The sequence below is a fragment of the Paraburkholderia metrosideri genome (genome assembly GCF_904848625.1).
GTDB lineage: Bacteria > Pseudomonadota > Gammaproteobacteria > Burkholderiales > Burkholderiaceae > Paraburkholderia > Paraburkholderia metrosideri.
In genome coordinates this window covers 399,005-456,675 of record NZ_CAJHCP010000003.1, presented here as the reverse complement: position 1 = coordinate 456,675, position 57,671 = coordinate 399,005, and the positions used below count along the sequence as shown (strand labels likewise).

General features: G+C 60.3%; 49 protein-coding genes (2 of these 49 running past the window's edge). 20 read left to right on the top strand and 29 right to left on the bottom strand.

Features of this window, described 5'->3' with window-relative positions; genetic code table 11:
- Positions 1-9 carry the beginning of an MraY family glycosyltransferase gene (locus tag LMG28727_RS07810; RefSeq protein ID WP_201641732.1) on the bottom strand. Its footprint begins 1,092 nt before the window's first position, so 9 of the gene's 1,101 nt are visible here — the first part of the coding sequence; the start codon lies at positions 7-9; its stop codon lies beyond the left edge, outside the window.
- Positions 10-305: 296 nt separating this feature from the next.
- Between LMG28727_RS07810 and LMG28727_RS07805 the strand changes: the two genes are divergently transcribed.
- The 6 genes from LMG28727_RS07805 (at position 306) to gmhB (ending at position 7,081) form a co-directional block, all read left to right on the top strand.
- A complete protein-coding gene (locus LMG28727_RS07805) occupies positions 306-1,886 on the top strand; it encodes a methyl-accepting chemotaxis protein (RefSeq protein WP_201641731.1) in 1,581 nt (526 codons plus the stop codon).
- Between the two features lie 761 nt (positions 1,887-2,647).
- The gene (locus tag LMG28727_RS07800; protein ID WP_201641730.1) at positions 2,648-3,784 is read left to right on the top strand and encodes a DegT/DnrJ/EryC1/StrS family aminotransferase; all 1,137 of its coding nucleotides are present in this window, start codon (positions 2,648-2,650) and stop codon (positions 3,782-3,784) included.
- Positions 3,785-4,136: 352 nt separating this feature from the next.
- The gene (locus LMG28727_RS07795; RefSeq protein WP_201641729.1) at positions 4,137-5,171 is read left to right on the top strand and encodes a GHMP family kinase ATP-binding protein; all 1,035 of its coding nucleotides are present in this window, start codon (positions 4,137-4,139) and stop codon (positions 5,169-5,171) included.
- Complete coding sequence (locus tag LMG28727_RS07790) at positions 5,126-5,755, top strand: D-sedoheptulose-7-phosphate isomerase (RefSeq protein ID WP_201641728.1); 630 nt, start codon at positions 5,126-5,128, stop codon at positions 5,753-5,755. Before LMG28727_RS07795 ends, LMG28727_RS07790 begins: the two co-directional genes overlap by 46 nt.
- Positions 5,752-6,489: a nucleotidyltransferase family protein gene (locus LMG28727_RS07785; RefSeq protein ID WP_236591649.1), complete on the top strand. Its 738-nt coding sequence runs from the start codon at positions 5,752-5,754 to the stop codon at positions 6,487-6,489. The genes LMG28727_RS07790 and LMG28727_RS07785 overlap by 4 nt, the downstream gene beginning before the upstream one ends.
- The gene (gene gmhB, locus LMG28727_RS07780; protein WP_201641726.1) at positions 6,479-7,081 is read left to right on the top strand and encodes a D-glycero-beta-D-manno-heptose 1,7-bisphosphate 7-phosphatase; all 603 of its coding nucleotides are present in this window, start codon (positions 6,479-6,481) and stop codon (positions 7,079-7,081) included. Before LMG28727_RS07785 ends, gmhB begins: the two co-directional genes overlap by 11 nt.
- Here gmhB and LMG28727_RS07775 read toward each other — a convergent pair.
- The gene (locus tag LMG28727_RS07775) at positions 7,059-8,363 is read right to left on the bottom strand and encodes a glycoside hydrolase family 71/99 protein (RefSeq protein ID WP_201641725.1); all 1,305 of its coding nucleotides are present in this window, start codon (positions 8,361-8,363) and stop codon (positions 7,059-7,061) included. The genes gmhB and LMG28727_RS07775 overlap by 23 nt on opposite strands.
- Before the next feature lie 190 nt (positions 8,364-8,553).
- Between LMG28727_RS07775 and LMG28727_RS07770 the strand changes: the two genes are divergently transcribed.
- The 7 genes from LMG28727_RS07770 (at position 8,554) to LMG28727_RS07740 (ending at position 19,496) form a co-directional block, all read left to right on the top strand.
- Positions 8,554-10,761 carry a polysaccharide biosynthesis tyrosine autokinase gene (locus tag LMG28727_RS07770; protein ID WP_201641724.1) on the top strand — a complete coding sequence of 736 codons (2,208 nt, stop codon included), beginning with the start codon at positions 8,554-8,556 and terminating at the stop codon, positions 10,759-10,761.
- 194 nt (positions 10,762-10,955) lie between these two features.
- Entirely contained in the window at positions 10,956-12,392 is a 1,437-nt protein-coding gene (locus LMG28727_RS07765; protein ID WP_201641723.1) for a DUF6418 domain-containing protein, read from the top strand.
- Entirely contained in the window at positions 12,389-13,642 is a 1,254-nt protein-coding gene (locus tag LMG28727_RS07760) for a lipopolysaccharide biosynthesis protein (protein WP_201641722.1), read from the top strand. Before LMG28727_RS07765 ends, LMG28727_RS07760 begins: the two co-directional genes overlap by 4 nt.
- Positions 13,620-14,861 carry a glycosyltransferase gene (locus tag LMG28727_RS07755; protein ID WP_201641721.1) on the top strand — a complete coding sequence of 414 codons (1,242 nt, stop codon included), beginning with the start codon at positions 13,620-13,622 and terminating at the stop codon, positions 14,859-14,861. Before LMG28727_RS07760 ends, LMG28727_RS07755 begins: the two co-directional genes overlap by 23 nt.
- Positions 14,862-15,363: 502 nt before the next feature.
- Positions 15,364-16,458, top strand: a complete 1,095-nt coding sequence (locus tag LMG28727_RS07750) for a glycosyltransferase (RefSeq protein ID WP_201641720.1) — start codon at positions 15,364-15,366, stop codon at positions 16,456-16,458.
- Between the two features lie 583 nt (positions 16,459-17,041).
- Complete coding sequence (locus LMG28727_RS07745) at positions 17,042-18,070, top strand: acyltransferase family protein (protein ID WP_201641719.1); 1,029 nt, start codon at positions 17,042-17,044, stop codon at positions 18,068-18,070.
- Positions 18,071-18,566: 496 nt separating this feature from the next.
- Complete coding sequence (locus LMG28727_RS07740) at positions 18,567-19,496, top strand: phytanoyl-CoA dioxygenase family protein (RefSeq protein WP_201641718.1); 930 nt, start codon at positions 18,567-18,569, stop codon at positions 19,494-19,496.
- A gap of 361 nt (positions 19,497-19,857) precedes the next feature.
- Here the strand turns inward: LMG28727_RS07740 and LMG28727_RS07735 are convergent, their stop codons facing one another.
- The 8 genes from LMG28727_RS07735 to LMG28727_RS07700 all read right to left on the bottom strand — a co-directional run bounded on the left by LMG28727_RS07735 (position 19,858) and on the right by LMG28727_RS07700 (position 31,256).
- On the bottom strand, positions 19,858-21,060 hold the full coding sequence (locus LMG28727_RS07735) for a glycosyltransferase (RefSeq protein WP_201641717.1): 1,203 nt from the start codon (positions 21,058-21,060) through the stop codon (positions 19,858-19,860).
- 399 nt (positions 21,061-21,459) lie between these two features.
- Entirely contained in the window at positions 21,460-22,893 is a 1,434-nt protein-coding gene (locus LMG28727_RS07730; RefSeq protein WP_407945834.1) for an NAD(P)/FAD-dependent oxidoreductase, read from the bottom strand.
- A gap of 479 nt (positions 22,894-23,372) precedes the next feature.
- Entirely contained in the window at positions 23,373-24,548 is a 1,176-nt protein-coding gene (locus LMG28727_RS07725) for a glycoside hydrolase family 71/99 protein (protein WP_201641715.1), read from the bottom strand.
- Between the two features lie 2,081 nt (positions 24,549-26,629).
- Positions 26,630-27,652, bottom strand: coding sequence for a UDP-glucose 4-epimerase GalE (gene galE, locus LMG28727_RS07720; protein WP_201641714.1), 1,023 nt, complete (start codon positions 27,650-27,652; stop codon positions 26,630-26,632).
- A gap of 13 nt (positions 27,653-27,665) precedes the next feature.
- Positions 27,666-28,814, bottom strand: a complete 1,149-nt coding sequence (locus LMG28727_RS07715) for a glycosyltransferase family 4 protein (protein WP_201641713.1) — start codon at positions 28,812-28,814, stop codon at positions 27,666-27,668.
- Between the two features lie 39 nt (positions 28,815-28,853).
- Positions 28,854-29,684 (bottom strand): glycosyltransferase, encoded by an 831-nt coding sequence (locus LMG28727_RS07710; RefSeq protein WP_201641712.1) that lies wholly within the window; start codon positions 29,682-29,684, stop codon positions 28,854-28,856.
- Complete coding sequence (locus tag LMG28727_RS07705) at positions 29,681-30,943, bottom strand: oligosaccharide flippase family protein (protein WP_201641711.1); 1,263 nt, start codon at positions 30,941-30,943, stop codon at positions 29,681-29,683. Before LMG28727_RS07705 ends, LMG28727_RS07710 begins: the two co-directional genes overlap by 4 nt.
- 133 nt (positions 30,944-31,076) lie before the next feature.
- Positions 31,077-31,256, bottom strand: coding sequence for a hypothetical protein (locus LMG28727_RS07700; RefSeq protein ID WP_201641710.1), 180 nt, complete (start codon positions 31,254-31,256; stop codon positions 31,077-31,079).
- Here LMG28727_RS07700 and LMG28727_RS07695 point away from each other — a divergent pair.
- The 5 genes from LMG28727_RS07695 (at position 31,255) to LMG28727_RS07675 (ending at position 37,121) form a co-directional block, all read left to right on the top strand.
- Complete coding sequence (locus LMG28727_RS07695) at positions 31,255-32,649, top strand: phosphomannomutase/phosphoglucomutase (protein WP_201641709.1); 1,395 nt, start codon at positions 31,255-31,257, stop codon at positions 32,647-32,649. The genes LMG28727_RS07700 and LMG28727_RS07695 overlap by 2 nt on opposite strands.
- A gap of 252 nt (positions 32,650-32,901) precedes the next feature.
- Positions 32,902-33,903 (top strand): lipopolysaccharide heptosyltransferase I, encoded by a 1,002-nt coding sequence (gene waaC, locus LMG28727_RS07690; protein WP_328810315.1) that lies wholly within the window; start codon positions 32,902-32,904, stop codon positions 33,901-33,903.
- Positions 33,904-33,969: 66 nt separating this feature from the next.
- Entirely contained in the window at positions 33,970-34,854 is an 885-nt protein-coding gene (locus tag LMG28727_RS07685; protein WP_201641707.1) for a Kdo hydroxylase family protein, read from the top strand.
- Positions 34,855-34,933: 79 nt separating this feature from the next.
- A complete protein-coding gene (gene waaA / locus LMG28727_RS07680) occupies positions 34,934-36,247 on the top strand; it encodes a lipid IV(A) 3-deoxy-D-manno-octulosonic acid transferase (RefSeq protein WP_201641706.1) in 1,314 nt (437 codons plus the stop codon).
- A 226-nt stretch (positions 36,248-36,473) separates the two neighbouring features.
- The gene (locus tag LMG28727_RS07675; protein ID WP_328810312.1) at positions 36,474-37,121 is read left to right on the top strand and encodes a Fic family protein; all 648 of its coding nucleotides are present in this window, start codon (positions 36,474-36,476) and stop codon (positions 37,119-37,121) included.
- Between the two features lie 4 nt (positions 37,122-37,125).
- Here the strand turns inward: LMG28727_RS07675 and ureG are convergent, their stop codons facing one another.
- From ureG to LMG28727_RS07580, 19 genes are all read right to left on the bottom strand, one after another.
- Complete coding sequence (ureG, locus tag LMG28727_RS07670) at positions 37,126-37,770, bottom strand: urease accessory protein UreG (protein WP_201641704.1); 645 nt, start codon at positions 37,768-37,770, stop codon at positions 37,126-37,128.
- A gap of 11 nt (positions 37,771-37,781) precedes the next feature.
- Positions 37,782-38,462, bottom strand: a complete 681-nt coding sequence (locus tag LMG28727_RS07665) for an urease accessory protein UreF (RefSeq protein WP_201641899.1) — start codon at positions 38,460-38,462, stop codon at positions 37,782-37,784.
- On the bottom strand, positions 38,449-39,129 hold the full coding sequence (gene ureE, locus LMG28727_RS07660) for an urease accessory protein UreE (protein WP_201641703.1): 681 nt from the start codon (positions 39,127-39,129) through the stop codon (positions 38,449-38,451). Before ureE ends, LMG28727_RS07665 begins: the two co-directional genes overlap by 14 nt.
- 2 nt (positions 39,130-39,131) lie before the next feature.
- Complete coding sequence (ureC, locus tag LMG28727_RS07655) at positions 39,132-40,838, bottom strand: urease subunit alpha (protein ID WP_201641702.1); 1,707 nt, start codon at positions 40,836-40,838, stop codon at positions 39,132-39,134.
- 49 nt (positions 40,839-40,887) lie between these two features.
- Positions 40,888-41,193 carry an urease subunit beta gene (locus LMG28727_RS07650; protein ID WP_201641701.1) on the bottom strand — a complete coding sequence of 102 codons (306 nt, stop codon included), beginning with the start codon at positions 41,191-41,193 and terminating at the stop codon, positions 40,888-40,890.
- A 33-nt stretch (positions 41,194-41,226) separates the two neighbouring features.
- Complete coding sequence (gene ureA / locus LMG28727_RS07645; protein ID WP_011487082.1) at positions 41,227-41,529, bottom strand: urease subunit gamma; 303 nt, start codon at positions 41,527-41,529, stop codon at positions 41,227-41,229.
- 214 nt (positions 41,530-41,743) lie between these two features.
- Entirely contained in the window at positions 41,744-42,556 is an 813-nt protein-coding gene (locus LMG28727_RS07640) for a transporter substrate-binding domain-containing protein (protein ID WP_201641700.1), read from the bottom strand.
- Between the two features lie 347 nt (positions 42,557-42,903).
- Positions 42,904-43,785 (bottom strand): urease accessory protein UreD, encoded by an 882-nt coding sequence (locus LMG28727_RS07635; protein WP_201641699.1) that lies wholly within the window; start codon positions 43,783-43,785, stop codon positions 42,904-42,906.
- Between the two features lie 173 nt (positions 43,786-43,958).
- On the bottom strand, positions 43,959-44,651 hold the full coding sequence (gene urtE, locus LMG28727_RS07630) for an urea ABC transporter ATP-binding subunit UrtE (protein ID WP_020065119.1): 693 nt from the start codon (positions 44,649-44,651) through the stop codon (positions 43,959-43,961).
- Positions 44,652-44,706: 55 nt separating this feature from the next.
- Positions 44,707-45,570, bottom strand: a complete 864-nt coding sequence (gene urtD / locus LMG28727_RS07625) for an urea ABC transporter ATP-binding protein UrtD (RefSeq protein ID WP_201641698.1) — start codon at positions 45,568-45,570, stop codon at positions 44,707-44,709.
- Positions 45,567-46,754: an urea ABC transporter permease subunit UrtC gene (gene urtC, locus LMG28727_RS07620; protein ID WP_201641697.1), complete on the bottom strand. Its 1,188-nt coding sequence runs from the start codon at positions 46,752-46,754 to the stop codon at positions 45,567-45,569. Before urtC ends, urtD begins: the two co-directional genes overlap by 4 nt.
- 1 nt (position 46,755) lies before the next feature.
- Positions 46,756-48,405, bottom strand: coding sequence for an urea ABC transporter permease subunit UrtB (urtB, locus tag LMG28727_RS07615; RefSeq protein ID WP_201641696.1), 1,650 nt, complete (start codon positions 48,403-48,405; stop codon positions 46,756-46,758).
- Positions 48,406-48,716: 311 nt separating this feature from the next.
- Positions 48,717-50,018 carry an urea ABC transporter substrate-binding protein gene (gene urtA / locus LMG28727_RS07610; protein ID WP_201641695.1) on the bottom strand — a complete coding sequence of 434 codons (1,302 nt, stop codon included), beginning with the start codon at positions 50,016-50,018 and terminating at the stop codon, positions 48,717-48,719.
- Positions 50,019-50,574: 556 nt separating this feature from the next.
- Positions 50,575-52,197, bottom strand: coding sequence for a DUF3443 family protein (locus LMG28727_RS07605; protein ID WP_236591648.1), 1,623 nt, complete (start codon positions 52,195-52,197; stop codon positions 50,575-50,577).
- Positions 52,198-52,205: 8 nt separating this feature from the next.
- Entirely contained in the window at positions 52,206-52,673 is a 468-nt protein-coding gene (locus tag LMG28727_RS07600) for a DUF2844 domain-containing protein (RefSeq protein ID WP_201641693.1), read from the bottom strand.
- A 192-nt stretch (positions 52,674-52,865) separates the two neighbouring features.
- Positions 52,866-54,155 carry a DUF3443 domain-containing protein gene (locus tag LMG28727_RS07595; protein WP_201641692.1) on the bottom strand — a complete coding sequence of 430 codons (1,290 nt, stop codon included), beginning with the start codon at positions 54,153-54,155 and terminating at the stop codon, positions 52,866-52,868.
- Between the two features lie 45 nt (positions 54,156-54,200).
- The gene (locus LMG28727_RS07590; protein WP_201641691.1) at positions 54,201-54,668 is read right to left on the bottom strand and encodes a DUF2844 domain-containing protein; all 468 of its coding nucleotides are present in this window, start codon (positions 54,666-54,668) and stop codon (positions 54,201-54,203) included.
- A gap of 359 nt (positions 54,669-55,027) precedes the next feature.
- Entirely contained in the window at positions 55,028-55,351 is a 324-nt protein-coding gene (locus LMG28727_RS07585) for a rhodanese-like domain-containing protein (RefSeq protein ID WP_201641690.1), read from the bottom strand.
- 74 nt (positions 55,352-55,425) lie between these two features.
- Positions 55,426-56,079 (bottom strand): protein-L-isoaspartate O-methyltransferase family protein, encoded by a 654-nt coding sequence (locus LMG28727_RS07580; RefSeq protein ID WP_201641689.1) that lies wholly within the window; start codon positions 56,077-56,079, stop codon positions 55,426-55,428.
- A 478-nt stretch (positions 56,080-56,557) separates the two neighbouring features.
- On the opposite strand from LMG28727_RS07580, the gene LMG28727_RS07575 reads away from it, so the two are divergent.
- Together LMG28727_RS07575 and LMG28727_RS07570 are read left to right on the top strand one after the other, a co-directional pair.
- The gene (locus LMG28727_RS07575; RefSeq protein ID WP_201641688.1) at positions 56,558-57,637 is read left to right on the top strand and encodes a LacI family DNA-binding transcriptional regulator; all 1,080 of its coding nucleotides are present in this window, start codon (positions 56,558-56,560) and stop codon (positions 57,635-57,637) included.
- 3 nt (positions 57,638-57,640) lie between these two features.
- Positions 57,641-57,671: the 5' end (the start) of a sugar ABC transporter ATP-binding protein gene (locus LMG28727_RS07570; protein WP_201641687.1), read on the top strand. It continues 1,457 nt past the right edge of the window; 31 of the gene's 1,488 nt are visible here — the first part of the coding sequence; it begins with the start codon at positions 57,641-57,643; its stop codon lies beyond the right edge, outside the window.

Below are 57,671 nucleotides of genomic sequence, written 5' to 3'. Positions count from 1 at the left end.
ACTAAGCATGAAAGTGGGCCTGAGCGAAGACGCCGAATTATACAAACGAAACCGCTGACGCCCGGAAAGCGGTTAACGCCGGCATACGACGCGCCAGCGTCGCCCCAGCTGCGGCAGATCCCAGATAGTGAGGCCGAAACGGCCTGAAACGCCGCGCCAGTTATGGATTTCACCTATGCAGTCCGGCTCGGGCGCGGTCGTTAATCTGGATGCGGCGAAGTGTAAGTTACGCACAACAAGACCAGGCACGCGCACGCCCACCTGCTTTGCCGCAGTTCGACAAGACGTCCGGAGAGAGAGACCACATGCTTAACAACATCACCATTCGTGGCGGATTGACGCTGGTCATCAGCGTATTCGTCGCGTTCCTTCTGACCGTGATCGGCGTCGGTTACGGCGCGCTCAAGCTTGCCAATGGCAGCCTCGACGCCACGCAGCGCAATGCGGCTGCGCTCTCGCATCTGAAGGCGAGTTCCGAGAAGCTGCTGCAGGTGCAGCTTGCGCTGGGCACGTATCAGACGCTTTTCAGCGTCGGCAAGCAGACCGACGATCTGTTGCCGGCCGCGCACAAAGTGCTGGTCGAATCGAATAACGACTTTCGCAATTACATGGCCGGCCCGTTTGCCACCGACGAAGAACGCAAGCTGGCACAAAGCGTCGAGCAAGCCCGCAGCGCGCTGGTCGATAAGGCGATCGAGCCGGAGTTCAAGGCGCTCACCGATTTCGACTTCAATACCTTCCGCAATATTCAGGGCGATACGGCGAACAGTTACTACGCGACCTATGCGAAGGCCATCGGCGCGCTCGAACGCGCGCAGATCGATAGCCAGCATCAGCAAGCCGTCACCGCTGCGGGCCACTTCCAGTTCGCGACGCTGCTGTTCGCCGTGGTCGGTGTGATCGCGCTCGTGATTGGCGTGGTGGCGCGGATCGCGTTGTCGGCGGCGCTGATCAAGCCGGTCAACGCGACCGTCAAACATTTCGAGCGGATTGCTTCGGGCGATCTGACGAGCACGATCAAGGTCAAATCGCGCAATGAGATGGGTCAGTTGCTCGGCGCACTGACGACGATGCGCGACGGTCTCGTGCAGACGGTCGCCAAGGTGCGCGGCAGCACCAGCGCGATTACCCAGGGCGCGAACGAGATTGCGTCGGGCAATGCGGACCTGTCCGCGCGGACCGAGCAGCAGGCGGCGGCGCTCCAGCAGACGGCGGCGAGCATGGAGCAACTGTCGGCGACGGTGAAGCAGAACGCCGACAACGCGAAGCAGGCCAACCGCCTCGCGCACGGTGCGCTCGACACGGTCACGCGCGGCGGCACGGTGGTGTCGCGCGTGACTGAAACGATGGACCGGATCAGCGAATCGTCGCGCAAGGTGACGGAGATTATCGGCATGATCGAAGGGATCGCGTTTCAGACCAACATTCTCGCGCTGAACGCGGCGGTCGAAGCGGCGCGTGCGGGTGAGCAGGGGCGAGGCTTCGCGGTGGTGGCGTCGGAAGTGCGCAGCCTCGCGCAGCGCTCAGGCGCGGCGGCCAAGGAAATCAAGGAGCTGATCGGCGAATCGGCGGCGAAGGTGCAGGAGGGCGCGTCGCTCGTGTCCGCCGCGCAGAAGACGATTCACGAAGCGATGAGCGCGGTCGAGCGCGTGACCGGCGTGATGAGCGAGATCGAGGCGTCGGCACTGGAGCAGAGCGACGGCATCGAACAGGTCAACAAGGCCGTCTCGCAGATCGACGAGGTGACGCAGCACAACGCTGCGCTAGTGGAGCAGGCTGCTGCGGCCGCGAAGACGCTGGAAGAGCAGGCGGCCGTGCTGTTCAGCGCAGTCGCGGTGTTTCGACTCGACGGAGATAAAGCGTTGGCCCGCAGCGAAATGGCCTAGTTCGAATCGTCGAGGGGCAAATCAGTTAAACGTCTGATGATGCCGTTTTTTTTGCCGGACTTTGCTGGCGTAAAGTGCTTCGCAGAGCGGCTTTCGCAGGTTTCATCCAATCCGGGACAAGCCATTGTCCCGCGCCACTTTTTCATGCTCGCGCCGGATATTCGCCACGAATAGCCCGGCCGGAGCGTCGCGTCTGTCAACGCCTGATTAGCGCTAACCCATTCCTGTCTCGGCCTCGCGCCCTCGATTTTTTTAAAAGGATGCCGATTAACGGCGCCAGAACCACGTTCGGCTTATTTTGCATCGTTTAAAACAAGCGCCGATTTAGTGTCGAAGGCGGTAACCCATCTTGTGTTGCACAACGCACGGTTCTCTCCGGCATCGAAACGTAATCTACCCGGACGGCAAAGCAATGGTGCTGACGGCCAATAGCGGCACGACGCACGCATCAGCCTTGTGGTCATGCGGCCAGGGATTATCCATAGCTGCAGAGGAGCATAAAACCAATATCTTCTGCCGAGGGTTGACCGGTCCGGCATGCGTGCATACCCATTTCAAATGCGCGCTCACGTCGAATCTTCCAACCCATGACAGCAGAAAAACAACAAAAACATAAGTCCATCAGGACAAGGGCGACACTCGAAGTCCAGTTAGGCGGGACGGCGGGGCGTTGAGAGCGAGCGGCGAGAACAGCGGTTTTCTGTCGGCTCAAAACATTCTTCTTATCGTTAGTTTCAGCCGTTTGATAACAGGATACGAATATGAACCTCAGATATCCCGTCTATTCTCCGTACCTCAACGGTCGCGAGAAAGCCTTGGTGATCGATTGTCTCGATTCAACATGGATTTCTTCGAAGGGCAAATACGTAGGGCAGTTCGAGGACACGTTTGCATCGTGGCTCGGCGCGCAGGAAGCGATTACCGTCAGCAATGGCACCGTCGCACTGCACGTGGCGTTGGCCGCGTTAGGCATCGGCCCCGGCGACGAAGTGCTGGTCCCGAGCTTGACCTACATCGCCTCCGCGAATGCCGTGAAATATACCGGCGCGGATGTGGTGCTGGTCGATAGCGAACGCACCTACTGGCAAATGGACATTGAAGATGCCGAGCGCGGGATCACCAGCAGGACCAAAGCCATTATGGTCGTGCACGTCTATGGTCAGGCTACCGACATGGATGCGGTGATGGCGCTCGCGAAAAAGCACTCGTTATACGTGATCGAAGACTGCGCGGAGGCGATCGGCACGCGTCACGGCAGCGCCCATGTGGGCACGATTGGCGATATCGGCTGCTTCAGCTTCTTCGGCAACAAGACGATTACGACCGGCGAAGGTGGCATGGTGGTCACCAACAACGCCGAGCTTGCAAAAAAGGTCCGGCATCTTAGAAGTCAGGGTGTCAGCAGCGAGCGCGAATACTGGCATGACGCGATCGGCTTCAACTACCGGATGACGAATTTGTGCGCGGCGATCGGATGCGCGCAGATGGAGTCAATCAACGACCTGATTGCCAAGAAGCTGCAAATTTCCGAATGGTATCGGCAGGGTCTCGCCGGGCTGCCTGTGCAGGTGCACAGCACGCGTCCTGGAACCGTGCACAGTTACTGGATGGTCTCCATCGTCGTCGACGACCCTTGTGAGCGCGACGCTTTGCGCGCCGGTCTCAGGGGCGACGGCATCGAAACCCGCCCTGTTTTCTATCCGCTCCATCAAATGGAGATGTATGCGGCGCCCGGCGAAAATTTCCCCATTGCCGAAGACATCTCGCGTCGCGGCATCAACTTGCCGAGCTACCCGGCTCTGATGCGCGACGACATTACGGTTATCTGCGACAGCGTGCGCAAATTCCTGGCTCGGAAAGAATTGAAGCTTGAGCCTGTGCTGGAGGCGAAAACCTGAGTGCGGCTTCGCAGACCTCGGGTCTGGTTGCGGTGACCGGTGCTTTGCCCGTCAGAAGAAGCACTGTTTCATCGTTAGCGAAGTAACCCGATACTTCGGGATTTCTTCAGGTTAATGAATGGGTTGTGCCGGATATTCACGGGCATTCTTTCTACTCATGTTTTGTTGTTGATTGTGATTCGAATCTGGCCAGTATTTTCGACGACTCGTTAATCGATGAGTCTGAGGGATGCAGGGAAGCGCATAAGGATTGTATAGTAATACTTATCGATTAATCGATTGCTGTCAGTTATTGATATCAATTCATAACAGGATTGCATCTCTCCGGTCTAGAGCCGGGTAAGGACAAATCATGACGCACTTTATCGCCCGCGCACGAGCCCCTCTGCGTCTTGGACTGGCCGGAGGTGGAACTGACGTTTCCCCTTACTCTGACCGTTTTGGCGGCCTGACGCTGAACGTCACCATCGACAGGTTTGCCTACGCGTCGATCGTGCCGCGCGATGATGCGAAGATCGAACTGACCGCCGCCGATACGCAGGTGCGCTGGACCGGCGATATTTCGCCGGAGCTTCCGGCCATCAAAGGCCTCGGCCTGCATGTCGGGGTGTACAACCGGATCGTCAGGCAATTCAATGGCGGCCATCCGCTCGCCGTGTCGATCACTACGCATTCCGAGGCGCCCCCCGGCTCCGGCCTGGGTTCTTCGTCCACGGTCGTGGTCGCGCTCGTGCAGGCCTTTTGTGAACTGCTGTCGCTGCCGCTGGGCGAATACGACGTCGCAAAACTGGCGCATGACATTGAGCGGATCGATCTGGCGCTTGCCGGCGGCAAGCAGGACCAGTACGCGGCGACCTTCGGCGGGCTGAACTTCATGGAGTTCTATGGCGACAAGGTCATCGTCAATCCATTGAGGATCAAGCAGGACACCAAGGCCGAGCTGGAAGCATCGCTGGTGCTGTTCTATACCGGCGTATCGCGCGAATCGGCCAACATCATCAAGGAGCAAAGCAATAACGTGGTGGAGAACCAGACCGATCCGCTCGCGGCTCTTCACGAAGTCAAGATCGAAGCGACGCGAATGAAAGAAGCGGTTTTACGCGCTGACTTCGCCGGCATTGCCGCCTCGATGAGCGACTCGTGGGAATCGAAAAAGCGCATGGCGAAGGGTATTTCGAATCCTTCGATCGACGAGTTGTGGCGCATCGCCACCAATGCCGGAGCGAAGGCCGGCAAGGTGTCGGGCGCGGGGGGCGGGGGCTTCATGATGTTTTTCGTCGACCCGATCGATCGTCCCGCTGTCACGCGTGCGCTCGGCAGTCGAGATGGTCAGGTCATGTCATGTACGTTCACCGACATCGGTGCCCAATCCTGGAGAATATCGTGAGCATTTCCGTCAATAACGAAATCGAAAAGACCGTCGCAGTTCTAAGCGCCCTGGCAAACAGCCCCGAGGTCATCGGGAAGGTCGAAGCTCTGGCGCAACACATTACCCAGGCGCTGAAAAACGGCAAGAAAGTATTGTTGGCCGGAAACGGAGGCAGTGCGGCGGATGCGCAGCATATTGCCGGAGAATTCGTTAGCCGGTTCAATTTCGATCGGCCCGGGCTGGCCGCGTTTGCGCTGACCGTCGACACTTCGGTGATGACGGCGATCGGTAACGACTACGGCTATGAAAAGCTGTTTGCACGGCAGATCGAAGCAGTCGGCAACGAGGGGGATGTGTTCTGGGCGTATTCGACGTCGGGTCATTCACCCAACATTCTTCATGCGCTCGAAGTCGCGCGAAAGAAGGGATTGTTCACGGTGGCTTTCACCGGTAACCGTCCGGACGGCGTAGCCAAGTTGCGCGATCGTACCGATCTGTGCATCGAAATCCCGTCGACGTCCACGCCAAAAATCCAGGAAGGTCATCTGGTTTGCGGCCATATCGTGTGCGGCATCGTCGAAGAGAACATCTTCGGATCATGAGCAAAATGCTTCCGTGTGTGATCCTGGCGGGTGGGCTGGGTACGCGTTTGCGGCCGGTTCTCGGCGAAGGCCTTCCTAAAGCGATGGCCAGCGTCGACGGCCAGCCGTTTCTCGCGTGGATGCTGCGCTGGCTTGAGCAGCAGCGCGTGACGGACGTCGTTCTGTCGCTAGGCTACGGATGCGGCGCAATCACCGGATGGCTGGCGCAGCAGTCGTTAGGCCTGTCGGTGACCATCATCGAGGAGGACAAGCCGCTCGGCACTGGCGGCGCGATCATGCATGCGCTGCGGACCTGTGGCGCCCCGCAGATGATCGTCCTGAATGGCGACACGATCACGGATATCGATTTGGGCCGCTTCGCCGACTTCTTCGAAATGTCAGGCGCCGACCTCGCGATCGCTGCGACACGCGTGCCCGATGCGTCGCGCTATGGAACGCTCGAGTTCGACGCTGCATCGAAGCGCCTGATTGCGTTCGAAGAAAAGCGGCCGGTGCAGGCGGCGGGTTTCATCAATGCCGGCGTGTATGCGGTCGACGCAGCCCGATTGCTCGGCTTCGATCTGCCCGAACGCTTTTCATACGAAGACGATTTCCTGCGACGCCAGATCGGCAATCTCGACATGAGAGTCTTTCCGGAGATCACCGAATTCATCGACATCGGTATTCCGTCGGACTATGAGCGAGCCCAGCAGGTGGTGCCGCTCATGTGCGAGCGATCCGCCCATGACACGTAAAGCGCTATTTCTCGATCGGGACGGCGTCGTCAATATCGATACCGGATACGTGCACGCGCCGAACGAATGCGTGTTCGTCGAAGACATCTTCGAACTCGTGCGAACGGCAAATCACGCGGGCTATGCGGTGGTCCTCGTCACGAATCAGGCGGGTATCGCGCGCGGCTATTTCACGTTCGCGCAGTTCGAGGCTTTCACTGACTGGATGCTCGGCGAATTCGAGAGCAGAGACGCGCGAATCGATCGGGTCTACTACTGCCCGCACCATCCGGAGTTTGGGCTAGGGGAACTGCGACAGAACTGCGCTTGCCGGAAGCCGCAGCCAGGCATGTTCACCCAGGCGCATGCCGACCTTGATCTCGACATGAGCGAGTCGCTGATGGTGGGCGACAAACTGTCGGATCTGGAGGCGGCCGCGCGTGCCGGTGTGGCGCATCGCTTCCTGTTGGCGCCGATCGGCGAACCCGAGTCCGGATTGCCCGCGTCGCTCGGTTCGCGTATCGACAGCCTGTCCGGGCTGGTCGACTGGTTGGAGAGTCGGCCGCGCGAGCCGCTGTGTGAGCCGGACCTCATTTCTCGCGCCCAGTCCTGATTGGCGCCGATACGACGTTCCTGAAGAAAGGCTTTCCGACTGCCTTCAGATAGAGCGGTCCGGAGGCGCTTGCTGGAAGCGGTATCGCGGCAGTCTGCGGGGCATACCGGCTCACCAGACGAAATTTGCCTCCTGCGGCCGACTCGTAGAGCTCGAGGTGATCGACGTTCTCGGCATGCGACAGCTTTACGGCGAGCGTGTCGCCGGAAAGGCTTGTCTGCACTGTGACGCAGTCGTCGATTCCGGTTTCCAGCGCCGTGCCTTCCTCGTAGTCGTTCCAGGTGATCAACTGCACGAAGGGGAGCTGGCGCGCGGTGCTGTAGTTCTGATTGATGAGGTCGAAGGTTTGCAGCCAGGTCGCGCCGCAAGCCTGCGGCATGTAGTGCTTTTCGCCGGGTTTGGCCCACGCGGCGAGCAGATCGTCGAAGCCCTTGAACACGCCGCCCGTCGCGATCTTCGCGGGCTCCGTGCGCGCATACCGATAGAACTCCTTTAGCTCCGGGAGATTCGCGACGCTGGCCTTCTGGGCGGCGAGGCCAGGGGCCACCCACACGAACGCGCCCGCGCTGTCGTCGCGGTCGAAACCCTGCTTGTGGATGTGCACCCAGGCAATCTCCGGATGCGCGGCCTGGATGCGCGACCACTCAACCTTACCGGACCAGTCGAGGCCAAATTCGAACACGACCGGACGACCGTCGTACCTTAGATATTGCCGCGAAGAAAAATAAGTATGGGAGATGTAGTCAAGCTGGGACAGGACCGTCTGGGTCACGTCGCAGCCTTTGCAGCGGTTGAAGTTGTAGGTCCCGCTATCGACCATGATCGCAAACGAAAGATCGGGGAGTTTCGCGAGTTCCGGCAGCGACTTGTGCCACGCCACGTCGATGGTGTCGGGCTGGCCTTTGCCGTCGTTCTGACCGTACCAGTCGACGATGACGCCATCCACGCCGCGCGCGTGCATGTCCTGGAAGGTCCGCAGCGCCTGCGCCGGATCGTCTGAGCGATAGCCGACCGCGACGCCGCGCGACTGGGGATCGAACCACCACGGCAGATAGTGCGCGAGCACCTTCGTCGTATGCCCCGGATAAAGCAGCGTATGAATATTGACGTTGGAAACCGACGTTTCTCCGCCGAGATTACCGTTGCGAGTAGCCGCAAAACCGTGGTTTGCCGAGGTATTCGGCGGCGCCAGATTCTGGCTCGATTCTCCACATTGTGCAGTGAGGGGTAGCGCACTGAAACAGAGGGCTAGCGCGGGCAGTATCCACTTAACTGTTCTCATGACTCATCGCGTGAACCGAAAGTCTGAATATTATGGGTTATTCGTGAACATGGGTATTTCGAATTAAAAGCTTTTTTCAACGTTAGTTTTATTTTTCGGACGCATAGGCACGCAAGCCTTGGTGTCCCGAGCGCCGCCTCGCGGAGCTTGCCGGCGCCAGAACCGCGTTTTCAATTTTCGGAGTTTGCATATGCGTAACGATATCGGCCGCGAAAGAAGCCCCGCTATTGCTCAAGACGTGTCGGCGCTGTCGATATTCGACGTGCTGGAAAATGTTCTGACTTATCGCTATCTGTTCCTCAGCGTTGTTTTGTCGGGCCTGTTGCTGGGATGTGTATATGTGCTGTTTGCCACACCGATGTATTCGGCAAACGCGTTAATCCAGATCGAGGACAAAAAGAGCAGTGCGCTAGGTTCCCTGTCGACCGTGACGCGCGCTCTGGATGTCAATGGCTCCCCGATTCTCGGCGAGATCGACGTGGCGCGCTCGCGTATGGTGGTCACGCAGGCGGTCGAAGCAGCCGCAGCCCAAACGAGCGTCACCGTCAAGAATATGTTCCCGGTGGTCGGCCGCTGGCTTGCCACGGTTTTGCCGAAAGACCCCGATGGACTCGCCAGCGCTCCGTTCGGGCTGACCGGTTGGGCATGGGGTGGCGAGAACCTGACGCTCGGCACGTTCGACGTTCCCGCTGCTCAGACGGGTAAGCCGCACAAGCTCGTCTACCAGGGTAATGACAAGTGGACGTTGCAGGATCGTACCGGCAACGAGGTACTGAGCGGAACGGTCGGCGTGCTCGCAGTGGCCGGCGAATACCGGCTGCTCGTCAAGGCCGTGACCGCGCGTCCGGAGACCGAATTCGGCCTCGTCAGGCACGCGACGCAGGGAACCGTCGACCGGATCATCAAGAAACTCAACGTGGCCGAGACCAAGCGGGAATCGGGCGTGTTCGAGCTGGAATACAACGACGACAACCCCTTTTATGCCGCCCGACTGGTCAACGCGATTGCCGACGCCTATCTGTCGAGCAACGTCACACGCCGCGCCCAGGAGTCGCAACGCAGCCTGAGTTTCCTCAATTCGCAGATCCCGACGGTGCGCGGCCGGTTGCAAAAAGCAGAAGATGCGCTCAACACGTTTCGCTATCGCGAAGGCAGCATTGACGTGAGTGGCGAAATCAAGGCGTTGCTCGATCAGTCCGCAGCAGTCGAAAAGGCAAAACTCGACGCCAACCTGAGTTATCAGGAAATGCGGACCAAGTACCAGTTGGGTCAGGCACCTCTTGACGCCGTACTGGGGAAATTGAAGCAACTCGACATCGCATCGCATCAATTGTCGGCCCGCATCGCGCAATTGCCGGGCGTGCAGCAGGAATATCTGCGGCTCTCACGGGATGTCGAGGTCGAGAACCAGTTGTACGTGGGCCTCATGAACAATGCCCAGCAGTTGCAGATCGCGACGGCGAGCAATGGCGGCAACGCATCCATCGTCGATTACGCGGAAGTGGCGGAAAAGCCGGGTCGCCCGAATCCGATCCTCGCTCTGGGGCTTGGCGGAGCGGTGGGGGTGTTGTTTGGCTTTCTCGCCACGCAGCTGATGGCACTCGGCTTGGGCCGCATTCGTGACCCGAAACGGCTGGAAGCGATCGTCGGTATCGATACGCTCGGCATCCTGCCCATTTCGCCGGTGCAGAAACTGGAAGCCAAAAAGGCCGAACATACTTTCCTGATCAGCGCCGAGGAAACGGAAACGCCGCTGATCGAAGCGATGGAGAGCCTTGCTCTAGCTTTGCAATGCTCGCTTGCCGAAAAGGGCGAGCGCAAGGTCGTCCTGATAACTTCCGCGGTGCCCAACCAGGGCAAGTCGCTGATCTCGGCCAACCTCGCGTATCTGCTGGCCGAAAAGGGCGTCAAGACGTTGCTGCTCGATGCGGATATGCGCAAGTCGAAGGTCCATCGGTATCTGTCGGGCAATACCAGCGAAGGCCTGTCCGGCGTCCTCGACGGCACTTTTGATTCGGCCGACGTCATCGTCAGGCCGACCGAGAATTTTCACGCGTTGCCGGCCGGCAAAAAGACGAAGAAAGCGGCCAAGCTATTGAGCGCCGACAACTTCGGACCGCTGATCGAATCGCTGCGAGAAGAGTACGACGTCGTCATCATCGATTCTCCGCCGGTGCTGCCCGTGCTCGATGCAGCAGCCCTGTCGAGGTATGCGGACATGACGCTTTTCGTGGCGCGCCAGGGGCAGGTGAGCTATGCGGAGGTCGCCGAATCGATGTCGCGCCTCGCAAAGGTCGGTACGACCGTGGACGGCCTGGTGTTCAACGGCTTTCAACCTTCGCCGCTGCGCTACGGCTATTACTCGAACGCTTACCGTTACATGTCTGCCCAGGACTAGGTCCGGCGGCTGCAAGGCGGCTTCATGTTGACGACGCGACCAAGGATGTTCATGAGACTTTCTTCGATGCTGACGCGACCGGACAACTGGAGGTTCGACACTCCGGACCCGTCACAACGGGCGGTTCCGGATGCGAACGGTGACCATGCTGCGCAAGCCATGCCCACAGCTGCAAAATAAAAAGCGGACAGGCCATGCAAATCCAACAGGCTAGCGGACCGACCATTTCCCTGACCCATCTGATCGTCCCGGCGGTCGGCGGGGTCGCCCTGCTGTTCAACACCGCGCTGCCGTATCTGGGCTATGCCCAGGCGAGCGCCACGTGGACCTTCGTGCTTGCAGCGCTCGCGGTGATCGCGCTAGTGATAACGCGGCCGCTTTTTTCGGTCTCGATGCTGTACTTCATGATGATCGGGATGACGGCGTTCGTTGCCGGCATCGGCATCGAAGCGGGCGGTCTGATGATCGAAACGGCGGTGCAGGGTGAACCCACCGGCGCCTTTAGCCGACTGCTCCTTTTCTACGTCGTCTTCATCAGCTGTGCGCTTTACGGCTTCAACCGGTATCTAAGCATTCGCAGTCCAAGCGTATCGGTTGCGCTGATCGCGGTCCAACGGCGCAGCGTGCTGCTGGGATTCTCACTGGCGCTCGCGATAATCGGGTGCGGCGTGGCAGCAGGGGTGACGCAGGGCTTCGCCCTGATCAACGGCGTGAACCGCTACACCCTTCGCAACGGGAGCAACGGCGGCGACAGTGTGTTGTTCAACGTATTCCTGAACAACCAGATGTTTCTGGGCCTGGTTCTGGGCGCTCTGGCCACCAGCAGGAACCACGCAGTCAAGTGGTTTTCGATTCTGCTGATCATCGCGACGACCGGCCTCTACGTTCTTCACGGCGAACAGTTCATGTCCGTGCTGCATTTCGGCCTCACGGTCCTCGCGCCGGTGGTCGCGGTGTTGCTGATGAGGGGCAAGCCCGTCTTGCGGTACATGGCGATCGGCGGCGGGGTCGCGCTGGTCATCGGCATCGCTTCGGTGTTTACGGCCTATCAGGGGCAGGGGCTCGATGTGCAGAACACGATGACGGACCGCTCGTTGCTGCAGGGGCAGGTCTGGTACGTGGTCGACTACGACGCGCATCTTTTCACGGCGCCCCCACAAGGCGGCGCACCGGCATTCTGGCGCTTCGCGGAATCGCTCCTCTCGATGACAGCGCCCGGCTTCGACGACAGCATCGGCTTTAGCGGCCTGCGTGACGTGATGGTCGCATACGGCGAGCCGCGCCTGATAACGGAGTACATAAAAGACGACGTCACCTTCACGATGGGGCAGATGGCGGTTCCCGTATTCTGGTTTGGCCTCGTCGGCGGCGCATTGTTCGTCGCCTTTACGGGCGTGATCTACGGAGCGCTGTGTGCGTTGCAGATTGTCTTCGCGCTGCGTGGCGGGGTCGTCATGCTGTGGCTGATCGTCAAGTTACTGAGCTATGCGACCTCCGGAATTCAGCAAGGCGACTACTGGTCCTTCTTCAGTGCTCGTACGCTGTTCTACGTGATCCTCGCGTTCCTGTGGTGGGTTCTGGTGGATTCGCGGTCCTCGCCGAAGAAATTGAAACGGCTGGTGGCACAGTGAAATCTTTCAGAACACTGCTGCTTTCGTCGCTTTCCGGGGTGGTCTGCGAGAAGGCCATCGGGGCGCTCGCGGCGGTTGCCAGCAACCACCTGTTCGCCACGCTTTATGGCGCCCATTTTTTCGGTGAATTGCAGTTCGCGCTGTCGCTTGCGTATGTCGTCAGCAGCGCCGCGCTGATATTCAGTGCGCAGGCTGTATCGCCGATCTTCGGCCGACATCCCCGCTTGCGCCATCTGGTGTTTTATCGCACGTTCCGCTTGCGCCTCGGGTCGACGCTCGGCGTGACGCTGCTGTTTCTGATTATCGTCGCATTGCTGACGCAATCGTCGAGCGGCGCGCTGATGCTGATTGCCGGACTGGTGATGCTGTGCGAGCCGGTCGCGCTCGGCTCCCTCATGGCTTATGCGGAAACCAAGCCGTGGGTCATCACACGGGCGAAGGCGTACGCAAGCGGCATCCGCGTGCTCTGGTTGCTGGGCGCCGCGCACGCGTCGGTCGGTGCGGTCGTCGCCGCGTTCGCGTGGCCGCTCGAAGCCTATGTAGCCGCCGCCGCGCCGTTCAGCCGATACCGGACACTCGCGTTCAACCGGCCCCGCTCGCTGCATGGTTCGGAAACGGTCACGCGAACCCTTATCGCGCGCGGACTCAGAATCTGGCCGGCAATTGCTGCCAGCGTGCTGGTTTTGCGAATGGACCGACTGTTGCTGGGCGCGCTGATGTCGAAGACCGATCTGGGCATTTACTCGGCTGCGGCGTCGCTTGTCGAGCAGTGGAACTCGGTCGGCACGACTCTCGCGCTGGCGCTTGCGCCTGCAATGGTCTTCGTCGCCCGCGGCGAAGAACAGTCGCGCAACAAGGCGATCAGGCTCAGCGTTTATCTGGCGGCGATCGCCGCGGTGGCCATGGTGGGAAGCCTGTTCCTCGGGCGCCCCGTCTTTCTGCTGATCTACGGACACGCGTTCGAAGCGGGCATACCCGTGATGATTTTCGGCACCGCATGTTCGATCGTCACGTTTGTCGATGCGGGGCTCACGACCTGGCTCATCGCTGCGCGGCGCTACCGGCTGATGACAGTCAAGCTGATCGTCACCATCGTCGCGATCGGAAGCTCGCCATTCGTGCTGCCGACAGCGCTGATGATGTACGCGCCGGCGGCGGCAACGGCTTTGTCTATTGTCGTATTCTGGGCGGCCGTCTTCGGACAGGGACAACGCATAAAGGTGCACCATGAAACTCTGCCTGTGCAATAACCGCTTTCCTCCTAAAGTCGTCGGCGGCACTGAAGTGGTCGTCTACGATCTCGCGGTTCAGCTTCGTGACCGCGGGCATGACGTTTCCATTCTCACGTTGTCGGACTCGCGTGCTGCCGAGACTAACGTCGTGGATGGTCTTCGTGTGCACAGCATGCCGAATTCGAACCTTTACAACCAGTTCTCGCATGCCGATCGAAGCGGACTGAAGAAAGCGTTGTTCGGTGCACTGGATACCTTCAATCCGTTCGTATTCTTTTACGCGCTGCGTCATCTGCGGCGTCTCGACGTCGACGCTCTGTGCACGAACAACCTCAAGGGAATGGGGCCGGCAATCTGGCTCGCCGCCTGGTGTTTGCGGCTTCCGGTCGTGCATGTTCTGCACGACTACTGGTTGTTATGTCCGACCTCGACGATGTTTCGCGCCGGTCGCGCATGTGAGCAGGCATGCCGGGGATGCCGGACCGCGTCGGCTCCGAAGGCCTGGTTTTCAAGGCTGGCAGGCAATGTGGTCGGCGTAAGCGACTTCGTACTGGAGCGCCATCGCCAGCAGAATTTCTTCGTTGGTGCGCAACCCTGCGTCATTCATAACGCGCGACAGCCGTTCAGTACGACGCCTTCTACCGCTGTCGATCCACGCAAGCCGTTCCGGGTTGGCTTTATCGGACGCACGGACGCGACCAAGGGGATTCGCGAGTTCTTCGCCGGCGCAGCTGCAGCGAACAATGGCGATATCGAGGTGCATATAGCGGGCCGCGATAACGAACAGATTCTGGATCAGCTGATTGCGGAATATCCGGGCGTGCCGGTCGTGCGTTACGGTTTCGTCGCTGCGAAAGACTTTTACCCGTTGGTCGATCTGGTCGTAGTGACGTCGATGTGGAATGAACCGTTCGGAATGGTCGCGTTCGAGCCTTGGGAATTTTACAAGCCATCTATTGCGTTCACCTCCGGCGGATTGCCCGAAGTATTCAGTGCCTTTCCGGAGTTGACCGTTCCACGTGGCGACGTTACGGCCCTCGGAGCGTTGATTCGTCGATTCATCGACGATCCCGCTTTCTATCGGGACATGGCGCGCCGTTGTCACACGCAACGCGATCATTTCTTGCCGCGGCGGCAACTGCAGCAATTCGAAGCGGTTTTGCTGTCTGCTGCCAGACAGGATCGGCGCGGAGCAGGCGTGCGGGTAGTCGAGGCCGATCAGGATATGCGAAGCTAAACAGGCATCGAGATGACTGCGTTCGTCAGTCATCTCGATGCAAGCGGCGGGGAAGTATCGGGTCCGAATCTGTTTTCAAAGTAGTGGAGTCAAGAAGGTCGAATCGCCAACCGACACGAATATTAATTTGCATAGCGAATTGTATTGGAAAACTAGTGGACTTTTACGGCACGGTAGCAGAGCTTATTCATTGGCATGGCGGAACATCATATCTGGACGTATTCCGTAGGTCGATGGAGCAAATTCAGGACCATCTCCATTCGGAGGCTTCATGAGAAAACGCGTACTTATGGTTATGACCCGGGATATCCCCCAGGCGGCGTCGAATGGACGTGAACGTACTTTGTGTTTCATTCGCCAGGCAATCGGCATGGACGCAGACGTGCGCGAATTCAAGATTCCCTCGATATTCGAAACGGGCACGCTCGCTTCAAAGCTGCGCGCGGGTCTCAGGGTCGCCGAAGGTCTGCTTACGGCCAGGCCTTGCGCGCTTCAGGTTGCGATGTTCTCCAGCGGCAATGCCAAGAAGCGCCTGATCGAAGCGATTGACGAGTTCAAGCCGGATGTCATCTATTTCGATGGTATCCGCATGGTCGACTATGCGGCATTCGTGCGCCGGCGCTATCCGTTAAGTCATATCATCACCGACCTCGACGATTTGATGTCGCGGCGTGCCAATATTTTGCGTACCGGCGATTTCGCTCTATCTGTTGGCTATCTCGCGAAGTCGATCCCCAAGTCAATCGTCTCGCTGATCAATTCGCGGTTGGCCCGCAACCTGCTGTTGAGATACGAGGAATTGGCGCTGAAGGGACATGAGAAGCTGGCAGCGGCTTCGTCGAATGCCGTGACACTGGTTTCGACAACGGATGCAGCGGCACTGGAGCGCATCCTTCCGGATGCAATGAAAAAGCGGATTCATGTGATCGCACCGCCGATCGACTCGGTCAAGTCAGTGACGCGTCCTGTCGGTCCTGTCAGGTTCGTTTTCGTCGGCGCGGACAGTCAGTTGCAGAACCGGCTCGCTATCCAATATCTGGTGGAGTCGTGGAAAAAACTTGAGCTGAACCTGCCGCTGGTCATTTACGGACGGATGTCCGGCCAGTACGAACCTGTGCCCAATGTCATGTTCGCAGGCTTTGCGCCGTCACTCGCCGAAGTTTATACGCCCAATTCGATCGCGCTATGTCCGACTTTCCTGCGCGGCGGCATCAAGTCGAAGGTGCTCGAGGCGGTCTCGTTCGGTTGCGTTCCCGTTGGTAACGATGCCGCGTATGAAGGATTGAATTTCGAAGATGGGGCGCTGGCGATGAACGAGTCGCGACTTCGCCGCTTTCTCAGCGATCCCCATGCGGATCTCGATGAGGTATTGGAAGCGGCGTCGCGGTTTGCCGCCTTCTGCGAGCGTAATTTCAGCCTTCCCGTTTTTTCGCGCCGATGGGGCGATCTGCTTCGGCCAGTTGTCTATGTTCCGAAAACGGAGACGAGCGTCATTGCTGGCGAAGGGAAGATGTCTGCGATGGCGATCGAGGTAGTGCAGCGCAGTCCGGTGAAAAGCAGTGTCGAAGACGGGTTGGCAACTCGTGGACAGGTTTGAAGGTCGACCGCCTCTTTCATTGACTACTCGCGCGGTGTTTTGGCCTGACCGGGCCACACCGCGCTTATAAAAAATTTCCGCACCACAGGCAGGTGTTACGGAATCGGGTGAGCGGAAGGATAACATTAGAACTTCTGATCGGTTTCAGCTATTCCCGTTGGCACGAGTGTTCTATAAGAAACAGGTTAAACATGGCGTCGGGGGCTTCGTCAATTCAATTCAGGAATGCGTACGCCTCGTAATCGACAGTTTGCGGGGCGTACGTCGTTTCCATCGCGCTGATTTCCCGATGAGCGGCGTGTGGTACAGCGCAGGCATGGGGACTGAAGGCGTCCTTCTCATTATCCGAAGTCAATGTCCGGCTACGCGCGGATGCATCGTTGCGCGCGTACCGATGGCGTCGAATCAAAAAAAGCTTTGCTGGAAAGGCGCTTTGACCAGCGGATCTTCTGCTTTTCTGTTCGGGCGGTTTGCAAATGCTGTCAGGCGTTTCCTCTGAATGTCTGTTCTCAACTTCCGGGAGGGTTTCGAAGGCGGCGAATGGTGTTGCGGGGCGGTGTCCATAACGTAAACTGGAATAAAAATGATCACAATCCAAATCCTTCGAGGAGTGGCGGCGGTTCTCGTCGTCCTGTATCACGTCGCGAAGAAGGGCGTCGTCGCGGGAGATTACCCTTTCAATCTGTTTGAGTTCGGCCAATTCGGGGTGGAGATCTTTTTTATTATCTCCGGCTTCATCATGTCATTCGTCACTGCGGGCAAGGAGTTACACCTGCCGTCTTTCATGGTCCGGCGGCTGGTGCGTATATTGCCGATGTACTGGTTATTTTCCACGATTGCGTTGTGCGCGTTTCTCGTGGTTCCCAAACTGGCCTTCACGCACACGGACCTGCCGCCAGGACTTGTCAGTTCGTACCTGCTGATTCCAGATCCTCATCACTCGCTGCTGCTCATGGTCGGGTGGACGCTTTCATATGAGGTCCTCTTCTATATCGTTTTCGCGCTGACAGCGGGAATGCGCGGCCGACCGGTTGCCGCCATGCTCGGCCTGCTGTGGGGGCTGTCTTTCGTCGTGCCGCAGAATTTCTACCTGCAGTTCATTTTCAATGATTTCTGGGCGGAGTTTCTTGTAGGGACCCTGCTGTTCAAAATAATGGACAAAAAGGCAGCTCTATTTTCCGTGGGAATTGGCGCACTGATCGTATTCGTTGCCTTTGACTATCACGGCTTGCCGGAACGTCGCTCGGTCTATTTCGGGCTGCCTGCGGTCGCTGTTTTTTCGATCGCCCTTGGATTGGAGAGTTCGATCAGGAAATTGCGCTCCGCGATCATTATTCCCGGACTCAAGTTTCTGGGGGACGCCTCGTATTCCATCTATCTTTCGCATTTCTTCTCGTTGAACCTCGCGTATCTATTGATTTATAAGATATTGAAGTTGAACGGCGGATGGACGATGGCGATGTACTTCGTACTTGCCGTAGTCGTGAGCATGGTCGCCGGCAGTTTGATTCATGTGTTGATAGAAAAACGGATTCTCTACGCTTTGAAGAATGTGAACGGCCGGAGCGTAAAGAGAGACGTTGCAAGTCAGGTGGATAATGATGCGGTTTGAGTGTAAGCGCATCATGTAGCGTCGCATCTGGCATTGCAGCAAATAGGCGTATCTCTACGCCTTGAAAGAGCGGTGACCTGCGAATTCAAGGCGCGTCGTCGATTGATCGACGCGCGCGCGGGGAATGCAGCGGTAGGCGGGGCTGCTACCCGGACCACTCCGGTTGGCATTGCCGCGTCGAGTGCCAAAAAAATCCGCTGGCCGCGAAGCATCGTGTTTTACCTGTGCAATTAAATCGGCCCCTTACTCCCTTCGACGACAAGATACGCGTCCCGTTCAAATTGCGCAGTTTCGAACAAAGTTTCTAAATAAGTAACCGGGTTTAATTAATTGACTGTGTCTGAACATTCGTCTGAACCGAAAGCTTTTTGACAGGAATGATGTCGTCGCTGCTTTTAGTCGATCGAAAAAACGGCGATATAGGCGCTATCGAACAGATGTTATAAATGCTAGTTACTAAGATATTCAAAGCGTGCTCGGAGATAACGGAGAAGACATGCAAACAAAATCTGTCGGTCCAGACCGTATCAAACAAAATGGCCTTGATATAGATCAGATTTCTGCGCTTGGTCATCGCGGCTTCAGTTCGTTCGAGAACATCGCGTCTGCAGAAGAAATTTCCGAGCTGAAGGGAATCTGTGAGCGGCTTATCTTCGCCGGCGCTGGTGCGAAAGAAGGCGCTCTATTCGATTTTATTGGTGATAACCCGCTGGCTTCTACTGGACTCACTCAGTTGAGCATGCCGAGCAATTTCGATTCGCGCTTGCGCAAGACGGACTATCACAAGCGTCTTCATGCGCTGGCAAAGCAGGTTCTGGGTCCCAAGGCGCGATTTGCGGGAGATCATCTCTTCTACAAGCCGCCGGTCGCCGGTCCTGAAACCCCGTGGCATCAGGACGAAGCTTTTCACGATCCACGATTCACCTACCAGGAAGTGAGTTTCTGGCTGCCTTTGCAACCGGCTACCGTCGAGAATGGCTGTTTGCGTTTTATTCCGGGTTCGCACCGATGGAGCGTTCAGCCTCATCGGAAACTTGTGGGCAAGGAGCGTTCGCACGGTATTGAATGCTATGACGGATTCGATCCTGAAGACGCAGTCTTTTGTCCGATACCGGTAGGCGGATGCACGATGCACCTGGGACGTACGTTGCACGGCGCGGGACCCAATGTCACCGCAACTGCGCGTATTGCCTATGTTGTCGTCTTCGATGTGCCAGCTACCATTTCAACCGTATACCGCGAGTTCAACTGGCTCAACCATACGACGACTCGGGACGAGACTGAACTTAACTGGAGGCGAGGCCAGGGCAAAATCGTCGCGCTGTATCGTGCGTTGACGAGGCGCAATAATATCGATCCTTATCGTCTTTATTATGGCTTCAAACGCCGCTGGTGGTCTTTGGTGCAAGGCCGCAAACGTATATAGAAATTCTTTCCCTTATCGTTCGAACCACGCTGAATTAACTGCTTTCACCGCGCGAGTCAAAGACATGGCGTTGTACTTATGCGCCTACAAATACGCGCGGTGGCGAAACAACAGGTTGCCTTTGCATTGTTATAGACCGCCGGCTCTTTGACTGCGACGCTTTGCGAATCGCAGGGGCGTCATGAAGCGCTGACGAACGCGTTAGAACGACCGCATGCACCTACGTGTCGGCGGCGATTCAGGCCAGCACGAGCAACGCACGGTGAAGCCGCGAATATTGACTCTTCAACGGCGGGGGAATCCGCATGAGCTTCCCCCGACCTTGATCACCACGGGTGCCATTTTTCCGGCACCTCCACGTTCAGAAAGCCCGAAGCAGAATGCGATGCAAGCCGTCGCACACCACGTCCGGCGAATACTGCAATGCATTGGTTTTTCCACCTTCCCTCAATTCGTCCATCAGGGAAGGTGAGTCGATCAGGCTGCTGATTGCCTTGACCCATTCGTCAGGGTTGGTTGGATTTTTAACTGCGAGGAACGTGTCGCCCATGGAGCCTCTGAAGACCGGAATGTCCGAAGCGATAACCGGAGTTCCCGCCATCTGCGCTTCGATTACAGTGCGGCCAAAACCTTCGTGCAGCGTCGCCGACACGTAGATGTCCGCCGCCTGATAAAAATATCCGAGATCCTCTTCGCTAACGGAGTCGGCAAAGTGAACGTTGATTCCGGAGGTATCAGCGAGCGTTTTGCATTCCATTCGATTCGTGGCGTTGAACGCTTTGCCGACGCGAACCAGTAGAAGGTCTTTGCGCTGAAGTTTGGCCAGTGCCTGGAACAAGGTGAGGTTGTTCTTGCGAGTCTCGTCGGAGCCGACGTTGAGTAACATCAGCGCGTTGCCGATTTCCAAACCCAGGCGTTCTTTCAGAATGCTTCGCGCCTGAGCGCGAGTTTCAGCTGGCGTCGCTGCATCGAGCGGGGAATATTTGTCTTCGAACGGGCAGGGGACGATCTTGATGCGCTCCGGATTCACTGGCGCAACTTCGATCAGGTCTTTGGCGGCCGCAGGGCCTTCCACTAGCACGAGATCCGCTTTGGGGGCCAGCGGAAGGAACATCTGAACATAGAGTGATTTGAGTCTTTCCACCAGACCGCGAGCGTGCCCCGGAAGTTGCACATGATGGAACATCAGGCACACCCGGCCACCGGCCAAGTGGATGATCGGAATCAGGAAGCTCAGATCTTCCGCGTAGAGGATGATCATGTCAGTAGAGCGCGCCACGCGGAACGCGTGCAACGGATACCGCACGAATTGATTCCAGTAACGTTTAAACGAGCGAGGTTTCGCGTCGATGTCGACGGTTTCAACCTTGAAGTTTGTATATTTGCTCAAAGCCGCAGCCAGCGCGAGGCTATGTTGACCGACTCCGGTCAGGCCGGCGGACCGAGGCCCCATGAACCACACGATTCTGGCGTCGACTTTCGCGTCGGGTATGGCGCTTTCGTGCGAGAGCGGTTGGTGCAGATCGGTTGTTTCAGATCCTGACAGCGTGGAGAACGATTTCATGGATAGTCCTGACGGAGACAATGCGTATGGGCCGCGGGGACAACACGGCCCACGGTTGATCAAATATCGTTTGGCGGCACGTATCTGCAGACCCCTGTTCTCACCACGTGAGAGCTCGCGGGTTCAAAAGCCATGCGGTCCCGTCTGCCACGTTCTCGAAGAACCTTGGGATGCACGGTTCGCTTTGCTCCGCGGAGCCATCATGCGAACACTCAGGCAAATAGTGCTTTCTGGTAGTGTGATTCTCAGTGCGCTGCACCACAATCCACTATGGCCGAACGAAAGACTTCAAAGGTCCAAGCGCCACGGAGCAGGCGAGTTACCCCTCGTCAAACCCGTCGAGCGGGTTTATGACTGAGGACTCTACGCAACGCTGTCCGTAGACAGCGACCGTAACGTTCAGGTTTGTGGAGACACGGCCTGGGCCGGCGCGTCGCATGCCGTTAGCTGTGCCACTTCCGGGATGACGCCGTGCTCGTCCTGCAAAACCACCGCTTCGCGCGTGAACGCAACGACCGGCACCGCCGCCAACGCTTCCAGTACGCCGTTTAGCACGCGACCGCCGAAATCATGGTGAAACGCCCACACGCCATAGATGCGTCCGCGAAACGCCGCTTCGAAACCGGTTTCCCGGCGAATCTGCTCGTCGGGGCGAAATCCCGAGCCCAGTCCGAATGAGAACAGTCCTTGTATCAGGTCGCCGTTCGCGTCGAATGGGCAGCCGAATCTGTCCGAGACCACTCCGCCCTGGCCGAGCTGAAGCGCGATCGGGGTGTCCCGATGATCGACGAGTACAGACATGTTGGGACCGTAGCCTGCGCCGTGAATGACCGCGATCGATTCACGCAGGCAATCACGTGCTCGCAGCCAGGCGTCTTCGCTCGAGTCGGGTTCGATCAGTTCGACGTGCGGCATCGTGCCTGGCACATGACCGGTAGCCATGATCGAACGCGCGATATCGAAAGCCCGATAGCGCAAACCACCCGCACGATTGACTCGTTTGGTAACGGGACAAACGTCGTTTGCTTCGTCGACTACATAGCCGGTGGCACGCGCCTCCTCGATGGTTTCGAAAAACAAACGAACGGGAGATCGATGAATGACGGTAATCTCTTCCAGCCCCTCGCTTCCCAATTCCATCGCGAGACGATCAACCGTTGTGAATGCGCTATGTGACCCACCAACGACCGTAATGCGCTTTTTGCGCCCTGTTCCCTGTTGTGAGAGATCGGTCGAGAATTCATCCGCCAGTTGTGTTGTCGTCAGGCTGAGAACATCGTCAGACACGTAAGTTCTGACGTCGGCGTCCGGCGGAGGCAGACCAAGCCCGCGACATAGTTCGTCGATTTCGCCGACCCGCTGAAGGCCGCCCAGATTCATCACGACGGTGTCGGCCGACACCGTGCTGAGGGAGGACGCATTATCCACGTCGTGATAGTCGATCTCGAAGCCACCGTTTTTAAGGCGCCGAACTTTGTCGATCTCGCGCCCGCGGAGCACGGTGACGTCGTAACGCGCAGTGAGGTAAGCGAGAAGCCGCTCGGTTGCGAGCGCGAGTAGCGCGCCTGCTTCGGTGAGCATCGGCGGGCCGTCGGCCGCGTCGACCATCTGTTTGTGCAGCGGCGAATGTCGTCTCAGGTCGCCGAACACCTCTTCAAAATTTTCGTGTTCGAGGCATGCGAGAAACGTGTTTCCCACCGTATTGCCGGTGACGTTCGCATACTCGCCGAGCTTGCCCGCGCCCAGCTCCAGACCCCTGTCGATAATTAGCAGGCCATTCCTCGCGATTTCGGGCAATTTTCCCGTTTTGAAGGCATGGAACAAGAACCCCATGCCGGAGGGACCCGCTCCGCAAATGGCGCAAGAGAATTCCGTCCGTGCGCTCCGCACGAGAGACGGCACGTATGTTTTGCGATTCACGGTTGTATTCTCCTAAGCGCCCCTGGCAAGGCTCTAATGTCGTACATAAGGAGATTTTCGCTCTGTTCGCTGCCGCACCGAACTTCCGTGCAGGTATTTCAACGCATCGGCGAGGCGGAGAACGACTGAAGTTCCTGCGATGCAGCAACTGAATTTTGTGGCGTGCGTGCATCGCCAATGCGATCCGCGCAGAGATTTGCGCATTTGCGCGCAAGCGTTTTGCGAGCAATGCAGAAGGCTACGCCGATGCTATGGGGGGTTTTACAGGGTAGGAAAGACGAATGAAAGTATTGCGTTGCGCAACACGCTTCCTTCCCCGGTCTGAAAGGCAAATAAAGGCTGATGCATAACGCCGCGTAGCATTCGATGCCACGCGGCGCAGGTGCAATCTTTTAGTTGACCGTGACGGCGGCCGAAAGAACGTTCTTGATAAACGGCTTGCCCACCGCCTTGACGTAGTAGGTGCCCGCATTAGCCACGGAGATCGTGGTCGTGTTTGCCGGGTAGGTCACGCTGCTCCACGCGGCGTTGGCGTAGCTCCACAATTCCAGGTGATCAACCGTGGTCGCGCTCGAAAGCGAAACCTTGATCGTGCGACCACTTACCGTCGGCGTCATCGTCAGGCAGCTGTCGATACCAGTCTCGAGAGGCGTGCCTTCATAGTAATCGTCCCACGTCACGAGTTGCAGGAAGGGGAGCTGCTTCGCCGAGTTGTAGTACTGGTTGATTTTGGTGAAGCCGTTCAGCCACGTTTGACCGCATTGTTGATTGACGTACTGCTGACCGTCCCACGATGCGTATTGCGAGTTGAAGCCCTTATAGACGCCACCCATCACAATTTCAGTCGGGTGCTGATTGGCGCGGGTGTAGAAGTCGTCCATACCCGACAGATCAGCCGGAGACACGTCCTGCGAAGCCGGATTGACCCACAGGAACGAGCCGCCGCTCTTGGCGATGCTGAAGCCGTCCGGCGACGTCGCGTTGTCCAGGTGGACGAATTGAACGTTCGGATACGCGGCTTGAATGGCCGTCCAGTCGATGCCGCTCGCGGCCGTCAAACCGAAGTCACCGACGACGGGCTTGCCGTTGTACATCAAATACGACGAGTCGCTCAGGTAATGCGTGTTGATGTAGCTCATCGCGGCCAGAACCTTGGTCTGATTCGTCCCGCTATAGTTGTTCAGCAGGTTCGCGTCGAGCATGATCGAGTACGAAAGCTTGTTACCCGACAGCGTGGTGTAGTTCTTAATGAGCGGTTGCGAGATCAGCCAGTCTTTGTCGCTGATGTCGGTCTGGCCTTGCCAGTCGACGATCACGCCATCGACGCCGCGGCTGACGAGGTCAGCGAAGAACGCGTTGATGTATGTCGGGTTGGCGTTCGAGTAATTGACGTTGACGCCAGTATCGTTGCCGCCGTCGAACCACGGCAGGTAGTGGACGAGAACTTTGGTCGTGTTGCCCGAGTAAAGAAGCGAATGGACGTCGACCTTCGAGACATTCGTCGAACCCGCCAGTGTGCCGTTCGACAAGCCTGCGAAGGCCGTGCTAGCCGAAGTGTTTGCGGGCATCAGAGCCGATTGTACTGTCGACGATGCAGTAGATGCTGTAGTCGACGTAGTGGTTGGAGCAGCGGTCGAAGCAGTGGTCGAAGAAGTTGTCGATGCTGACGACGATCCGTGCGAGTAATGTCCGCGCGCTTGGGCATGGCCCGCGACCAGAAACGTTGCACAACCCGCGAGCATGATGCGGCTAACATTAGTTCTAAATTTCAGTGTCACTACCAATATCCATTCGAATTTCTGTTCAAAGACATAAAGCCCAAGACCTCAGGCTTCACTGCGAAAAGTGGTGCTGCCTCCCCCAGGGGGATTGCGCTGCCGCGTAGGTCACGACAAATGTCGCAAGCCGTTACGCCGTTCGCAGCGGCAATGCCCTGCGAGCAGGCTGAATTCCAGATGCAGATTCGCTCGTACCCAATCACGTCGGCGACGCGACCGTCCTGTAAGTAGTACTGATCGAAACCCGCTTGTTTCTATGGCAAATTTTTGAACTCCTCCTTTTATCGGTCGGTGAACTGAGCCTGGATGCCGAGGGGTCTGTTTCGTTTCCAGATTCATCCAGTTAGTGCTGGGGATGACACCGGCCGGGCGCATATCCGTCCTTGTGACATCTTGACTACGTCACATCAGCACTTTTTCCAATCCGCGGAACTCCAGACAGCGCGTGCGCGTGTCTAAAGGATGCGGCCTACCTTCGCAGCGCTCTACAAGTACAGAGGCCATCATCGATAAACGGTGGGGGCCTCCGGCGTTTTCGCGTGCGATCTGAGCTCACGGAGCAAAGTTCACTTGCAAACGTTGCTTCCCGTTTCTCGCTTCGTCAGAAGTGCTTCCTTGCGGGAGTGCCCCTGAAACGAAAACAAATAAATATCTAATTCGTTGTACGAATTAAATTGTATAAAAATGTAACGAACTTCTGTTTCCAGCACGAATGTCCTTCGCTCTCGCCGCTGAGTAGGCCCCCTTTGCCCGTGGTATCCAGCCCTGCATCTGAGCGGGAGGCGGCGCCTTATTTTCTCTTACAAGTCTTGGGCAGACTACAAAATCAATCCCAGCGGCTCACGTCGCGCTTATCCGTCCAACCTGGGTCGACGTCGATCTCGTCTGCATTGACTACGCTAGCGCTTACGTTGCGCGGGCAGGCACACCGCGTCGCATTTATGCGCGGAAGGGAGCGCTAGGAGATCGGGCTAAACCCGCGGGGGCGGCGTGAGCACTTATCGCGCCTGCACCGGGAAATTGCCCCTAGTGTTTTCCCTATCGGCTCAGGGGAACGAATTATATTCGCAAAAAACGTTTCAGTTCTGTAACGGTAAGAAAGATCTCGAAAAAAAGCGATAGCTCCCCCCATCTAATAGTCTCCGGACAATTTTTCCTTTTATGTGGCGCGGAGGGCAGTAACTCTTCTCCCGGAGCTCATTGCGCACGGTTAACCACTTGACTTACGCAATTTGTGAATGGCAGGTCGGAAATATTAGCCTTCCGATATCTTCATATAAATAGGGTTCAGAACGATGTAATCGGACAAACAGGTAGGGTTTTTACGGCAGGATTGTTGAGAAAAAGAGTCTGAAAAAAGGCCGATTAAACATCGGATGAAATGGTTTTACAACTCGTTACATCGATGGTTTCATTCGCAATTTGCGTATCGTTGGGTTATTGTTTGAGATGAAGAATTCGCTTTTGACGTCTGAGTTAATTGGTATGTCTAATTAAAGTGGATGGAATGGTTGAGTTACACATTTTTGCGAAGTTACCGGTATGGACGGTTAAAAACAGTTTTCTGGGAGGAAGCTGCGGGAGGGGTGACGCATTCTGTATAAAATGGACTTTGTTTAATAACGAAGGAAATTGAGCGGAATCGACTTTAGATGAGCGGCGCCTATTCGCAGGAGATAGAAGGTGGCTGTTTTCGGAAGAAAGCTGGCGAAGGGCAATCGTCAATTACGATTGAATCGGCAGATGCCGGAACAATCAGCATTGTGCAGAGGCTGACCGCGGCGAAGTCCGTGCCTCAAGACTGCCTGGATCCGCGGTCAGTTTTCAGCGGCCTTTAACTCGGCCCTGGCAATTTAATCTCTGTCAGCCGATCACGCGAAGCCGCGCGGATTGCTCGACTGCCAGCGCCAGTGATCCGCGCACATCCGCTCGATGCCGTATTGCGCGCGCCAGCCGATGATCTTCTCCGCTGCCGCCGGATCGGCGAAACACGACGCGACGTCGCCCGGACGGCGCGCCACGATCTCATAAGGCACCGGCTTGCCCGACGCCTTCTCGAACGAACGCACGACGTCCAGCACGCTATAGCCCTGACCCGTGCCGAGGTTCACCACGAAGCTCGCATCGCGTTTGACCAGCGCGTCAAGCGCGGCGAGATGCCCGCGCGCCAGATCGACCACGTGGATATAGTCGCGCACGCCGGTGCCGTCCGGCGTTTCATAATCGCCGCCGAACACGCGCAGCTTTTCGAGCTTGCCGACTGCGACCTGCGCGACATACGGCATCAGGTTGTTCGGAATGCCCGCCGGATCTTCGCCGATCAAGCCGCTCTCATGCGCGCCGACCGGATTGAAGTAGCGCAGCGTGGCGATTCGCCATGACGGATCGGCCACTTCCAGATCGCGCAACACCTGCTCGGCGATCAGCTTCGACTGGCCGTACGGATTGGTCGCCGACAACGGGAACGATTCGTCGATCGGCGAGCTTTCCGGCACGCCGTACACGGTCGCCGACGAACTGAACACAAACTGTTTGACGTTGCGATCACGCATCACGCCGAGCAACGTCAGCAGACTGCCGACGTTGTTGCTGTAGTACTCGATCGGCTTCGCGACCGACTCGCCGACCGCCTTCAACGCGGCGAAGTGAATCGCGCCGGTGATCGGGTGCGCGTCGAAAATGCGCTTGAGCGCGGCTTCGTCGCGTGCATCTTCTTCGTAGAAGGTCACGGCGCGGCCAGTGATCTGTTCCACGCGCCGCAGCGATTCGCGATTGCTGTTCACGAGATTGTCGATCACCACGACGTCATAGCCGCCGTTGAGCAATTCAACACAGGTGTGCGAGCCGATAAAACCCGCGCCACCCGTTACCAGAATCGTGCCCTTCGTGGTCATGCTGTTTGCTCCGTTAAAGTAAAACGCCCGTCATTTTCTGCACCAGGTCTTTATAGGTTTCGACGACGACCCGTTCGTCGAATTCTTCCGCGACTTTCTGTCGGCCGCGTTCCGCCATCGCGCGGCGCTCGGCGCCGCTCATGTCGAGCATCTGTGCAAGACGCGAAGCGAGACTTTCCGCGTTGCGCGCTTCACACAGCAATCCGTTGACACCTTCAGCCACCACCTCGCGGCAGCCGGGCACGTCGGTCGTGACGATCGGACGGCCCATTGCGGAGGCTTCCATCAGCGTGCGCGGCACGCCTTCACGATACGACGGCAGGACGATGCAGTCCGCATCGGCGATGAAAGGCCGCACGTCGTGCGCCTCGCCGAGATAGTCGATGACACCTTCGCGTTCCCACGCGGCCACTTCGTCGCGCGTAATGGCGCTAGGGTTGTCGACGCCCACCGGCCCGAGCAACTGGAAGCGCGCGCGCGGGTAACGTTCGCGCAGCCGCCGCGCCGCTTCCACGTATTCGCCGACGCCCTTGTCCCACAGCAGCCGGCCGATCAGCACGAAGCGGAAATCGGCCCGTTCGGGCAGCGGCGTGAACGCGAACTGCTCGAGATCGACCCCCTCGCCATGCAGAAGGCGCGCACGCTCAGGATGCACCAACAAATTTCCGTCGACAAACGCGGCCTGATCGTCGCGATTCAGAAACCAGACTTCGCGCGGGAAGCGGAACGCAAAACGATACAGTTTTTTCGCGACCTGCGCGGCACGGCTCTGCTGGATGAACACATAGCCGAGCCCGGTTGTGACAGCCACCGACTGCACGCCCGCCAGTTTCGCCGCGATCGAGCCGTAAATGTTCGGCTTGATCGTGTAGTGAAACACGACATGCGGGCGGATTGCCCGATATTGACGGTATAGCGAGTACAGCGTGACCAGATCGTCGCGCGGACTCGTGCTCTTCGATGCAACCGGCAGTTCGATGCAACGGCAGCCCATCGCGGTGAGCAGGTCGAACGTGCGGTCGCGCGGCGCAAGCACCGTCACGTCGACGCCGCGTCCGACCAGCATGCGGATCAGTCCTTGCCGATACGTATAGATTGCCCACGCGGTGTTACAGACAAGTGTAATGCGCAGCGCGGGCGTCGACTTTAAGGCAGGCTTCATGCGGGAGGCGGGACGGCTATGAATGGGGCGTTGCATGGATTAGTGGCCTGCGCGCGGCGCGAGCAGGCTGCGTTTGATCCGTTGAAGCGTGCGATAAGGCAGCACCAGATGCAGCAGATTCTTGGCGAGACCGAGCCAGTCGTACAGGTTCGCGACGTTGAAGTAGCGCAGTTGCAGCCGCAGCGTCGACGTAATCTGACGGCGCCGTTTGGTCGCGCTGATGCCGCCTTCGTTCAGCTCGTAGTAAAGACCGAGTTCCGGCAGATTCGCGCAATCGTAGCGTTCCATCAGACGCACGAACAGGTCGAGGTCTTCGGCGGAACGATACGCGGCGCGATAGTTGCCGACTGTGCGCACGGCCTCGATACGCAGCATCATCGACGGATGCGCGAGGCATGAACGGAAGAAGCGCAGGCGCCGGATCGCGTTCGGCTCGGCTGGCGGCGTCAGCATAAAAAGCGGCTTGCCAGCGCGCGTAACGACCTGTGTCCACATGCCGAGGCCGGCTACGTGCGGATGCAGTTCCATGAACACGCGTTGCCTGGCGAGCCGTTGCGGCACGCTGCGGTCGCCCGCATCGATTCGCGCGGCATAGCGGAAACCGCGCTGCGCGAGCGCGTCGATACCGGTTTGCAACGCACGCTCGATGCCGCCGTTCTGCGGCATGCGCAGCACGTCGATCCGCATATTGCCGATGGACGGCGCGACGATGGGCGGCGTGCTGCCGTCGTCGACGATCAGTACGTGGATCGGCGCACTTTCATCAAAAGACGCCAGCGTGAGCTCGACATCGGCTTGCCCGTTGTACGCGGGGATGAGCACGGCTACATCGTCGAGCGATATCTGCGCGGTGGCGGATGCATTCGTCATGAGCGCAACTTGAAACGGATGTAATAAAGATTAACCGACGCGGCGGCCAGATAGCCCACCGCCAGACCGACCAACGCGCCGTAAGCCCCGAGCCGGCGGATTGTCAGCAGATTGACCACGAACGCGACGGCCAGCGCGAGCAGCCATTTGGCCAGCAGCACGAATTTCGCCTGGTACTTCAACACGATAAGATTGCCGATCGCTTCGATGCCGGCAGGCACGGACAGCCAGACAGCCCAGCGGAAGATCTCGATCGCACCTTCGAAGTCCGGTCCGAACACGCGCCGAATGATCAGACCGGCCAGCAGGTCCAGCACGATCGCGCCGCTGACCATCAGCGCGGCGGTCATCGCGGTGAGGCGCCACATGTTGCGGCGCAGTTGCGCGGCGTCCTGCACACGGTAGACGAAGGCGGGCGCAATGGTTTGCGCGAGCATCAACGCCAGCGTGATCCAGTTTTCGTTCAACTGCTGTGCAGCGGAATAGCGGCCGAGGTCCGCGAAACTGATGGCCCTCTCGAGCATCAGGCGATCCAGTTTCAGGAACAGATACATACAGATCAGGCCGAGCCAGAACACCGTGCCGGCGCTGGCAAAATGCTTGAAGAGCGCGCGGTCGAGATGCCAGCCGAGCTGGCCGTTGTGTCGCCGGATGAAATAGATCAGCAGCACAGCGCCGATGGCTGCGGATTCGAGCGCCCACAGCCAGCCGAAGCGGGCGGGCGTGGCCGCCGCGCGCACCAGCAGATAGACAAGGGCCGCTTTGCACACGGCGGTGCTCATGCTGGTGAGCAACTGCGGCTTGCTATAGGTCATGCTTTGCAGCCACGCATTGATCACGCCGACGAACGGTTCGCGAAACAGCATCGTCACCGCGAGACCGGCAAGCATTGCGCCGACCAGAGGATCGAAGAAGTGCAGTGCAATACCGAGCCAGGTGAGCAGCAGCGCCGCAACCGACACGGAAAAACGCAACGCAAACGCGCTGCCGAGTACGGTGCCGAGTTGCGCAGGCGGACGGTTGACGATGGTGGGGACGAGGATTTCCGCGCCGCATACCCAGGTGATCGGCGAGAGCACCAGTAGCAGCGTGTTGGCGTATTGCCATTTGCCGAACACGTCTGGCCCGAAGTAACGGGCCAGCATGCCGCTGATCACGATCGCCACACCGATCTGCGTGAGCCTTTCGAGGCCCAGCCAGACGATGTTGGTGAATGCGCGTGTGACGTCGGGGTTGGCGAAGCGTTTGAGCGTCAGCATCCGGTCGCCGCTCGGTCCGCTTGCAAGATGTGCGGTGTGGAACACACAGCGGCAATATCGACGTTCGCCCGCCTGGCCGACTGTCGCGGCAACTTTGCAAAAGGAGGGCGTATAAGCATTAGAATGGCGTTATTCAGACAGTCCGAAAAACGCAATTATAAGTTGGAACCGGATCGCTTCCGGCATGGGCGCATCGCAGGGTTTTATCGGCAGTTTCAAGCTCTGGTTTTATCGCAGGTTTCAGCGCGATTTTTACCGATCCTGCCGCTTTGCGCCGGTCAAAATTTTCCATTGCACGCAAGTGAGCCATCATGATCTCCAAATCCATTTTCAAGGCGTATGACATTCGTGGCGTAATCGGCAAGACGCTCGACGCCGACGCCGCCCGCTCCATCGGTCAGGCGTTTGGCAGCGAAGTGCGGGCGCAAGGCGGCGACGCCGTGGTGGTCGCGCGTGACGGCCGGCTGTCGGGTCCGGAACTGATTCAGGCGTTGTCAGACGGTCTGCGTGCGGCTGGTGTCGACGTCGTCAATGTCGGCATGGTGCCGACGCCGGTCGGCTACTTCGCGGCCAGCGTGCCGTTGCAGCTGGAAGGCGGCGAGCGTCGCATCGATTCGTGCATCGTCGTGACGGGCAGCCATAATCCGCCCGACTACAACGGCTTCAAGATGGTGCTGCGTGGCGCAGCCATTTATGGCGAGCAGATTCTCGCGCTGCATCAGCGCATCGTCGACGATAACTTCAGCAGCGGCAATGGCACGTACACCGAGTACGACATCGAAGACGCCTATCTCGATCGCATTGCCAGCGACATCAAGCTTGCGCGTCCGATGAAGATCGTCGTCGACACCGGCAACGGCGTCGCCGGTGGCCTCGCACCGAAGCTCTTCAAGAAGCTCGGCTGTGAACTGGTCGAACTGTTCACCGAGATCGACGGCAACTTCCCGAACCATCACCCGGACCCGGCTCACCCGGAAAACCTCCAGGACGTGATTCGCGCGCTGAAGGAAACCGACGCTGAAATCGGTTTCGCCTTCGACGGCGACGGCGACCGCCTGGGCGTCGTCACCAAAGACGGCCAGATCATCTATCCGGACCGTCAGCTGATGTTGTTCGCCGAAGAAGTGCTGTCGCGCAACAAGGGCGCGCAGATCATTTACGACGTGAAGTGCACGCGCAATCTGGCCAAGTGGGTGAAGGACAAGGGCGGCGAACCGCTGATGTGGAAGACCGGCCATTCGCTCGTCAAGGCCAAGCTGCGTGAAACCGGCGCGCCGCTGGCAGGTGAAATGAGCGGCCACGTGTTCTTCAAGGACCGCTGGTACGGGTTCGACGACGGCCTGTACACGGGCGCGCGTCTGCTGGAAATCCTCACGCGTGTCGAAGATCCGAGCAAGCTGCTGAACTCGCTGCCGAACTCGAACTCCACGCCGGAACTGCAACTGAAGCTCGAAGAAGGCGAAAATTTCGAACTGATCGCCCGCTTGCAGCAGAACGCGAAGTTCACCGGTGCGGACGATATCGTGAAGATCGACGGTCTGCGTGTCGAGTATCCGGACGGCTTCGGTCTCGCGCGTTCGTCGAACACCACGCCAGTCGTGGTGATGCGTTTCGAAGCGGATAGCGATGAAGCACTCAAGCGTATTCAGGAAGACTTCCGCCGCGTGATTCTTGCGGAGAAAGCAGACGCGAAGCTGCCGTTCTAAACGTTCTCAACGTTGAAGCGACTCAATTCCAAACGGTGCACTAACCGGTGCACCAGACGGCGCGGTTCGGGTTGAGCCGCTGCTGTTGCCGAGCGCGGCGCGGGTTTCACTTACCGCGCCGCGTTTTTTCATGTCAATTACATATCACGCGTTAAAATTGCGCTCCTCTCATCCGTTCGGGGCCTGGCGCCCGGCGGCAGGTGGGAGACTCTTTCAACGCATCTTCGGGCCGGATAGCCGGTTTTCCCTCTCTTGAGCGTGCAAAAGATACTGATCGTGCGGGTGTCGTCACTGGGCGACGTCGTTCACAACATGCCGGTGATCGCCGATATTCGACGCCGTCATCCCGATGCGCAGATCGACTGGCTCGTCGAAGAAAGCTTCGTTGGGCTCGTGCAACTCGTCTCGGGCGTGCGGCGGGCGATTCCCGTTTCGCTGCGGCGCTGGCGCAAGCGCATCCTTTCCGTCGACAACTGGCGTGAGATCGGTGCGTTCCGTCGCGCGCTGGCCGCCGAGAACTACGATCTCGTGATCGACTGCCAGGGGCTCATCAAGACCGCGTGGGTCGCGAGCATGGCGCGCGGACCGCTGGTCGGTCTGGCCAATCGCACCGACGGCGCGGGCTTCGAATGGCCGGTGCGCTTCTTCTACGACACGCGCGTGCCGATCGAGCCGCGCACGCACGTGGTCGAGCGCACCCGGCAACTGGTGGCCGCGGCGCTGAACGACCCCCAGCCGCAGCCCACCGACGAGATCGACTTCGGTCTCGACACCCGGCGCGCGGCGCTGGCGTTGTCGGAGGCGAATCTGAATCTGCCGGTGCCTTATGTGGTGTTCGTGCATGCCACGTCACGCGCCGACAAACAGTGGCCCGATACCGCGTGGATCGAACTCGGGCAGTCGCTGGTGCGGCGCGGTGCGTCGATCGTGTTGCCGTGGGGCAGTGAAGAAGAACGCGCGACCAGCGAGCGTCTCGCGAAAGAATTCGGCGCAGCCGCGATCGTGCCGCCGAAGCTGTCGTTGCCGGCGGTGGTCGGTCTGATCGAAGGCGCCGCCGCCACGGTCGGGGTTGACACAGGTCTGGTCCACATTGCCGCGGCGCTGAAGCGGCCCACGGTCGAGTTGTACAATTTCTCGACCGCGTGGCGCACCGGCGGTTACTGGTCGCCGAATGTCGTCAATCTCGGCTCGGCCGGACAATCGCCCACGTTGCAGCAGGTCAAGTCGGCGCTGGCCGGTTTCGGGCTGCTGTAAATCGTGCGAATCGTGTAGTCCGCCGGCGCGCTTCGCCTTCCGCTCCATCCGTTCTCAAGGGCGACCATGAACGAAACCCAGATCATCGAAGTAGCGAACGCCGACTGGCACGGACAGCACCTGTCCGTGCCGCGCGAGACGCTGCTCGCCGGCGTCGAACGCGGCAAGGTGCTGTACTTTCCGAATCTGCGCTTTGCGATTGAAGGTGGCGAACCCGCGCTGCTCGACCCCAAGCTGGCCGATCCGAACCGCAAGAACATCAGTCTCGAACCGAACGGCGGCGCGTTGCATGGCGTGGTCGGCGATGCGGTCACGCAGTCGGCCGTGCGCGCGTTGATCGCGCGTTATCAGACGAATGCGCGCACGCTGGTCGACGGACTCTTTCCCGAATACAACGGCCGGCTGCGGGTTGCGCCGACGAGTTTGCGGCTGCATCAGGTCGAGACGCGCGAAACGTCGTGGCGCAAAGACGATAGCCGTCTGCATGTCGATGCGTTCCCATCGCGGCCCAACTATGGCGAACGCATTCTGCGCGTGTTCACCAATGTCAATCCGCACGGCGCGCCGCGTGTGTGGCGCGTCGGCGAGCCGTTCGAAGACATGGCCAAACGCTTCCTGCCCCGCATCAAACCGCAAATGCCTGGCGCCGCGTGGCTGCTGAACCTGCTGCACGTGACCAAATCGCCGCGCAGCGAGTACGACCATCTGATGCTGAATCTGCACGACGGCATGAAGGCCGATCTCGACTATCAGAAGTCGAGCCCACAGGAGACCATGCCGTTTCCACCCGGTTGCGTATGGGTGTGTTTCTCCGATCAGACCTCGCACGCGGTGATGTCCGGCCAGTTCATGCTGGAGCAGACCTTCTTCCTGCCGGTCAAGGCGATGGCGCAGCCCGAGTGCGCGCCGCTTGGCATTCTCGAGCGCCTGAAGGGCAGGGCGCTGGTTTGAGCGCCGCATTCGGTGACGCAAGTTGGCGGCGTGGCTTGGCGGCGCGTGCGGTTAAGCGCTTCAAGAACCCGGAGCGCTCATGCTGAGGGCGATTTATAACGCACTGTGGTGGATCATCGCGCCGCTTGCGGTGCTGCGTTTGCTGATCCGCTCGCGCAAGGAGCGCGGTTATCGCGAGCATATCGGCGAGCGTTTTGGTTATTCGCGCGGGCGGCTACCGGAAGACAACGCACCGTTGATCTGGGTGCATGCGGTATCGGTGGGTGAGACGCGCGCCGCGCAGCCGCTGATCGATGCGCTGTTGAAAGCCCGTCCCGACGCGCGCATTCTGTTGACCCACATGACGCCGAGCGGCCGCGCAACGGGCGTGGAGATTTTCGGCGATCGCGTATTGCGCAGCTATCTGCCGTACGACATGCCGCACGCGGTGCGGCGGTTTCTGCGCGCATGGCGGCCGTCGCTCGGTCTGGTGATGGAAACCGAAGTGTGGCCGACGCTGATCGACGAATGCCGTCGCGCCGATGTGCCGCTCGTGCTGACCAATGCGCGGATGTCGGCGCGTTCCTATAAGCGGGCGGCCAAGTTCGGCGGCGCGACCAAAGACGTGTTCGGCGGCTTTGCGCGCGTGCTCGCGCAGAGTCCAGCGGATGCCGAACGCCTGACCTCGCTTGGTGCGCGCAATGTCGCGGTACTCGGCAATCTCAAGTTCGACATGAGTTCGCCGCCGGAGCTGGTGGCGCGCGGTCATGCGTGGCGCGCGGCGATTGGCGCGCGGCCGGTGTGGGTCGCGGCAAGTACGCGAGAAGGTGAAGAGGAGCTGATTCTGCAGGCGTTCGCCGCGCTTGGCGTCGACGATGCGTTGCTGATTCTGGTGCCGCGTCATCCGCAACGGTTTGATGAAGTGGCGGCGCTGGTTGAAAAGGCCGGGCTGCGTGTGGAACGTCGCTCGGCCTGGGCGCCCGATGCAAAGGTGGCGTCGGCGGCGGTGACTTCTGCAGGCGGCGTGCCGGCTTTGGCTTCCGGCGTGAACGTGCTGCTAGGCGATTCGATGGGCGAGTTGGGCGCTTACTACGCGGCGTCGGATCTGGCGTTTATCGGCGGAAGTTTGTTGCCGCTGGGCGGGCAGAATCTGATCGAGGCGTGCGCGGTCGGTGTGCCGGTACTGATCGGCCCACATGTGTTCAACTTCACCCAGGCGACGGCGGATGCGGTCGCTGCAGGTGCCGCGGTGCAGGTGCAGGATCCTGCCGATCTGGCGCGCGCATTGCGCGAGCTGTTTAGCGATAAAGCGCGGCGGCTGGCCATGGGCGGCGCGGCTTCGGCGTTCGCCGCGCGTCATCGTGGCGCGACGGCGAGGACGGTGGATGTGTTGATGGCGGTGTTGCCGGAGTGAGGGGACTGTGCTGTTAAAAGCGGTGCCTGGCTCGCTGCCTGACTCGTTGATAAATAATATATTCTGCCTGGATGGGGCCGCCGCGCTATCGGCGCGTTGATTCAACCACCTTCTGCCGCCTGCAATGACTCTTTTCACCGACCTAGGCTTCGAATGGGATCGCACCGCGATTCCGCAAAACATCCCGGTCCATTCGATCAAGCGAGTGGGTTTCCGCTTTCATCGAATGTTGCCCGAATTCGTGTGGGATGCGAGCGTGCTCGAAGGGAACCCCTTTACGTTTCCCGAAGTGAAGACGCTGCTCGACGGCGTGACTGTGGGCGGCCGGAGAATTTCTGATCATGAACAGGTCCTGAACCTCGCGGACAGTTCCAGGTATTTGTTGACGATCGTGCAGAACAGCCGGTTTGCGCTCGACAAAACCACGTTCTGCGATTTGCATCGTCTTGTCGCACGTAATGAGGCGCTTGAATGGGGCGTCTTCCGCGGAGAAGGTGAGGAAACGCGATACACGCCTGACGTGGGATTAGGTGAGGCGGGACGGCATACTCCTTTACCTACGTTGCCCGGTGCGCCACAGCTTAATCAGGTTTTTGCCGCTGGCACCCGCGCGCTGACAGAGCACGTAACGAATGCCTTCGAACGCGGTTGCGCGTTCTTTCTGTTTGGGGCATTGCAGCAGTTCTTCTTCGACGGAAACAAACGCACGTCACGCTTCATGATGAACGGCGTGCTAATGTCGAACGGCATTGATGCGATCAGTGTTCCTGCGCAACGTGCCGCAGATTTCAATGAAAAGATGGTGCGGTTTTATCTGTCCAAAGATGCGACGGAGATGATGGCATTCCTGGTGGAATGCCATCCGGGGGAGTAAGGCTTCACACCTTCAACAACCCCTTCTTTTCAATAAACTTCACCACCACATCCAGGCCGTCCAGCGCCTTCAGATTGCACATCACAAAAGGCCGCTCGCCGCGCATTTTCTTCGCGTCAGAAGCCATCACGTCGAGGTTCGCGCCGACCATCGGCGCGAGATCGGTCTTGTTGATCACCAGCAGATCCGACTTCGTAATGCCAGGGCCGCCCTTGCGCGGAATCTTCTCGCCGCCCGCGACGTCGATCACATAAATCGTCAGGTCGGACAGTTCCGGACTGAAGGTCGCCGCGAGGTTATCGCCGCCCGATTCGATGAACACGATATCGGCATCGGGAAAACGCGTCAGCATCCGATCGACCGCTTCGAGGTTGATCGACGCGTCTTCACGAATCGCCGTATGCGGGCAGCCGCCCGTTTCGACGCCCATGATCCGTTCGGCCGGCAACGCACCGGCGACGGTCAGCAGACGCTGGTCCTCTTTCGTATAGATGTCGTTGGTGATTGCGACGAGGTCGTACTGATCGCGCATCGCCTTGCAGAGCATTTCGAGCAGCGTGGTCTTGCCCGAGCCGACTGGGCCGCCAACGCCGACACGCAGCGGCGGCAGTTTCTTGGTACGCGAGGCGGGATGATGAGGTGCGTTCATGATGGATCGTTTTATGAGCGAAAGAGCCGCGAGTATTGCGACTCGTGGCGCGCCGACAGAATGCCGAGTTGCGGCGCGAAGGTGTTGATGTTCTCGGGCGACGTCGCCAATGCACGCGTGACAGCGGCATCGATGGGCTCGCGCAAGGCGACGATGATCCGTTGGCCCGCGAGTTGTCCTAGCGGCACGGCTTTCAATGCAGCCGCAGCCTGGTTTTCTACCCAGCTAAACGCGTAAGCGGCGAGGGCGGCGTCGCTGGCGGCGTCGTGTGCATAGGCGGCAAACGCGAACGCCGTGGGCTGCGCAAGCGGTGTGACGGACGCCAGCGTCGCCCGTCGTTCAGCATCGCCCCATTCGAGCGATACACACAGTTGCCGCAACGACCAGCCCATCTGCTCGGTCTCACGCCGCAATTCCGCCGATTCACGGCTCGCGAGGAATTCGCTGTTGGCTTCGGCGAGGCCGACTGCATCGTGCGAACGCCAGCGTTCCATCTGATGCGCGAGGAACGGCAGCTCGCCGCGCGCGAGCACATCGGTGAGACCGCTCGCGATCCAGTCGCGGGCCGAATTGGCGTCGGTGATCAGTTGCGCTTCGATGGCCGCTTCGAGGCCTTGCGAGTAGCTGAACGCACCGATCGGCAGTGCGGGCGACGCGAGATGCAGCAGTGCGGTGAGTTCAGCGATGCGCATGGTGGTGATGCGCGTGGCCGCAGGATTCGTCGTGCACGTGGTCGTCGTGAGCATGGTCATGGTCATGGTCATGCGAGTGACCATGCGCCGTGTGGGCGTGATCGTGATCGTGATCGTGCGGATGCTCATGATCATGCGAATGCTCATGCCCATGATGCTCGCCGAACACCTGCTGCGCGAGCGCATAGTCTTCAGCGAAAGTCTCGTCATGGCCATGCTTGTGGCCGCCGCCATAAGCACCGGATTCAGGCTGAAACGGCATCGACACCTGATCGACCGTCGCGCCGATCCGCTTGAGCATATCGGCCAGCACCGGGTCGTATTCGAGCTTCAGATAATCCGCACCGACCTCGACCGGCGTGTGCCGGTTGCCGAGATGATAGGCGGCGCGCGTCAGTGTCAATACATCTTTCGCCCGCACGACCAGCACCGCTTCCGCCGCCGCGACGACGCGCACGAGGCCACCGTCGTCGGCGATCAGCACGTCGCCGTCACGCAGGACCGTGCCGCGCGGCAACAGCAACGCGACTTCTTCTCCGCTATCGAGCGTGGCCGCGAGCCGGCTTTTACGACGCTCGTCGAAAGCGAGCGTCAAGGTCGGTGCACGTTTGACCAGCACCGGCGCAAGCTTCAGATGCGGCGCTAGCAGTTTGTCGAGAGTGCGCATGGTTAGAACAGGAAGTAGCGTTGTGCCATCGGCAGCACGGTGGCGGGCTCGCAGGTCAGCAATTGACCATCGGCGATCACCTGATACGTCTCGGGATCGACGCTGATAGCAGGACGCCACGCGTTGTGAATCATGTCCGCCTTCGAGATATTGCGGCAGTTCTTCACCGCGACGATGCGCTTGCTCAGGCCATAACGCTCGGCAACACCCGCATCGGCGGCCATCTGCGACACGAAGGTCAGCGACGTGCGGCCCAATGCGCCGCCACGCGTCGCGAACATCTCGCGATAGTGCACCGGCTGCGGCGTCGGAATCGACGCGTTCGGGTCGCCCATCTGCGCCATCGCGATCATGCCGCCCTTCAGGATCAGCGACGGCTTGATGCCGAAAAACGCCGGTTCCCAGAACACCAGATCGGCCCACTTGCCCGGCTCGATCGAACCGACTTCATGCGCGATGCCGTGGGTGATGGCCGGGTTGATCGTGTACTTGGCGACGTAGCGCTTCGCCCGGAAGTTATCGTGACGTGCGGTGTCTTCCGGCAGCGCGCCGCGTTGCACCTTCATCTTGTGCGCGGTCTGCCACGTGCGAATAATCACTTCGCCGACCCGGCCCATCGCCTGCGAATCCGACGACAGCATCGACAGCGCGCCGAGGTCGTGCAGGATATCTTCGGCGGCAATCGTCTCGCGGCGAATCCGCGATTCGGCGAACGCAATGTCTTCCGCAATCGACGGGTCCAGGTGGTGGCACACCATCAGCATGTCGAGATGCTCTTCGAGCGTGTTGACCGTGTACGGGCGCGTCGGATTGGTCGAGGAGGGCAGCACGTTCGATTCGCCGCACACCTTGATGATGTCCGGTGCGTGACCGCCGCCTGCGCCTTCCGTGTGATACGTGTGGATCGTGCGGCCCTTGAACGCGGCCACGGTCGCTTCGACAAAGCCCGCTTCGTTCAGCGTATCCGTGTGAATCGCGACCTGGGTGTCGGTGTCGTCGGCAACCGAGAGGCAGTTGTCGATCGCGGCGGGCGTCGTACCCCAATCCTCATGCAGCTTCAAGCCGATCGCACCCGCCGCGATCTGCTCCAGCGCCGGTTGCGGCTGGCTCACATTGCCCTTGCCGAGAAAACCGAGATTCATCGGATAACCGTCCGCGGCTTGCAGCATGCGTTCCAGATGCCACGGACCCGGCGTGCAGGTCGTCGCATTGGTGCCGGTCGCCGGACCGGTGCCGCCGCCGAGCATCGTGGTCACGCCGCTGGCGAGCGCTTCCTCGATCTGCTGCGGGCTGATGAAGTGAATGTGCGTATCGATGCCGCCCGCCGTCACGATCAGCCCTTCGCCCGCGATCACTTCGGTGGACGCGCCAATCGCAATCGTCACGTTCGGTTGAATGTCGGGATTGCCGGCCTTGCCGATCGCGGCAATGCGGCCGTTCTTGATGCCGATGTCAGCCTTGACGATGCCCCAGTGATCGAGAATCACCGCGTTCGTCACGACGGTATCGACCACCTCGGCGTGCACGCGTTGCGACTGGCCCATGCCGTCGCGAATCACCTTGCCGCCGCCGAATTTCACTTCTTCGCCGTAGGTGGTGAAATCGCGCTCGACTTCGATCAGCAACTCGGTATCGGCGAGTCGCACGCGGTCGCCGGTGGTGGGGCCGAACATCTCCGCGTATGCGCGGCGGCCAATGCGTAATGTCATGGTGTGGGTCCGAAGTAAGCAGGGCAGGCAGCGCAGCGCGTGGTGCGCATCACAGCTTGCCCATCACGCGGCCGTTGAAGCCGTAGACGACGCGGTCGCCCGCCAGTTCGACCAGCTCGACCGTGCGTTCCTGGCCGGGCTCGAAGCGCACGGCGGTGCCCGCCGCGATGTTCAGCCGGAAGCCGCGTGCCGCTTCGCGATCGAACGACAACGCGTCGTTCACTTCGTAGAAGTGGTAGTGCGAGCCGATCTGCACCGGCCGGTCGCCGGTATTCGATACGACCACCGTGACGGTCGCACGGCCTGCATTGAGTTCGTGTTCGCCGTCGTCGATGAGGAGTTCGCCGGGGATCATGGGGCGTGCCTTAGGTCTTGGGTAATTGCGTGATCAGGGAATCGGGTGATGGACGGTGACGAGCTTGGTGCCATCCGGGAACGTGGCTTCGACCTGGATATCCGGGATCATCTCCGGCACGCCTTCCATCACGTCGTCGCGTGTGAGCAGCGTGGTGCCGTAGTGCATGACCTCGGCGACGGTCTTGCCGTCGCGGGCGGCCTCCATCAGCGCGGCGGTGATGAAGGCGATGGCTTCCGGATAGTTCAGTTTGAGGCCGCGGGCGCGGCGCCTTTCGGCGAGTAGCGCGGCGGTGAAGATCAGCAGCTTGTCCTTCTCGCGAGGTGTCAGCTTCATCGAATGGTTGCGTTCAGTTGTGACGTCGTGAAGACGGTCGTTGTGCCGGTTCCGGACGGAACCGGCAGCGACAATGACAGGCACTGCGCAGCGCGGCTGCCATCGGGTGCGGGCACACGATGACCAGGTGAAGCCGCGACGGACGCAATGCCGGATGAGCCAGCCACGGTATCAAGTCCGCCTAACAGCGTGCTTACAAAATGGCATGACGGGGTTACAGATCGGCGGGCAACGGCGCGCCGAACCACTTCTTCGACATCGTGTTGAGTGTGCCGTCCTGGCGGGCCTGCGCAATCGCGGCGTTCACTTTCTGCTGCAGACGCGGCTCGCTTTTATTCATGCCGACGAAGCACGGCGAATTCTTGATGACGAACTTCGGCTCCGGACGGCGCGGCGGATTCTTCGCGATGATCGCGGCCGCGACGATGTTGCCGGCGGCGATCAACTGCACCTGGCCCGACAGAAACGCGGCGATGGTCGCGTTGTTGTCCTCGAAACGTTTGATGGTCGCGTTCGGCGCCATTTGCGTGAGGCCGATTTCTTCGAGCGCACCGCGCGTCGCGCCGACCGTCTTGCCGGTCAGGTCGGCGGGGCCGCTGACCTTAATGTCGGCGGGACCGAACACGCCCTGGTAATACGGCGCATACGCGGTCGAAAAGTCGATCACTTTCTCGCGCTCCGGCGTTTTGCCGAGCGACGAGATCACCAGATCGACCTTGCCGGTTTGCAGATACGGAATGCGGTTCGCGCTGTTGACCGGCACGAGTTCGAGCTTCACGTTCATCGACTTCGCGAGGAACGCGGCGGTGTCGATGTCATAGCCCTGCGGCTTCATGTCGGGGCCGACCGATCCGAACGGCGGATAGTCCTCGGGCACCGCCACCTTCAGCACGCCGGCCTTGGCGATGTTGTCGAGCGTATCGGCGTGAGCGGCGATCGTGTGAAAGACGAGATGCACGATCACAGGCACTGACAGTAGCGCGACGAGAAACGCGCGACGCACGGAGCGAGGAGTGGTTCGTTTCATGTTGTGAGCGGTGGAAGTGGCAAAGCCGGGCGGCTGCCGTCAGGGTGCGGCAGCATCGTAGGGAATTTTATGCAAGGGATGTGCCATGCCGGTGCGAGGTCGACCCGGCGGGCTTCTACGGATGTCGCGCACCAATTCGAGGCGTGTTGAGGGCCCATTTTGGTGCGATGACAAAGCTATGAGGGCGGCGGGGGCTGGGCGGTGGGCGGGTTGAGTTGATTCAGGTCAGCCGACTTGCACGCCCAGATGGACGGTCATGCGCGTAGTACAACCCATTGGGCCGTTTCGATGCGGGCAGTCCCGGCGTGGCCGCTTTCAATGGGTGTCGGCGCAAGCGCGAAAACCGCTTACGTCGACCAGATCCGCAGCGGCACGGCCTCGACACCGTGCACGACCGGCCGCAGTTGCAGCCAGCAGCGTGTCAACGCGTTCTGCAGCGTTTCCATTGAACGAGAAACCGCGCGCACGAGCAGCACGCCATTCGTGACGCAGCTGGCGGCGGCGCGTAGCGAGTCGTCGAACGGCAGCTGCGCGGTCAGCGATTCGGCGAGTGCATCGTCGCACGCCGGGCCGACGGCCCACAGCGTCCCGTAGGCAGGAAACCCGGCCAGGCCTTGAGCCGCGTCGCGCAGCGCATCGTCCGCGCTGAGGCTTGCGCGCTCGAACCACAGCAATTCGCCGCGTGCGCCGACGATCCGCGACACAGCATTCAAGCGGCCCTCCGACCACCGTTCTCCAGCCGCCTGACGTCCAAGCTGCGTCGCATCCCATCCCAACGCCGTCGCGCCTTCGGCGAGCGTCAGCGAAAAATCCAGATGCGCATTCGCGTGATCGAAAACGATGTTGTTCTGCGGCAGCCAGTCGAGCTTCGCCCGCTCGCCGACCCGCACCGCAATCTGCTGATGCGCAGCGCGTCCGTTGGACTTGTACCACTTGGTCGCGCCCGGTGTCGTCACCACCGCATGCGCGCTCGCGCCGACATCTACCTGAATATCGAGGTGATCGCCGCCCGCAATCCCGCCAGGCGGATGCACGATCACCGCGTGACAGATCGCCTGACCTTCGGGATAAAGCGGTCTCTGAACCCGCAACGGCCCATCGTGCAGCCGATGCACGAGCGTCGTACGTTCATGCTGTTGGACGAAGCCGAGTTCGAGGCGTGCCCGCCATGGAGAATGCGTGGCGGGTTGAGCGGTGGCGAGCGTAACGTGATTTTCGTGAAGCGACATGCGTGCGTAAAGTAGTCGTGCGGTAGTCGTGCGGTAGTCGTGCGGTAGTCGTGCGATCGACGTGTTAAGACCCGGGCAAACGTTGCGTTGGCGAAGCAGGTCGAGGCAGCGCAACCCAAGGTCGGGGTTGCGCCGAGAATAGCACGCAGCGCAGGCGTGATTGCGAGTGCCGCTTATACCGCGATCAATGCACGCACGCCGTCCGCATCCATGTTGGCGCCTTCGCCGCCCGCGACGATTTCTCCACGGCTCATCACCCAGTAGCGGTCGGCGATATCTTTCGCGAAGTCGTAATACTGCTCGACGAGCAGCACCGTCATGCCCATTTCCTCGACCAGCTGACGCAGCGTGCGGCCAATGTCCTGAATGATCGACGGCTGGATGCCTTCGGTCGGTTCATCGAGAATCAGCAGTTGCGGATCGCTCATCAGCGCGCGGCCAATCGCCAGCTGTTGCTGCTGGCCACCGGACAGATCGCCGCCGCGACGGCTGCGCATGTCCTTCAGTACCGGGAACAGTTCATAGATACGATCGGGGATTTTCTTCGGCGCTTTCTTGCTCGCGGCACCGACCAGCAGATTTTCCTCGACGGTCAGGCGCGGAAAAATATCGCGGCCCTGCGGCACGTAAGCGAGGCCTTTTTCGACGCGCGAGTAGGTCGGCAGCTTCGTGATCGGCGCACCGCGCCACGCAATGGAACCGCTCTTCGTCTGCACGACGCCCATCAGGCAGCGCAGCAGCGTGGTCTTGCCGACACCATTGCGGCCCAGCAGAACGGTGAGCTTGCCATCGGGCACGGTGAGCTTCACATCGCGCAGGATGTGGCTGCCGCCGTAGTACTGGTTCAGGTTTTCAACTTCTAGCATGTCCGTTCGACCCTTTGTTTCAGCGGCTTTTCGGTGATCTATCCGGGCGACCGATTCATCGACCGAGATACGACTCGATCACGGTCTCGTCTTTCTTCACTTCGTCCAGTGTGCCGTGCGCAAGTACGCGTCCTTCGGCCATCACCGTGACCTTGCCCTTTTCGCCCGACAGCGCCGCCACGAACTCCATGTCATGCTCGACCACCATCATCGAGCAGGTGCCGCGCAGATGATTGAGCAACTCGGCGAGCTGCATGGTTTCGTCATCGGTCATGCCGGCGGCGGGTTCGTCGAGCAGCAGCAGCGCGGGTTGCTGCATCAGCAGCATGCCGATTTCGAGCCGCTGTTTCTGTCCATGCGATAGCTCGCCCGCGAGCCGCCGCGCTTCGCTCTCCAGGCCGATCAGCACCAGCGTCTCTTCGATACGCGCTTGCGCGTCGCGATCCAGTCGCGCGCGCAGCGACGCCCACCAGCCCTTATCGGTTTTCATCGCCAGTTCGAGGTTTTCCCACACGGGATGCTGCTCGAACACGGTCGGCTTCTGGAACTTGCGACCAATCCCGGCGCGCGCGATGGACGGCTCGTTCATCCGCGTCAGATCGATCGACTGGCCGAGAAACACTTTGCCAGAGTCCGGCGAGGTCTTGCCGGTGATGACATCCATCATCGTCGTCTTGCCCGCGCCATTCGGGCCGATGATGCAGCGCAGTTCGCCGGCATCGATGTTCAGCGTCAGCGCGTTCAACGCACGAAAGCCATCGAAACTCACGGTCACGTCTTCGAGATACAGGATCGTGCCGTGCGAGACGTCGATCTCGCCCGGCACCACCGCGCGCCCCATGTTCGCGACGCCGCTCAACGAATATTCGGAAGGTGCTTCGGGTAAGTCGAGATCGGGGACCATCGGGTTCTGGTTCATGAGCGGCGGTCCTTCTGGCGCGTGATGAGTTCGATCAGTCCCATGATGCCGTTGGGCAGCAGCAGCGGAACCAGTACGAAAATCAGACCAAGGAAGAACAGCCAGTATTCAGGGAAATTCGCCGTAAAGAAGCTCTTCGCGCCGTTCACCGCGAACGCGCCGATGATCGGCCCGATCAGCGTGCCGCGTCCGCCGACGGCGACCCAGATCGCCATTTCGATCGAGTTGCCCGGCGACATTTCACCCGGGTTGATGATGCCGACCTGCGGCACGTACAACGCACCGGCAATGCCGCACAACACAGCCGACACGGTCCACACGAACAGCTTGTACGCGAGCGGGCTATAACCGAGGAACATCAGGCGCGTTTCGCCGTCGCGCACGGCGGTCGTCACGCGGCCGAGCTTCGACGTGACGATGGCGCGCGCGCCGAGAAACGCGAGGATCAGCACGGCGAACGTGATCAGCAGCAGGGCGGTGCGCGTGCCCGGATGCGTGATCGGAAAGCCGCCAATCCGCTTGAAGTCGGTGAAGCCGTTATTGCCGCCAAACCCGGTTTCGTTGCGATAGAACAGCAGCATCGCGGCGAAGGTCATGGCCTGCGTGATGATCGACAGATACACGCCCTTCACGCGCGAACGGAACGTGAAGAAGCCGAACACCCACGCGACCACTGCCGGCACCAGCACGACCAGCAGCAACGCGTAGCCGAGGTGCTGCGTGCCTTGCCAGTACCACGGCAACTGATGCCAGTCGAGGAACACCATGAAGTCCGGCAGATCGCTGCCGTACTTGCCGTCGTGGCCGATCGAGCGCATCAGGTACATGCCGATCGCGTAGCCGCCCAGCGCGAAGAACAATGCATGGCCGAGGCTCAGGATGCCGCAGTAGCCCCACACGAGATCGAGCGCCAGCGCCGCGATCGCGTAGCACATGAACTTGCCGGTGATCGTCGTCGCATACGCGGACAGATGGAACGCGCTCGTTTCCGGCAGGACCAGCGTCGCGAACGGCACGCCCAGACCGAACACGATGATCAGCGCGATCAGCGCCAGCCACGCGCGCCGCGACAGCAATGCGGGACGCGGTGGCAAGCCGAGCGCGAAGCCGGCTCCCGCATCGCGTGCGTTAGTGCCCGCGTTGCCCGCTGCGCCGACGTGAGTCGATGAAGTTGCAGATGTCATCTCATGCCTCCGCGCTACGGCCCTTGAGGGCGAACATGCCCTGCGGACGCTTCTGGATGAACAGCACGATCAGCACCAGTACCGCGATTTTCGCGAGGACGGCGCCCCAGAACGGCTCGATTGCCTTGCTGACCAGTCCAAGACCGAAGCCGCCGATGACCGTGCCGGCGAGTTGACCGACACCGCCGAGCACCACCGCCATGAACGAATCGATGATGTAGCTCTGGCCGAGATCCGGTCCGACGTTACCGATCTGCGACAGCGCGCAGCCGCCCAGTCCGGCAATGCCCGCGCCGAACGCGAATGCATACGAATCGACTCGTGCGGTTTTCACGCCGACGCAAGCCGCCATCCGACGGTTCTGCGTGACAGCGCGCACGAACAGACCGAGCCGCGTCTTCGTCAGCACGGCCCACGCAATGCCGACCACGATCATAGAGAACGCCAGAATCGCGAGCCGGTTATACGGCAGGATCAGATTCGGCAGCACGGTGACGCCGCCGCTCATCCACGACGGGTTGATCACCTGCACGTTCTGCGCGCCGAACAGCATCCGCGTGGCCTGAATCAGGATCAGGCTGACGCCGAAGGTGGTCAGCAGCGTTTCGAGCGGACGGCCATACAGATGCTTCAACACGAGGCGTTCGAGCACGATGCCGACCAGCCCCGCCGCCGCGAACGACGCCGGCACCGCGAGCAGCGGATACCAGTCGAACGCGCCGGGCGCGAAGCGTTGAAACAGGTTCTGCACGACGTACGTGGCGTATGCGCCGATCATCAGGAATTCGCCGTGCGCCATGTTGATCACGCCGATCAGCCCGTAGGTGATCGCAAGGCCCAGCGCGGCGAGCAGCAGCACGCTGCCGAGCGACAAGCCCGCGAACAGCGTGCCCGCAATCTGGCTGCGTCGCTGGATCGCATCGAGTTGGTCGATGCCGCTTTGCGCGGCGGCGCGCACGCTGTCGTCCGGTTCATTGAAGCTGCCGTCCGGTTTCTTCGCGACCAGCGGACGCAACAGTTCGTTCATGTCCAGGTCGTGCCGCGCGGCCACCAGCTGCACGGCTTCGAGACGCTTCGCCGGATCGGCGTCATGCAGCGCGGTCATCGCCCACAGCGTATCGAGACGCTTCTTCAGCGCCGGATCGGTTTCCTTCGCGCGGGCCGCGTCGACCAGCGGTTTGATCGACGGATCGGGGTTTTGCAACAGCGACGTGATCGCGGCGGCGCGCGTCGCGGCGTCCGGCGAGTCGAGTTGCAGGCCCGACAATGCGCCCGATACTTTCGAGCGCAACAGGTTGTTCAGGGTGACCGGCTGTGCGTCGCCGGCCGGGACGGTCTTGCCGGTGATCGCATCTTTCGTGGTGTCGCCATCCTGCAGCAGCACAGCGCCGGAATCGGTTGCGAGCGCGCTGTCTTCGGACAACGCCTTGAGCACCGCCAGCGATTCCTTGTCGTGATTGGCGATCAGTTTGTCGATGGCTGCCGATTTCGCGTCGAAGTCATCGGCGGCGAGCGGCGCGAGATCGGCGGGCGTCAGTGCAAACGCGGCGAGCGGCGCGCCGGCAAGCAGCACGAGTGCCACGCAGCCGAGACTGCGGCGGGTGAACCGATAAGCGGTTCGCCGTGCGGAGGTGAGGATTGAAAACGCCATGGTGGCCTTTGAAGATGAACCGGCTAGGGCGCGGCTTCGGGCTCACATCGAGTTCACGTGATGCATCGTGTGATGCTTCACCTGAGGCTGATGTGACGCTCAAGCCGCTGCCGCGCCGAGGGTTACTGATTGCGCCAAGCTGCGCCAAACCCCAATTCACGATATGCCCGACGGCGCGCGCAGCGCGTTCGTCGTGAGTTCGTGTCGGCTCGCCGTACCGCCAGGCAAGCGGCGAACTACGCCGCCAACCGGGCCATTGCAGCGAGCCGCCACGCGCCGTCGCAACGCGCCGTCGCAAACGCGCCCTCGCGTCAGGCGACGCGCGAACGCGAGCGCTTCAGAAACGCCGGGATCGAGCTCACCACATCCGGCTTGGTCGAATTGCCGGCGATGAACGGGCTCCACGGCTGCGCACGAATTGCCGTCTTGGTCCGCCATACAACGTTGAACTGACCATCGGCACGCACTTCGCCGATCATCACCGGCTTGTGCAGATGGTGATTGCCGTCCATCGTCAGCACGAAGCCCGACGGCGCGTTGAAGGTCTGGCCGATCATCGCGACGCGGACCTTGTCCACGTCGGCGCTCTTTGCCTTTTCAACGGCCTGCTTCCACATATGGATGCCGACGAAGGTCGCTTCCATCGGGTCGTTGGTCACGCGCTTGTCGCCGCCCGGCAGGTTGTTGTCCTTCACCCACTTCGCGAACATCGCCTTGAATTTGGTGTTCTCCGGATCGCGCACCGACATGAAGTAGTTCCATGCCGCGAGGTTGCCGACCAGCGGCTTTGTATCGATACCGCGCAGCTCTTCTTCGCCGACCGAGAACGCGACGACCGGCACGTCCGACGCCTTCAGCCCCTGGTTGCCCAGTTCCTTGTAGAACGGCACGTTCGAGTCGCCGTTCACCGTCGAGATCACCGCGGTCTTGCCGCCTTGCGAGAAGGTCTTGATGTTGGCGACGATGGTCTGATAGTCGCTATGGCCGAACGGCGTGTAGACCTCCTGGATGTCTGCGTCCTGGACGCCTTTCGACTTCAGGAACGCGCGCAGAATCTTGTTGGTCGTGCGGGGGTACACATAGTCGGTGCCCAACAGGAAGTAGCGCTTGGCGCCGCCGCCTTCCGCGCTCATCAGATATTCGGTCGCCGGAATCGCCTGTTGATTCGGCGCTGCGCCCGTGTAGAACACGTTGCGCGACATTTCTTCGCCTTCATACTGCACCGGATAGAACAGCAGGCCGTTCAGTTCCTCGAATACCGGCAGCACCGACTTGCGCGACACCGAGGTCCAGCAGCCGAACACCACAGCGCACTTTTCCTGCGTGATCAGCTGACGTGCCTTTTCGGCGAACAGCGGCCAGTTCGACGCCGGGTCCACCACCACCGGTTGAATCTGACGGCCCATCACGCCGCCATTCTTGTTGATGTCCGAGATGGTCATCAACGCGGTGTCCTTGAGCGACGTTTCGGAAATAGCCATCGTGCCCGACAGCGAATGCAGAATCCCAACCTTGATCGGACCGCTGTCCTGCGCATTCGCAAACGGCACTTGACCCGCCAGCGCGAGGGCGCCTGACATCGAACCGAACTTCAACAGACTGCGACGTTTCATGTGTTTCCCCTTGCCATTTGATGGTGACTGTTTATGGGCGTCGATTTCGGTCAGCAGGGCTTATCCCGCATGACTTGCCGCCTATGTACTGCAAGTGACATGCCATGCAGTAATTTCGACCCGCACTGCGCGTAATGCGTGCTGCGGCGGGGCTGTCTGGTCGGCAAGTTATGCGTGATGCGGCGCGATGCTGGTGCACGGCTGGACGCTGCGCCTCGTTCAGGTGCGCGTCGCGCCGTGACGAAGCGCGGTCTTCCGCCAGCGTGCTGCGCCGGTGCATGGCCGCGTCCCTGTTGTGCATGACGCGGACGCTGGGTGGACTGAGAGACCCGTCATGCGAGGAGCGACGAGATGCACGAGGTCTGGCGTTGCAACGGGCGTTCATGTCGCGACGATGATGGAGCGGATGGATTCCCGTGCATGACTGCGCGACACGTATAGACCGTCGCTGTGTCGATCACGTGATGCGCGGACAGCTGAGCGTCCTCATTGAATGCGCGGCAAAAAGGCCGACGCTTTGCAGCGCCGGCCTTTTGTTTCTATCGGTCGATCCGGATTATTTGAACGCGACGAACGGGCCCGCCCGGGTGCCCGCATTAGCACCGCTCAACACGGTGTACACATCGCGGCCGTAGAAGAACGGCAGACCCCAGATGAAGCCGCTGTAATAGGGCGCGGCGAGACTGTCATAGGCACCGTACTGATTCGCTTGCAAGTTGAAGCCATGACTGACAAGGAACGGAACCGTCGCCGGGGATCCGGTTCTGTTCGATGCTTGCAAAACGGACGACAGACTGAGCGTGGTAGATGGAGTGTACAAACCGTTGATTGACGGAATCGTCGAGTCGGGGAAGTAGTACACGTTCGTTCCGCTGTCGACATAGCTAAGCAGTGCGTTGCCGTTGTAGTCGGTCGTAAAGCTGCTGTTCGAATCCAGCGGCAGCACAGCGGCGTCCGACGGCAATGCATTGTTTTGCCGCGTGCCGACGCCGAATACGAGTTCGCCCGTTGCCCGCAGCTGGCCGCCGGCCGGCAGGGCGGGCAGACGGATGATCGTGCCGTTATTGTCCGATGTGAAGTTGGCGACCGGATTCATGACCTGCGTGTCGAGCGGAACGCGTGTTCCCGTACATGACGTCGCCGAGGTGCAGTAGTAATAGGCGGCTGGCAGGGGTGTCAGCGCCACTGCCGGGAAATCGCGGGGCATCGCTCTGATGCCGACTACGCCGTTCGAACCGAGGTCGGCCACGGTGCCGAGCCTGCTACCACCGCGGGCCAGGCAATCCGCCGGTATTGAGTATTTGTCGTCGGCGATGATCTGGATCGGCATGTTGCCCGCGGTCTTGCCACCCATCGTCACGTCGGCACGCTTGATGGACCCCCACGTATAGCCGGAACCGAACAGCGCGCATTCGGCGATCGGCGCGTTGCCTGTCGGATCGTCGGTGGCGCCGGTTTGGGCCGGTAGCCGGTTGGCCAGCGCGGAACTCAATGCGCTGCTGTGCACGCGCACGCCGACCGAACCTGTGTCGAGCTGCATGTGATCGACCGTTGCGCACTGCGTGCCGTCCTGGCCACCAGGGACGCAGATTGTGACGGTCACGTACGGCATGTTGGGGTAGTTGCCGGTCCAGCGTTCGATGGTGATGGGGGTGGTGTTGGATGTGGGGGTTGGGGTGGGGGTGGGGGTGGGTGTTGGGGTGGGGGTTGGGGTGGGGGTGGGGGTCGGCGTTGGTGTTGGTGTTGGTGTTGGTGTTGGCGTTGGTGTTGGTGTTGGTGTTGGAGTCGGCGTAGGTGGAATGTGCGGCGTGGGTGTCGGCGAGGGCGCCGCGCCCGAGCCCGAACCCGAGCCCGAACCCGAGCCCGAACCCGAGCCCGAACCCGAGCCCGAGCCCGAGCCCGAGCCCGAACCCGAACCCGAACCCGAACCCGAACCCGAACCCGAACCCGAACCCGAACCCGAACCCGCACCGCCCGAGTTCGAACCCGCACCCGAACCGCCCGAGTTCGAACCCGAATCCACACCGGCGTCAACCTTGCCATCGTCCTGATTGACGGCGTTACCGCTCCCGTCATCGCTGCCGCCGCCACACGCCGACAGTGCGACGCTGGCGGTCAGGAGCGCGCAATAGAGCGTCTTGTTGAAAGTCTTCATGATCTTTGTATTGGATGTGTTCACGCGCCGCTTCATTGAAGTTCGTTGATCTGGACGTGGGCGGGAACGAGGCGCGGCAGGTATGCCTTGCCGAAGAAATTACCTGCATGGCCAGCCGACTCGATATGGAAGTCGCCGTCGTGCTGGACTAGCGCACCCGTGCCGCGCAGGCGTCCCTGGTTTGCGTCGGCGAAATCAGGAAAGTAGCTGCCAAGCAGCGCGCTCATGTCCGGGCGTACCGGACCTTGCCAACTGACGGCAAACACGACGTTGTCACGCGACACGTATTCGCGGATCGTCACACCATCGCTGTCGATGGCCTCCCGCACGCTATAGGACGCCGACGCCGACGTCGCCTGCTTAAACGGTGCAGCCGACTGAAGCAACGACCGCGTTGCGGCGACTGCGCGCGTATTCGCGCCAGGCGCGCTGCCCAGCGTTGCGTAGGCGGCAAGCGGGCACACGGCCACCACCGCCAGTACGATCTTCGATAACTTCACTTTGTTGCTCCAGAAAACAGATCGGAGCATGGTGCCCGCGGACTCTATTTGAGATGGCGGGAAAATTCTGAACGGAGGGTAGGAAAGAACGTAAAACGGCGCATGTCACTGGCCACGCGCAAGACGGCGGATGCAAGACGCAACGCAGGCGGCGCGATCGACGAACGCCGCCTGTGTCACACACCTCTGGCGTCAGAATGCAACAAACGGTCCGGTCCGTTGACCGATCTTTGCGTTGCCAATCACCGTATAGACATCGCGGCCGTAGAAGAACGGCAGGCCCCATAGGAACATATTATTGTTTTGCCCCGCGAAGCTCGCGCCGATCGTGTCAAACGCAGCGTAGCCGGTTCCGGTCAGAACTATCGCGTTCTCGATGGAAAAGGGCATGGCAAGCGGCGCGCCGGTGCCATTCGTGGACTCCATGGTTGCATACAGATCCAGCTTGCTTGCCGGTGTGTACCATCCATTGGGCACGACCGTGTCGATCGTATCGTCCCGGAACGCGTAGCCGTTTGTACCGCTGTCGATCGCACTGCGGTTCATCACGCGCCCTTGATACTGCGTCGTGAACATGCCGTATTTATCGAGCGCAAGCACAGTGGCACTGGCGGGCAACATGTTGTTCTGCTGGGTAGAGACGCCGAACACCAGTTGACCGTCCACGCTTTCCCGGCCGCCCGGCGGCAACGCAGGCAGACGGATGACGGTACCGTTGTTGTCGCTTGCGAACAGGGCGACCGGATTAGTCACTTCCTTGCTCTCCTCCATGCGGGTGCTGATGCAGTTATTTCGCGACAGACAATAGTAGTAGAGGCCGGGCACCGCGGTGGTTAGCGCGTCCAGCGAGTCGCCGGTGCCATGGCCGATGCCGACAATCCCGTTCGCGCCCAACACATTGATGTTGCCCAGATCGGAACCGCCATACGCCACGCAGTCGGCCGGCGTCGCGTACGCGTTATCCGAAATCAGCTGGACTGGCAGATTGCTCGCCATCTTGTCGCCCATCAAAAAGTCCGCGCGCTTGATGGAGCCCCACGTGTAGCCCGACGCGAACGGCATGCACTGGGCGATCGGCGCGGTGCCAAGCTTGTCGTCGATCGCACCGGCCTGCGTCAGCAGCAAAGGCGCGAGCGACGGTATGGCCCACGCTCCGATGCGCACACCCGTTGAGCCGGTGTCGACCAGCATGTTGTCGACGGTTACGCATTGGGCCGGGTTGCGCTTGCCTGGCATGCACACCTTGATCGACACAAACAGCGTGTTGATGTTGCCCATCGAGCGATCGACGCGCACCGGCACCACATTGCCGCCCGTTGCCGGAGCCGCAGGTGACGTGGCCGGGTTGTTCGCACCGATGCTCCAGTCGGGTTTGGCTTCCCAGCCGATATCGCTGCTGCTCGCGTTGCCGCCGCCACAAGCCGCGAGCGTCGTAACAGTGAGGATCGCGACAAGCGCGCGGATTTTCTTCGATGTATTCATGGTCTGTGTTCGTTGGCTGAGCGCGCGTATGCCGCTGCGCCCGTGCTATTGCAGGTCGCCTGGGCGCACGCTTGCGGGCATTTCACGGGGTAGCCACGCCATGCCGGAAAAACGGCCCAGCCGACCGGTCGATTCGATCCGGAATGAGTCGTCGCCGTCGACGAGCGGCCCGGTGCCGCGCGCGTGGCTTTGCGCGACATTCACGTAGTTGGGGAAGTAGCGGCCGAGGAGGGCCGTCATGTCCGGACGGATCGGGCCGTCCCACGTCACTGCGAACACCACGTTGCTGGGCAGCACGAATTCGCGGATCGTGACGCCGTTGGCGTCGAGCGACTGGTGCATCGAATAGCGCGCAGCCGCTTGCCTGCCGGGCGCGACCGGCGGCTCAGACGGTGGAGCGGCGAGCCGGCTGACCGGAGCGGCGACGTCGACGTTGGGCGCGCCACCCAGGCTTGCATGCGATATCAGCGGTAACAGGGCTGCGGCCAATATTGCGATCTTCGAACATCTCATCACACGGCTCCCAAAAGTGTCGGAGCATGGTGCCTGTCCGACGCTCGGAAAACGGTGCGAAATTTCGGATGCTGATGCGCGAAGCAGCTTAATCAGACGCGGGCATCAATTGGGAGGAGAGTACGACGAGGAACGCGGCGATCGGCTAGCGCAACGGCGATCGAAACAGGGAATCTACAAGCCTCGCGCTGTGGCGAATGCCCATCCGCCCGCATTGCACGGGCGCAAATAACGAAGCCTGGTTGGTTTGATCGCCGTACGGCCCGCTTCAGCAACGAAGCGGCAGGCCGATCCATTCGTCAGGCGATCAGAACGCTGCGAAGCGGCGGTAGTAAAGGCCGCCGCCCGCTGTCGGCAACTCAATAAGTCGGAACCGCCGGATCGACCTGACGCGACCACGCATCAATTCCGCCTTGCAGATTGAAGACGTTGGTGTGGCCGCGCGACTCCAGAAACATCGCGACCTGTGCGCTGCGCGCACCGTGATGGCACACGCAAACAATCTGTGCGTCGTCGTCGAGTTCTTCGCTGCGCGCGGGAATTTCGCGCATGGGAATCGACACGGCGCCGGCGATCGACGCCGTCTGGATTTCCCAGGGTTCGCGCACGTCGAGCAACACGGGTGCGGGACGCGAGGTGTCGGCGAGCCATTCGGCGAGCGCCGGAGCGGTCAGATTTTGCATCAGAGGGATTTCCAGTCAGGTGACGGCCGCCTCGCGGCCGTCCAGATCAACAGACCAACAGATCAACGTATGGCTTAAAACTTGAAACGCGGCGGCTGCACCGCGTTGATCAGCGGTTCGACATAAGTTTCGAACACGTCGGCGATACGGTACTGCTTCTCGTCGATACGCGTGATGATCTGCGCCTTCATGACCGGCGCGGTGCCGACGAACGCCGCGAGGCGACCGCCGATCTTCAGGTGTTCGAGGATTTCCTGCGGCAGTACCGGCAGACCGCCCGACACGCAGATCACGTCGTACGGCGCGGCGGCGGCCCAGCCGCGCGATGCGTCGCCGGTGGCGACTTCGGCGTTCAGCACGCCATTGGCGATCAGGTTGTTGCGCGCCAGTTCCGCCAATTCCGGTTCGATGTCGACCGTCAGCACATGCTGCGAGCGGTGTGCGAGCAGCGCGGCCATGTAGCCCGAGCCCGCGCCGATTTCGAGCACGCTTTCGTGTTTCTTCACCGCCAGTTCCTGCAGCACGCGGGCTTCGACGCGCGGTGCCAGCATGTGCTGGCCGGCCGGCAGCGGCACTTCGAAGTCGACGAAGGCCAGGTCGCGGTAGACGCTGGGGACGAAATTCTCACGCTTGACGATCGAGAGCAGATTCAGCACGTCCTGGTCGAGCACTTCCCAGGGGCGGATCTGCTGTTCGATCATGTTGAAACGCGCTTGCTCGATGTTCATGATGGATTCGGCGGTTTGGTTTGCGGGTGGGCGGTTGGGCCACTGAAGGGCCACTGATTTTTTGCCACTGGTGGACGGCCGTTTTGCGCAGACGTTTTTGCGCCGACCTCGCAGGCCGGCCGGCAGTCTCGCCACACGACGGCTGCGGATACAAGCCGCGCCAGGGTAACTGCGGGATTGTACCAAATTGCGGTCCCGATCCGCGCTCTCACGGGCAATGAGACGCGCGGTCCGCTCCCGGTGTGGCGCGGTATTTCGGCGCTTCATCGTTCTTCTTCTGCGTTCTTGCGGTCTTTTTTCGGTGCTCGTCTCGCGTGGTGTGTCGCGTTTTTGCCGCGCTCTGCGATGGATGCGACGTCCGCCCCGAGGTTGCCACCTTGCCGGTCGGCCCCCGTGTTTGTCCCTAGCGTTCCGTCCTTGCGATTCCCGCCCTTATCGCTCAAGAATGTAATCGATTACATTGCCGAGGCGAATCCACTTGTCCAGAACGTCGTCAAAGGCGGTCCCCGCAGCGGTGTCCGGGGCCTCTGTCCTGCCGGAAGTCCAGCCGCCGCTGCAGGCCGCTGGCGGGCTGTCGATTGCCGGCGTGGCGGAGCAGGCGGGGGTGTCCGTCGCGACGGTGTCGCGCGTGCTCAACGGCCACGAAAACGTCCGGCCCGCGACGCGCGACAAGGTGCTCGCCGCGATCGACGCCAGCGGCTATCGCGTCAACGAACTCGCGCGCAATCTGCGCACTGCCGAAAGCCGCCTGCTGCTGACCATGGTTCCCGATGTCGGCAATCCGTTCTATGCGGAGATCGTGCGTGGTATCGACAGCGTCGCGCGCCAGCACGGCTACTTCATGCTGCTTTGCGACACCGGCGCGGACCCGGGCCGCGAACGCAGCTACTTCGACCTGCTGCGCCGCCGCCGCGCGGACGGCGCGATCTGCCTCGACCCAGCCACGATCCAGCAGGCACTCGGCGAAGCCTCGCACGCGCTGCCGTGGGTCGCGTGCTGCGAATTCGATCCGTCCGTACGGGTGCCCTATGTGGGCATCGACAACTATCGGGCGGCGGGCGACGCGGTGCGCCATCTGCTCGCGCGCGGCCATCAGCGCATCGGCCTGATCAACTCCGATGTCGATTACCTGTACGCACGCCAGCGTCAGCAAGGCTATCTGGATGCGCTCACCGGCGCGGGCATCACGCCCGACCCGGCGTGGCGGATGAACCTGAACAGTCTCGACTACGAAGCGGGCGCCTCGGCGGCGGTGACGCTGACCCAGCACGCGCACGCGCCGAGCGCGATCTTCGCGGTGTCCGACACGCTGGCCATCGGCGTGATCCACGGCTTGCGCAGTGTCGGCAAACGCGTGCCGGACGATGTCGCGGTGGTCGGCTTCGACGACATCTCGCTCGCCGCGCAAATCGATCCGCCGCTGACCACCATCGCGCAACCCATGCGCGAACTCGGCGAAACGGCCGCGCGTCTGCTGCTGCAGCGGCTCGCGAATCCGTTGGCGAACGTGCCGGGCGTGTTGCTGCCGCATCGGCTCGTAGTTCGCGGGAGTGCGTGAACCATGAGTCTCGCGATCCGTTTCGATGACATCC

What these genes read in the sequence shown, in the direction of transcription:
- LMG28727_RS07805 (WP_201641731.1), top strand. Translation starts at nt 306, where the DNA reads ATGCTTAACAACATCACCATTCGTGGCGGATTGACGCTGGTCATCAGC.
- LMG28727_RS07800 (WP_201641730.1), top strand. Translation starts at nt 2,648, where the DNA reads ATGAACCTCAGATATCCCGTCTATTCTCCGTACCTCAACGGTCGCGAG.
- LMG28727_RS07795 (WP_201641729.1), top strand. Translation starts at nt 4,137, where the DNA reads ATGACGCACTTTATCGCCCGCGCACGAGCCCCTCTGCGTCTTGGACTG.
- LMG28727_RS07790 (WP_201641728.1), top strand. Translation starts at nt 5,126, where the DNA reads ATGTACGTTCACCGACATCGGTGCCCAATCCTGGAGAATATCGTGAGC.
- LMG28727_RS07785 (WP_236591649.1), top strand. Translation starts at nt 5,752, where the DNA reads ATGAGCAAAATGCTTCCGTGTGTGATCCTGGCGGGTGGGCTGGGTACG.
- gmhB (WP_201641726.1), top strand. Translation starts at nt 6,479, where the DNA reads ATGACACGTAAAGCGCTATTTCTCGATCGGGACGGCGTCGTCAATATC.
- LMG28727_RS07775 (WP_201641725.1), bottom strand. Translation starts at nt 8,363, where the DNA reads ATGAGAACAGTTAAGTGGATACTGCCCGCGCTAGCCCTCTGTTTCAGT.
- LMG28727_RS07770 (WP_201641724.1), top strand. Translation starts at nt 8,554, where the DNA reads ATGCGTAACGATATCGGCCGCGAAAGAAGCCCCGCTATTGCTCAAGAC.
- LMG28727_RS07765 (WP_201641723.1), top strand. Translation starts at nt 10,956, where the DNA reads ATGCAAATCCAACAGGCTAGCGGACCGACCATTTCCCTGACCCATCTG.
- LMG28727_RS07755 (WP_201641721.1), top strand. Translation starts at nt 13,620, where the DNA reads ATGAAACTCTGCCTGTGCAATAACCGCTTTCCTCCTAAAGTCGTCGGC.
- LMG28727_RS07750 (WP_201641720.1), top strand. Translation starts at nt 15,364, where the DNA reads ATGTTCTCCAGCGGCAATGCCAAGAAGCGCCTGATCGAAGCGATTGAC.
- LMG28727_RS07745 (WP_201641719.1), top strand. Translation starts at nt 17,042, where the DNA reads ATGATCACAATCCAAATCCTTCGAGGAGTGGCGGCGGTTCTCGTCGTC.
- LMG28727_RS07740 (WP_201641718.1), top strand. Translation starts at nt 18,567, where the DNA reads ATGCAAACAAAATCTGTCGGTCCAGACCGTATCAAACAAAATGGCCTT.
- LMG28727_RS07735 (WP_201641717.1), bottom strand. Translation starts at nt 21,060, where the DNA reads ATGAAATCGTTCTCCACGCTGTCAGGATCTGAAACAACCGATCTGCAC.
- LMG28727_RS07730 (WP_407945834.1), bottom strand. Translation starts at nt 22,893, where the DNA reads ATGGGGTTCTTGTTCCATGCCTTCAAAACGGGAAAATTGCCCGAAATC.
- LMG28727_RS07725 (WP_201641715.1), bottom strand. Translation starts at nt 24,548, where the DNA reads ATGCCCGCAAACACTTCGGCTAGCACGGCCTTCGCAGGCTTGTCGAAC.
- galE (WP_201641714.1), bottom strand. Translation starts at nt 27,652, where the DNA reads ATGACCACGAAGGGCACGATTCTGGTAACGGGTGGCGCGGGTTTTATC.
- LMG28727_RS07715 (WP_201641713.1), bottom strand. Translation starts at nt 28,814, where the DNA reads ATGAAGCCTGCCTTAAAGTCGACGCCCGCGCTGCGCATTACACTTGTC.
- LMG28727_RS07710 (WP_201641712.1), bottom strand. Translation starts at nt 29,684, where the DNA reads ATGACGAATGCATCCGCCACCGCGCAGATATCGCTCGACGATGTAGCC.
- LMG28727_RS07705 (WP_201641711.1), bottom strand. Translation starts at nt 30,943, where the DNA reads ATGCTGACGCTCAAACGCTTCGCCAACCCCGACGTCACACGCGCATTC.
- LMG28727_RS07695 (WP_201641709.1), top strand. Translation starts at nt 31,255, where the DNA reads ATGATCTCCAAATCCATTTTCAAGGCGTATGACATTCGTGGCGTAATC.
- LMG28727_RS07700 (WP_201641710.1), bottom strand. Translation starts at nt 31,256, where the DNA reads ATGATGGCTCACTTGCGTGCAATGGAAAATTTTGACCGGCGCAAAGCG.
- LMG28727_RS07685 (WP_201641707.1), top strand. Translation starts at nt 33,970, where the DNA reads ATGAACGAAACCCAGATCATCGAAGTAGCGAACGCCGACTGGCACGGA.
- waaA (WP_201641706.1), top strand. Translation starts at nt 34,934, where the DNA reads ATGCTGAGGGCGATTTATAACGCACTGTGGTGGATCATCGCGCCGCTT.
- LMG28727_RS07675 (WP_328810312.1), top strand. Translation starts at nt 36,474, where the DNA reads ATGTTGCCCGAATTCGTGTGGGATGCGAGCGTGCTCGAAGGGAACCCC.
- ureG (WP_201641704.1), bottom strand. Translation starts at nt 37,770, where the DNA reads ATGAACGCACCTCATCATCCCGCCTCGCGTACCAAGAAACTGCCGCCG.
- LMG28727_RS07665 (WP_201641899.1), bottom strand. Translation starts at nt 38,462, where the DNA reads ATGCGCATCGCTGAACTCACCGCACTGCTGCATCTCGCGTCGCCCGCA.
- ureE (WP_201641703.1), bottom strand. Translation starts at nt 39,129, where the DNA reads ATGCGCACTCTCGACAAACTGCTAGCGCCGCATCTGAAGCTTGCGCCG.
- ureC (WP_201641702.1), bottom strand. Translation starts at nt 40,838, where the DNA reads ATGACATTACGCATTGGCCGCCGCGCATACGCGGAGATGTTCGGCCCC.
- LMG28727_RS07650 (WP_201641701.1), bottom strand. Translation starts at nt 41,193, where the DNA reads ATGATCCCCGGCGAACTCCTCATCGACGACGGCGAACACGAACTCAAT.
- ureA (WP_011487082.1), bottom strand. Translation starts at nt 41,529, where the DNA reads ATGAAGCTGACACCTCGCGAGAAGGACAAGCTGCTGATCTTCACCGCC.
- LMG28727_RS07640 (WP_201641700.1), bottom strand. Translation starts at nt 42,556, where the DNA reads ATGAAACGAACCACTCCTCGCTCCGTGCGTCGCGCGTTTCTCGTCGCG.
- LMG28727_RS07635 (WP_201641699.1), bottom strand. Translation starts at nt 43,785, where the DNA reads ATGTCGCTTCACGAAAATCACGTTACGCTCGCCACCGCTCAACCCGCC.
- urtE (WP_020065119.1), bottom strand. Translation starts at nt 44,651, where the DNA reads ATGCTAGAAGTTGAAAACCTGAACCAGTACTACGGCGGCAGCCACATC.
- urtD (WP_201641698.1), bottom strand. Translation starts at nt 45,570, where the DNA reads ATGAACCAGAACCCGATGGTCCCCGATCTCGACTTACCCGAAGCACCT.
- urtC (WP_201641697.1), bottom strand. Translation starts at nt 46,754, where the DNA reads ATGACATCTGCAACTTCATCGACTCACGTCGGCGCAGCGGGCAACGCG.
- urtB (WP_201641696.1), bottom strand. Translation starts at nt 48,405, where the DNA reads ATGGCGTTTTCAATCCTCACCTCCGCACGGCGAACCGCTTATCGGTTC.
- urtA (WP_201641695.1), bottom strand. Translation starts at nt 50,018, where the DNA reads ATGAAACGTCGCAGTCTGTTGAAGTTCGGTTCGATGTCAGGCGCCCTC.
- LMG28727_RS07595 (WP_201641692.1), bottom strand. Translation starts at nt 54,155, where the DNA reads ATGAATACATCGAAGAAAATCCGCGCGCTTGTCGCGATCCTCACTGTT.
- LMG28727_RS07590 (WP_201641691.1), bottom strand. Translation starts at nt 54,668, where the DNA reads ATGAGATGTTCGAAGATCGCAATATTGGCCGCAGCCCTGTTACCGCTG.
- LMG28727_RS07585 (WP_201641690.1), bottom strand. Translation starts at nt 55,351, where the DNA reads ATGCAAAATCTGACCGCTCCGGCGCTCGCCGAATGGCTCGCCGACACC.
- LMG28727_RS07580 (WP_201641689.1), bottom strand. Translation starts at nt 56,079, where the DNA reads ATGAACATCGAGCAAGCGCGTTTCAACATGATCGAACAGCAGATCCGC.